The organism is Actinomadura sp. KC06 (genome assembly GCF_004348735.1).
Taxonomy (GTDB): domain Bacteria; phylum Actinomycetota; class Actinomycetes; order Streptosporangiales; family Streptosporangiaceae; genus Spirillospora.
In genome coordinates, this window is record NZ_SMKT01000057.1 from 1 (window position 1) to 48,641 (window position 48,641).

General features: G+C 72.1%; 40 protein-coding genes and 1 tRNA gene. 22 read left to right on the forward strand and 19 right to left on the reverse strand.

Annotated elements, in window-relative coordinates; all coding sequences use genetic code 11:
* From E1287_RS19530 to E1287_RS19550, 5 genes are all read right to left on the reverse strand, one after another.
* Positions 1-715, reverse strand: a 715-nt coding sequence (locus E1287_RS19530; RefSeq protein ID WP_131966420.1) for an SAM-dependent methyltransferase, incomplete at its 3' end; no start/stop codon positions are given.
* Between the two features lie 149 nt (positions 716-864).
* Positions 865-2,112: a formamidase gene (gene fmdA, locus E1287_RS19535; RefSeq protein ID WP_131966421.1), complete on the reverse strand. Its 1,248-nt coding sequence runs from the start codon at positions 2,110-2,112 to the stop codon at positions 865-867.
* A 62-nt stretch (positions 2,113-2,174) separates the two neighbouring features.
* A complete protein-coding gene (locus E1287_RS19540) occupies positions 2,175-2,804 on the reverse strand; it encodes an AmiS/UreI family transporter (RefSeq protein WP_131966423.1) in 630 nt (209 codons plus the stop codon).
* Positions 2,805-2,813: 9 nt separating this feature from the next.
* The gene (locus E1287_RS19545) at positions 2,814-3,095 is read right to left on the reverse strand and encodes an FmdB family zinc ribbon protein (protein WP_131966424.1); all 282 of its coding nucleotides are present in this window, start codon (positions 3,093-3,095) and stop codon (positions 2,814-2,816) included.
* A 387-nt stretch (positions 3,096-3,482) separates the two neighbouring features.
* A complete protein-coding gene (locus E1287_RS19550; protein WP_131966426.1) occupies positions 3,483-5,351 on the reverse strand; it encodes a CocE/NonD family hydrolase in 1,869 nt (622 codons plus the stop codon).
* Between the two features lie 592 nt (positions 5,352-5,943).
* Here E1287_RS19550 and E1287_RS19555 point away from each other — a divergent pair.
* The gene (locus E1287_RS19555) at positions 5,944-7,590 is read left to right on the forward strand and encodes a carboxylesterase family protein (RefSeq protein WP_243719219.1); all 1,647 of its coding nucleotides are present in this window, start codon (positions 5,944-5,946) and stop codon (positions 7,588-7,590) included.
* A 49-nt stretch (positions 7,591-7,639) separates the two neighbouring features.
* Here E1287_RS19555 and E1287_RS19560 read toward each other — a convergent pair whose 3' ends face one another.
* A complete protein-coding gene (locus E1287_RS19560) occupies positions 7,640-8,482 on the reverse strand; it encodes an SAM-dependent methyltransferase (protein ID WP_131966428.1) in 843 nt (280 codons plus the stop codon).
* Positions 8,483-8,613: 131 nt separating this feature from the next.
* Positions 8,614-9,777 (reverse strand): DUF5753 domain-containing protein, encoded by a 1,164-nt coding sequence (locus E1287_RS19565; RefSeq protein ID WP_131966430.1) that lies wholly within the window; start codon positions 9,775-9,777, stop codon positions 8,614-8,616.
* A gap of 226 nt (positions 9,778-10,003) precedes the next feature.
* Between E1287_RS19565 and E1287_RS19570 the strand changes: the two genes are divergently transcribed.
* Positions 10,004-10,855 carry a hypothetical protein gene (locus E1287_RS19570; protein WP_131966432.1) on the forward strand — a complete coding sequence of 284 codons (852 nt, stop codon included), beginning with the start codon at positions 10,004-10,006 and terminating at the stop codon, positions 10,853-10,855.
* Positions 10,856-10,865: 10 nt separating this feature from the next.
* Positions 10,866-11,777, forward strand: a complete 912-nt coding sequence (locus E1287_RS19575) for an LLM class flavin-dependent oxidoreductase (protein ID WP_131966433.1) — start codon at positions 10,866-10,868, stop codon at positions 11,775-11,777.
* Positions 11,778-11,828: 51 nt separating this feature from the next.
* Here E1287_RS19575 and E1287_RS19580 read toward each other — a convergent pair whose 3' ends face one another.
* From E1287_RS19580 to E1287_RS19615, 8 genes are all read right to left on the reverse strand, one after another.
* Positions 11,829-12,713, reverse strand: a complete 885-nt coding sequence (locus tag E1287_RS19580) for an alpha/beta hydrolase (RefSeq protein ID WP_207934320.1) — start codon at positions 12,711-12,713, stop codon at positions 11,829-11,831.
* Between the two features lie 161 nt (positions 12,714-12,874).
* Positions 12,875-13,894 carry a nitronate monooxygenase gene (locus tag E1287_RS19585; protein ID WP_131966435.1) on the reverse strand — a complete coding sequence of 340 codons (1,020 nt, stop codon included), beginning with the start codon at positions 13,892-13,894 and terminating at the stop codon, positions 12,875-12,877.
* A complete protein-coding gene (locus E1287_RS19590; protein ID WP_131966437.1) occupies positions 13,891-15,537 on the reverse strand; it encodes an AMP-binding protein in 1,647 nt (548 codons plus the stop codon). Before E1287_RS19590 ends, E1287_RS19585 begins: the two co-directional genes overlap by 4 nt.
* Positions 15,538-15,540: 3 nt before the next feature.
* Entirely contained in the window at positions 15,541-16,332 is a 792-nt protein-coding gene (locus E1287_RS19595) for an enoyl-CoA hydratase/isomerase family protein (RefSeq protein ID WP_131966438.1), read from the reverse strand.
* Positions 16,333-16,334: 2 nt separating this feature from the next.
* Positions 16,335-17,522, reverse strand: coding sequence for a CoA transferase (locus E1287_RS19600; RefSeq protein ID WP_131966439.1), 1,188 nt, complete (start codon positions 17,520-17,522; stop codon positions 16,335-16,337).
* A complete protein-coding gene (locus E1287_RS19605; protein ID WP_131966441.1) occupies positions 17,519-18,259 on the reverse strand; it encodes an enoyl-CoA hydratase/isomerase family protein in 741 nt (246 codons plus the stop codon). The genes E1287_RS19600 and E1287_RS19605 overlap by 4 nt, the downstream gene beginning before the upstream one ends.
* Entirely contained in the window at positions 18,252-19,226 is a 975-nt protein-coding gene (locus tag E1287_RS19610; protein WP_131966442.1) for a hydroxymethylglutaryl-CoA lyase, read from the reverse strand. The genes E1287_RS19605 and E1287_RS19610 overlap by 8 nt, the downstream gene beginning before the upstream one ends.
* Before the next feature lie 129 nt (positions 19,227-19,355).
* On the reverse strand, positions 19,356-19,847 hold the full coding sequence (locus tag E1287_RS19615) for a MarR family transcriptional regulator (RefSeq protein ID WP_131966443.1): 492 nt from the start codon (positions 19,845-19,847) through the stop codon (positions 19,356-19,358).
* Between the two features lie 135 nt (positions 19,848-19,982).
* On the opposite strand from E1287_RS19615, the gene E1287_RS19620 reads away from it, so the two are divergent.
* The 17 genes from E1287_RS19620 to E1287_RS19700 all read left to right on the forward strand — a co-directional run bounded on the left by E1287_RS19620 (position 19,983) and on the right by E1287_RS19700 (position 41,058).
* On the forward strand, positions 19,983-21,431 hold the full coding sequence (locus E1287_RS19620; protein ID WP_131966444.1) for an NAD-dependent succinate-semialdehyde dehydrogenase: 1,449 nt from the start codon (positions 19,983-19,985) through the stop codon (positions 21,429-21,431).
* A gap of 11 nt (positions 21,432-21,442) precedes the next feature.
* A complete protein-coding gene (locus tag E1287_RS19625; RefSeq protein WP_131966445.1) occupies positions 21,443-22,777 on the forward strand; it encodes an aspartate aminotransferase family protein in 1,335 nt (444 codons plus the stop codon).
* A 45-nt stretch (positions 22,778-22,822) separates the two neighbouring features.
* Entirely contained in the window at positions 22,823-23,887 is a 1,065-nt protein-coding gene (locus tag E1287_RS19630) for an ABC transporter substrate-binding protein (protein WP_165969090.1), read from the forward strand.
* A gap of 7 nt (positions 23,888-23,894) precedes the next feature.
* Complete coding sequence (locus E1287_RS19635) at positions 23,895-24,794, forward strand: ABC transporter permease (RefSeq protein ID WP_131966447.1); 900 nt, start codon at positions 23,895-23,897, stop codon at positions 24,792-24,794.
* Positions 24,787-25,620, forward strand: a complete 834-nt coding sequence (locus E1287_RS19640; RefSeq protein ID WP_131966448.1) for an ABC transporter permease — start codon at positions 24,787-24,789, stop codon at positions 25,618-25,620. Before E1287_RS19635 ends, E1287_RS19640 begins: the two co-directional genes overlap by 8 nt.
* Positions 25,617-26,774, forward strand: a complete 1,158-nt coding sequence (locus tag E1287_RS19645) for an ABC transporter ATP-binding protein (RefSeq protein WP_131966449.1) — start codon at positions 25,617-25,619, stop codon at positions 26,772-26,774. Before E1287_RS19640 ends, E1287_RS19645 begins: the two co-directional genes overlap by 4 nt.
* Positions 26,775-26,804: 30 nt before the next feature.
* The gene (locus E1287_RS19650; RefSeq protein WP_131966450.1) at positions 26,805-29,819 is read left to right on the forward strand and encodes an aminotransferase class III-fold pyridoxal phosphate-dependent enzyme; all 3,015 of its coding nucleotides are present in this window, start codon (positions 26,805-26,807) and stop codon (positions 29,817-29,819) included.
* 1 nt (position 29,820) lies between these two features.
* Entirely contained in the window at positions 29,821-31,491 is a 1,671-nt protein-coding gene (locus tag E1287_RS19655; RefSeq protein WP_131966452.1) for an amidohydrolase, read from the forward strand.
* 93 nt (positions 31,492-31,584) lie between these two features.
* Positions 31,585-31,827 carry a hypothetical protein gene (locus tag E1287_RS19660; protein WP_131966454.1) on the forward strand — a complete coding sequence of 81 codons (243 nt, stop codon included), beginning with the start codon at positions 31,585-31,587 and terminating at the stop codon, positions 31,825-31,827.
* Positions 31,824-32,849, forward strand: coding sequence for a MoxR family ATPase (locus E1287_RS19665; protein WP_243719220.1), 1,026 nt, complete (start codon positions 31,824-31,826; stop codon positions 32,847-32,849). Before E1287_RS19660 ends, E1287_RS19665 begins: the two co-directional genes overlap by 4 nt.
* Positions 32,846-33,799: a DUF58 domain-containing protein gene (locus E1287_RS19670; RefSeq protein ID WP_131966456.1), complete on the forward strand. Its 954-nt coding sequence runs from the start codon at positions 32,846-32,848 to the stop codon at positions 33,797-33,799. Before E1287_RS19665 ends, E1287_RS19670 begins: the two co-directional genes overlap by 4 nt.
* Positions 33,796-34,743 (forward strand): VWA domain-containing protein, encoded by a 948-nt coding sequence (locus E1287_RS19675; protein ID WP_131966457.1) that lies wholly within the window; start codon positions 33,796-33,798, stop codon positions 34,741-34,743. Before E1287_RS19670 ends, E1287_RS19675 begins: the two co-directional genes overlap by 4 nt.
* Before the next feature lie 65 nt (positions 34,744-34,808).
* Positions 34,809-35,804 carry a trypsin-like peptidase domain-containing protein gene (locus E1287_RS19680; protein WP_131966459.1) on the forward strand — a complete coding sequence of 332 codons (996 nt, stop codon included), beginning with the start codon at positions 34,809-34,811 and terminating at the stop codon, positions 35,802-35,804.
* 80 nt (positions 35,805-35,884) lie between these two features.
* Positions 35,885-36,619 (forward strand): response regulator transcription factor, encoded by a 735-nt coding sequence (locus E1287_RS19685; protein WP_131966461.1) that lies wholly within the window; start codon positions 35,885-35,887, stop codon positions 36,617-36,619.
* Positions 36,620-36,627: 8 nt separating this feature from the next.
* Positions 36,628-37,866: a HAMP domain-containing sensor histidine kinase gene (locus E1287_RS19690; protein ID WP_207934321.1), complete on the forward strand. Its 1,239-nt coding sequence runs from the start codon at positions 36,628-36,630 to the stop codon at positions 37,864-37,866.
* 72 nt (positions 37,867-37,938) lie between these two features.
* A complete protein-coding gene (locus E1287_RS19695; protein WP_131966464.1) occupies positions 37,939-39,333 on the forward strand; it encodes a cytochrome P450 in 1,395 nt (464 codons plus the stop codon).
* A 90-nt stretch (positions 39,334-39,423) separates the two neighbouring features.
* Positions 39,424-41,058: a carboxylesterase family protein gene (locus tag E1287_RS19700; RefSeq protein WP_131966466.1), complete on the forward strand. Its 1,635-nt coding sequence runs from the start codon at positions 39,424-39,426 to the stop codon at positions 41,056-41,058.
* A gap of 66 nt (positions 41,059-41,124) precedes the next feature.
* Here the strand turns inward: E1287_RS19700 and E1287_RS19705 are convergent, their stop codons facing one another.
* The 3 genes from E1287_RS19705 to E1287_RS19715 form a co-directional block, all read right to left on the reverse strand.
* Entirely contained in the window at positions 41,125-42,783 is a 1,659-nt protein-coding gene (locus E1287_RS19705; protein ID WP_131966468.1) for a TerD family protein, read from the reverse strand.
* Positions 42,784-42,790: 7 nt separating this feature from the next.
* Positions 42,791-43,360, reverse strand: coding sequence for a TerD family protein (locus E1287_RS19710; protein ID WP_131966470.1), 570 nt, complete (start codon positions 43,358-43,360; stop codon positions 42,791-42,793).
* A 300-nt stretch (positions 43,361-43,660) separates the two neighbouring features.
* Complete coding sequence (locus E1287_RS19715) at positions 43,661-44,251, reverse strand: lytic polysaccharide monooxygenase (protein WP_131966471.1); 591 nt, start codon at positions 44,249-44,251, stop codon at positions 43,661-43,663.
* A gap of 361 nt (positions 44,252-44,612) precedes the next feature.
* Between E1287_RS19715 and E1287_RS19720 the strand changes: the two genes are divergently transcribed.
* A complete protein-coding gene (locus E1287_RS19720) occupies positions 44,613-45,029 on the forward strand; it encodes a cold shock domain-containing protein (RefSeq protein WP_131966473.1) in 417 nt (138 codons plus the stop codon).
* Positions 45,030-45,168: 139 nt separating this feature from the next.
* On the opposite strand, the gene E1287_RS19725 is transcribed toward E1287_RS19720, so the two are convergent.
* On the reverse strand, positions 45,169-47,745 hold the full coding sequence (locus E1287_RS19725; RefSeq protein ID WP_131966474.1) for a BTAD domain-containing putative transcriptional regulator: 2,577 nt from the start codon (positions 47,743-47,745) through the stop codon (positions 45,169-45,171).
* 435 nt (positions 47,746-48,180) lie between these two features.
* On the opposite strand from E1287_RS19725, the gene E1287_RS19730 reads away from it, so the two are divergent.
* Positions 48,181-48,253 (forward strand) — tRNA-Leu (locus E1287_RS19730).
* Positions 48,254-48,641 lie beyond the last annotated feature (388 nt).

A 48,641-nucleotide genomic window follows, 5' to 3' on the forward strand; every position in this document is an offset into this window, starting at 1 on the left:
GGTGCCAGCGGGGCATTGGGACGACGCCCGGGGCGAGGAGGTCCAGGCCGGTGAGGAGGCGTTCGACCTCCGTGCGGTCGCGGAGGTACATGGGGATGCCGCTGCGCGTGTACTCGCGGGCCAGGTCGCGGGACTCGGGGGCGAGGTCGCCGGTGGGGACGGTGAGGGCGACGTAGCTGCCGGAGGCGAGTGGGGCGACGAGCGCGTCCACCAGGCTTTGGGCGTCCTCGACGAACTGGAGCATCGCGATCACCGTGAGGGCGACCGGGCGGGCGAGGTCTAGGGTCTCGTGGAGGGCGGGGTCGCCGAAGAGTTCGTCCGGGGAGCGCATGTCGGCCTGGATGTAGGCGGTGCGGCCCTCGGGTGTGCTGGTCAGCAGCGCTCGGGCATGCGCGAGGACGATCGGGTCGTTGTCGACGTAGACGATCCGCGCGTCGGGCGCCGTCTCCTGGACGACCTCGTGCAGGTTCGGCGAGGCCGGGATGCCGGCGCCGATGTCGAGGAACTGCCGGATGCCGAGGCTCGTGAAATGGCGGGCCATCCGCCGCATGCAGGCGCGGTTGGCGAGCATCGAGGTGCGCAGGCCCGGCCAGCCCTCCAGCGCTTTCGCGGCGGTCTCGCGGTCGGCGGCGAAGTTCTCCGTGCCGCCGACGATGTAGTTGTAGACCCGTGCCGAGTGCGGACGGTCGGTCTGCAGGTCGGGTTCGTCCGGCATGGGCGGGTCCTGCCTTTCGCTCGGGGGCTCGTCCAGCCGTGGACTATAGCCCCGGAGCGCCGCGTGGCGGCCCGGTCGCCTGCGGGGCGAGCGGCCGGGCCGCCACGGCGGTCAGGGCGGCGGACGCCGCGGGCCGCCCTGCGGTCGTGTCAGGACGAGACCGCGCACTGGCCGCGGTCTGCGCGGCGCGGGCCGTCGGCCGTCGGGCGGATGTCGAAGTCGAAGATGGCCGTGGGCAGGTAGAGCGAGCAGCAGGCGTTCGGGATGTCGACGACGCCGCTGACCCGTCCCTCGATCGGCGCGGCGCCGAGCAGGAGGTAGGCCTGCTCGCCGCTGTAGCCGAACGTCTTGAGGTACTCGATGGCGTTCAGGCAGGCGTTGCGGTACGCGATGGTGGCGTCGTTGTAGTAGTTGGTGTTGGTGTCGTGGTCGACGGAGATGCCGATGAACGAGACGAACTCCGTGTAGCGCGGCTCCACGTTGCCGGGCATGAAGATCGGGTTGGTGGTCACGCCGTACTTCTCCATGCCGCCCTTGATGAGGTCGACGTGGAAGTCGATGAAGCCGCCCATCTCGATGGCGCCGCAGAAGGTGATCTCACCGTCGCCCTGGCTGAAGTGCAGGTCGCCGCCGGACAGCATGCCGCCGGCCACGTGCACCGGGTAGAACACGCGTGCGCCGCGGGTGAAGTTCTTGATGTCGTGGTTGCCGCCGTTCTCGCGCGGCGGGACGGTGCGGGCGCCCTCGGCGGCGACCTTGGCCAGCGCGTCCCCGGTGAGCGGACCGGCGAGCGTCCCCGGCTCGAGCGGCGGCAGCGCGAGCGGCGGCACCCGGTTCGGGTCGGTGTCGATGAGCGCCTGCTCGCGGGCGTTCCACCGGGCCAGCAGTTCCGGGGACGGCGCCGTGCCGAACAGCCCGGGGTGCGTGATCCCGGTGAAGCTGACCCCGGGGATGTGCCGGGACGTGGCCTGCTGGCCGTGGAAGTCCCAGATGGCCTTGTAGGCGTCGGGGTAGTAGTCGGTGAGGAAACCGCCGCCGTTCTGCTTGGCGAAGATGCCCGTGTAGCCCCAGCCCTGCCCGGGCTTCGGCCCGGTCTCCTGCGGGACGGGCCCGAGGTCGAGGATGTCGACCACGAGGAGGTCCCCGGGCTCGGCGCCCTCGACGGCGATGGGCCCGCTCAGCATGTGGCAGGGCTGCAGGTCGACGTCACGGACGTCGTTCGCGGAGTCGTTGTTGCCGATCTGGCCGTCGGTCCACTCCCGGCATTCCACCCGGAACTCCGCCCCTGGACGGACGGTCGCCGCCGCGGGGATGTCCGGGTGCCACCGGTTGTGGCCGGGGACGTTCTGGTCGCGCATCGACCGGGCCTGGTCGACGCTGAACACGACTTCTGGCATGAGTGCCCTCCCAGAGTTGTTGCGTGATCTGTTGAAAGTGCGGGTGATCTGTTGAAGTGCGGTCAGGGTCCGGTGGCGGGTTCGGCGGGCGCGCCTCCGGCGGTGTGCCCCCGCCGGGTCAGCGGCCACAGCCCGACGACGATGACGACGGTGCAGACCGCCCAGATCACGGCGTACTTGCCCGCGCTGGAGTAGTTGTCGGTCAGCAGCAGGAACGCCGGGAGCGTCGTCGTGCCCAGCGCGTTGGCGAGGGTCACCCATCCCGTGTAGTCGTTCAGTTCCGCCCGCTTGAGCCCCAGGAGGAGGAAGAACAGGAACCACAGGAAGGACCACGAGAGCCAGATGACCCCGAACGGGTAGTCCTTGACGTCGAAGAAGTTCACGGCCGAGAAGACGATCGCCGAGAACGACACGAACAGCGAGAACCAGCCGACGCCCGTGGAGTCGAGGCCGGCGAGGTTGCCGATGCCGACGTAGAGGTAGGTGAAGCCGAACAGGTAGATGCCGGCCGCGAAGCTGATCGCGGCCGTGTCGGTGCCCGCCTGGACCAGCAGGATCGTCGGGAACACGACCTGCATCGCGCCGACGAACAGGTTCAGGACCCCGGCGGATCGCGGGTCGACGCGGCCGAGGATCATCACCGCGTTGACGAAGAGCACCGCGCCGACGTAGAGCAGGCCTACGCTTGCCATGAGAACCCCCTAGGGCCGTGGTAGCAGCGCGTGGCGCGGATCGGACGGCGGGGCGGGGCGGCGCTCCGGCGGAGGCGCCGTCGTCACCACCTGGGGCTCGTGCCGGCTGGCCTCCTGGGCGTCCAGCGCCCGCGTGAGCGGGGCGCCGGGACGGGTGAGCGACGGTGCGGTGTAGACGCGGCGGGCGGTGCCGTCGCACTGGGCGCAGCGCTGCTCGGGGCGTGCCCGGCCCATCGGCAGCGCGAGGTCGAAGGGGCCGCAGCGCGCGCAGCGGTATTGATAGGTCACCATGACGGGCCTCCCGGCTGCCCATATGCTTACTTTCTGACGAAAGTATTTCTTCCGGAAGCATCCGTCAATGATGTGATGCAGGTCTTCCCGATCCGTGCGCGGCAAACCGCCTCGCGGCGAGGATTCGGCACCGCGGCCGCGGACCGGGTCACGGAGTGCGGGCCGGAGCCGTGCGATGACGTCCTGGTATGGGTTTCGGGAGCCGTGTTGCGCCGCCCGCCGCGGCCCGGCTCATGCGGGCCGGCGGCGCAGTGCGTGGCCGCTACCGGACGGCGGTGGACGGCGCGGTCGTTCGGGCCCTAAGTACTGTCGAGCGGAATAGTTCCAACCTGAACGGTGCCCCGTGCCCGCCGGCGAGCGGCGGGCCGGGGCACCGTCCGGGAGGGGTCAGCCGATCGGCCGCGGCATGATCGGCAGGGTGATCGAGGACGGGCGCTCGGCGTCGTGGAAGACCGTCTGATCGGCGACCTTCGTCCTGGTGTCGGTGCCGAACGTCTTCCCCGTGTTCGGGTTGCGGTCGAACATCGGGAAGTTGCTGCTGGAGATCTCCAGCCGGATGCGGTGGCCCGCCTTGAACACGTTGCTGGTGGGCCACAGCTTGATCGTGTACTTGTACACCTTCCCGGGACGGATCAGCGACGGGCGCTCCAGCGACTCCCGGTACCGGGCCCGCTGGATCCCGTCCCGGATCATCATCGAGCTGCCGTCCGGGTGGACGTCGGTGAGCTTCGCCGTCCAGTCGGTGTCGCGGGCGGAGGACGACGCGTACAGCGTCACCGAGATCGGGCCGGTGACCTCGGTGTCCTTCTCCAGCGGCGGCGTGCTGTAGACGAGGACGTCCCGCCGCTGCTCGATGAGCCGCTGGTCCTGGACGCCGCCGGGCACCGAGCTCTGGAACCGTCCGCCGAAGCTCGGCACCGGGTTCTCCGGGTCGTACCGGTAGCGGTCGGCCGCCTCCTTCGCCGGACGGCCGGTGCTGAGCGTGCCGCCGCCGGTCAGCGTGTTCGCGTCACCGTTGCTGTGCAGGTAGTACGTGGTGTAGTCGGTGCCGGGGATCGGCCAGGAATCCGCCGTCCGCCACTTGTTGGCGCCCATCACGAAGATCTTGACGGCGGGGTCCTTGTCCAGGCCGTTGCGCTTGCCCTTGAGCCAGTAGTCGAACCAGCGGAGCTGGACCTCCTCGATCGAGACGACGGCCTCCGGCCCGAAGTCCATCACGCCCGACCTGCGGCCCGAGCTGCCGTGGCCCCACGGGCCGATGAGCATCTTCGCGCCCTCGCGGGCCGTCTTGGACCCGCCCTTGGCGCGCATCCCGGCGAAGTTCTCGACCGTCCCGTCGAGGAAGATGTCGTACCAACCCCCGTAGTTCAGCGCCGGGACGGTGATCTGCGGGTACCGGTCGCGGATGCTCCAGCGCTTCCAGTAGGCGTCGTTGCTGGGGTGCTTGACCCAGTCGTAGTAGTAGGGCGCGACGCGTTCGTCCTTGGGGTAGAGCGGCGGCCACTTGTTCAGCGGCAGCGACCAGTACCACTTCCTGAACAGGTCCCGGGACGCCTGGCTCATCTCCGCGCTCAGCTTCGCGCCGTCGGGCAGGCGGTCGACGGCGCTGTTGGCCAGCGAGAACAGCGGCCAGTCCTGGGTGAACGACTGGTACATCGCGCCGCCCTCGTACGTCCACCCGTCGTAGGCGTCGGACGAGGTGAACGCCGGGACGATGGTGACCAGGTGCGGCGGCCGGAGGGTGGCGGGGAGCCACTGCGTCAGCCCCGGATAGGAGAAGCCGTACATGCCGACCTTGCCGTTCGAGCGCGGCAGCCGCGCCGCCCACTCGATGGTGTCGTAGCCGTCCGTGGCCTCGTCGCGGTAGGGGTAGAAGGTGCCGTCCGACTTGTACTGCCCGCGGACGTCCTGCGCGACGACCATGTAGCACGCGGCCGCATAGAAGTCGGGGTCGGCGTAGAAGATGTTCTCCGCGCGCTCCTTGTTGTAAGGCAGCCGGATCAGGATGACCGGGTAGTCCTCCTTCCCCTTCGGGGTGAACACGTTGGAGCGCAGGACGGTGCCGTCCCGCATGGTGGTGGGGACGTCCTTCTGGACGGTGAACTCGCACTTCTCGCCCGCCGCTCCCGTGCCGCCGGCGGCGCTGGCGCCGGGGGCGGCCGCCGCGCCGGCCAGCACCACGACCGCCGCCCCGAGGGACAGCTTCCGGCCCCGGCCCGCTCCGGCCGGTCTGGTGATACGCCGTCTTGATCTCATCCCCGCATCCCTTCCGGTCGATCACTCGACGTCGTCGGGCGGAGCATCACATGATCACGAGCGCTGGTCAGGAGGGGTGGGAGGCGGCTGCGCCGAACCGCCGGCCAGGCGCGTCGAGCATCGGGGCCGGCTGCGGCGAGCGGTCGGGAACGCACGATGAGCCGTGCGATTTGCGTGGATTGTCCCGATCCATCGGGCGAACGGCGACCGGCCGCGGAAATTCGGGCCCGAACGACCGCCCGTCGCAGGGATCCGACCGCTCATCGATCCCCCGCGCCGGTCGCCGCGCCCAGGTGGCCGCTGGCCGAACGCGGCGCCACCGGACTCTATCCGGCTTCAGAACGCCAATTTAATCTTCGATTCACCCGCGATCATCATGCGCGCGCACACTATCCGGCAGAAGTAAAGGCGCTACTGCCCTCGTCGGCCCCTGAGACAGATCCGTACCCCGCTCGTCACGCCACGTACCCGGACAGAGAGCGTCCGGAGCATTGCCGTTCCCGGTGGCGTGGCCGACTTCCCGCGACCCCCGGCGCCCTCCATTCGATCGGCGGCGCCGCCCATTCCCCCGCGCGAGAAAGAGAAGGTCGGCATGGAGCCGAAGAAACTCCGATGGCCCGCGATCATCGCGGCCGCGGCGGCGGCGATGATGATGTTCGCCGCCCCGCCGTCCGCGGCCCGCACCTCCCCCGCGTCCGCGACACAGTCCAAAACGGCCGAAGCGGCCGAATGCGCGCCGGGAACGACCGTCCACACGGACAAGGGACCCGTGTGCGGGACGGTCTCGAACGGTGTCGCGTCCTGGCTCGGAATCCGGTACGCCGCCGCGCCGGTCGGCGATCTGCGCTGGGCGCCGCCCGCGCCCGCACCCGCCTGGACCTCGACGTTCCCGGCCACCGAGCGGGGCAACAACTGCCCGCAGGCGGACGGTCTCGGCGCGGGGTCGGTCAATGAGGACTGCCTGAACCTGAACGTCCGGGCGCCGGAGAACGCCGGTTCCAAACGGCTGCCGGTGATGGTCCAGATCCACGGCGGCGGATTCCGGTTCGGCACTCCCGCCGACGGAAGCCATCTCGTCCGGTCCGGCAACGTCATCTCGGTGGAGCTGCACTACCGGCTCGGCATCTTCGGATTCATGGCGCACAAGGACCTGGGCCGCAACTCCGGCAACTACGCGTTCCAGGACCAGCAGGCGGCGCTGCGCTGGGTGCAGAAGAACATCGCCAGATTCGGCGGAGACCCGGGCAACGTGACCATTTTCGGGGCGTCCGCCGGAGGGTCGAGCGTCTGCGCCAACGCCGTTTCGCCCACCGCGAAGGGACTGTTCCACAAGGGAATCGCGCAAAGCGGCGAATACAACTCGCTGCTCGGGACGACCAACACGTCATGGCAGCCGCAGGACTGCAAGTCCGAACTGCCCACCGCGGACGAGGCGCACCGGATCAATGAGCGGTTCGCGGCCGCCGTCGGCTGCGGCGACGCCGCCGACACCGCCGCCTGCCTGCGCCAGGTGCCGGTGAAGACGCTGCTCGACAAGTCCGGCAACGGGATGGGCCCCGACCAGGGCACGATCGCGCCGGTCGTCGACGGCAAGACCCTCACCATGTCGATGGGGAAGGCGCTCGCCACCGGCCGCATCAACGACGTCACGCTCATGCACGGCGTTGACCGCGACGAGACCCAGCTGGCCTCCGCCAACACGCCCGCCGACTACCAGCGGATGGTGCGGGAGCAGTACGGGCGGTACGCCCCCCAGGTGTTCGCCCGGTACCCGCTCGACCGCTTCCCCGACCCGTCGGCGTTCATCGCCTACCGGACGATCGTCGCCGACTCCAACTCGGTCTGCCCGTCCCTGCTCAACCACCGGCGGATGTCACGCCATATCAATGTGTACGCCTACCAATCCGACAACGCCGATGCCCCGCCCGCGAGCTTCCTCGACCAGACCAAGCCGAACGGCGCCTTCCACGTCCTGCTGAACCAATTCCTGTCGCCCCGTCCGGGCGCGCAGCTGACCCCGAACCAGCAGGCGTTCGGCGCGCAGATCACCGCCCAGTGGACGGGTTTCGCCCGCACCGGCAGCCCGACCGTGAAGGGCGCGCCGTGGTGGCCGCGATTCACCCGCCACAACCCGGACGTGATGTCCCTGGCCCCGGCAGGCGACAGTGAGCTGACCCGCGAAATCGGACGCCAGCACCACTGCGACTTCTGGGACCGGCTGACCCCTTACAACCGCTGACCGTCAATCCTGAATCGGGCGCCGGCGTTCCCGCCGGCGCCCGATTCGGTCATGCGGTCTTCTTGGCCACTCCGCCCCAGGCGTCCACGACCGCCGAAGGGGCGAGCGGATTGTGCTCAGGACGCCATTGGTGAATCTGCACGACACCCGGATCGACCGGTTCCAGGCCGTCGAGGAAACGGCTGATCTGCTCGGGGCTGCGCAGATGGTAGGGGACGGACCCGCCCTCGTTGTAAAGGCGGATGGCCTCCACGTAGGCGAGGTCGGTATCGGTGCCGTCGTACACCGCCAGGAAGCTTTCCGGAGGGAGAGCGGCCGTGAGCCTGCCGATGATCGAACGGGCGCGCTCATCGTCCTCGGTGATCGGGACGTGCCCCAGCACGCCCATCAGCATCAGGGCGATCGGACGGTCGAAGTCGAGTTTCGTCCGGGCGACGTCGAGGATGGCTTCCGGTTCGTTCAGATCGGCGTCGATGTAGTCGGTGCCCTCGACCCGCTTGCTCGTCAGCAGGACCCGCGCATGGGCGAGGACCAGCGGGTCGTTGTCGACGTAGACGATGCGGGATTCGGGGGCGACCCGCTGCGCGACCTCGTGGGTGTTGTCGTGGCTGGGCAGCCCGGTGCCGATGTCGAGGAACTGCCGGATCCCCTCGTCCTCGGCCAGATGGCGGACGACCCGGGAGATGAAGTACCGGGAGACGCGGGCCATGTCCTTGATGGCCGGGTAGATCGCGGCGAACTGCTCACCGGCTTCCTGGTCGATGGGATAGTTGTCCTTTCCGCCCATCCAGTAGTTCCAGATGCGGGCGGAGTGCGGCACGGACGCGTCGATCCCCGCCAGCAGATCCTTTTCGGCCTCGCGCCAGGAGAACGCGTCGTCGCCGGAACTCATCGCAGCCTCCATCGGTGCGTGCCCGCCGCCCTTCACCGGGGGGAAGCGGGGCTTCACGGGAATCCGTTCCGCGCAAGGAAATCAAGCGGGCGACGGGGTGGCAACCCGCCGGACGGCCACTTTCCGATACGTCACTTGCCGGAGCAAAGACGGCGCAGCATGTCGCGGCTCTCGACGGGAGTTGCGGCCTCGATGCTGAGCCGGTCGAGTACCTGGCCGAAATGCAGCATGTCCGCGGCCCCGGTGGGGTAATCGGCGCCGCCGAGCCGTTCGAGATAGATCACGTCGGGCAGCAGTTCCTCGGCGAAGCGCAGGGCGGTGATCGGCCCGCCGGCGGCGGCGTACCCGCCTTTGCCCAGCGGCATCACCTGTATTCCGACATTCGGCAGGTAGGAGACCTTCAGCAGGTACTCCAGCTGAGCTTGCATCGTGGCGGGACCGCCGTATTCGCGGCGCAGCATCGCCTCGTCCAGGATGGCCCACAAACGCGGCGGGTTCGGGCCCCACAGCCTCTTCTGCCGCAGCATTCGCAATTCGACACGGCGGTTGATCTGCGTCTCGGGAGCCGTGCCGTGTTCCAGGCGGATGACCGCCTCGGCATATTCCGGTGTTTGCAGCAGGCCGGGAACGAATTGGATCTCGTACGCGTGGATCAACCGCGCCGCCCGCTCCAGGTCCAGGTAGAGCTCCGCCCACTCGGGGACCACGTCCCAGTACCGCCGCCACCAGCCCGCCGTCTTGAAGCGCCCCGCCAGCGCGTGCAGCCCGGCGTGCTCCTCCATCGCCTGGTCACGTCCCTGCGACGAACCCGACAGACGGATTCCGGCCAGGCGGCGCAACTCCGGCCGGACGCCCGGCACCGGGACCCGCCGCGGCACGGCCGCCTCGCGCACCGCCGCAGTATCAGGGCGTTCGCCGGTCGGGGACGGCGTCTCCCGCGGACGCCCGTGGAACCGGCGCCACGCCTCCTCGTACCTGGCCTTCCACTCGTCCAGGGTGCCGAGGTCGTCCGGGGCGACCCCGTTCTGGGACGCGATCACCCTCAGCACGGTCACCAGGGACGCCACCCACGGCCATTTCGGCAGCGTCTTCCCCTGCCGCGACAGGATGCGCTGGACCGTGGACCGCTTGAGCTCCTCCACCCGCAGCGTGCGTCCCTGCACCGGAGTGGCGAACTTGCGCGACAGCGCCTCCACCTCCGCGTAGCTCGGCGGCCCGGCCTTGATCCAGATGTCGTTGAGGCACGCGAGGAAACGCGCGAGAACGACCGCCGGGTCAGCACTGGACGATTCCATGATCCATTCCCGCCGTCTTCGTCCGCCGTCTTGAGATAACCGTACACATTGGAAACCGGCGGACAGGAGCGGAATTCCGGTCCCACCACCTCGCCATGAATAAGGACAAAGTGGGCAATAGTGATAAACATCAGAATTTCGAGCGCCGTCCCAACTCATCCCACCCCCGCGCGCGACGCCGCGCCCCGCGGCCAGAGTGGTGCCCGCACTTCGAGCGAAGGAGAGAATGCCCATGTTGCGGGACGCCGCTCCGCCCCCGCCGCTGCCGATGCGCCCCCCGGACGACCACGGACGACCGGCGGAACCGTGCTGGTCGACCGCCGACACCGCGGTGCTGGCGATGTCGCTGTTCACCACCTGGGCCGCCCGTACCGGACGCGTCCTGCGCAATGTGCCGATCAGCGAGCTGACACCCGCCGAACTGATCGAATTCTGGGCCGACGATCAATTGGAGGACGAGCGTCCCGATCCCTTTCCCGCGTCCCGCGCGCACACGACGGTGATCGCCGTCGACATCGTCGGCTTCGGACGGCGCTGCCGGGACACCGCGACCCAGCGGCGCGTCCGCCGCGAGATGTACGGGCGACTCGGCGAGGCGTTCGCCGCGGCGGGACTGCCGTGGCGATGCTGCCGCTGCGAGGACCGCGGCGACGGGGCGCTGATCGTCGCGCCCGCCGGGGTCGATCCCGTCCACTGCCTCGACCGGCTGGCGCACCGCCTGGCGGTCATCCTGCGCGGCCACAACCGGTTCGCGGACGACGCCGCCCGGCTGCGGCTGCGCATGGCCGTCCACCACGGCTATGTGGAGCGCGACGACTACGGGGTCTTCAGCCCCGCCACCATGCACCTGTTCCGGCTCCTCGAGGCGCGCTCGTTCAAGGAGGCGCTCCGGGCCGCGGGCGCGGACCTCGGCGTGATCACGTCCGACACGTTGTACACGGAGGCGGTGCTGCGCGGCGGCGGGCGGGCCGCGCTGTCGGCCTACCGGCCGCTCCGGGTGAGCTGCAAGGAGATCCGCCGCGCGAAAGCCTGGCTGTGGCTGCCATCCGGCCTGGTCACGGGCATGGAAGATCGTTAGGATAGGAGAGATGCGCTTCGCGATCTCGATTCCGCAGGACCTCCCCGACGGCGAGTTCGACCCGGCCGGTTTCCGCGCCTTTCTGCAAAGGGCCGAGGCGCTCGGCTTCGATGGCGCCTGGACGCAGGAGCAGGTCCTCGGGACGGCGTCCCGGTCGAGCCCGCTCGAAACGATGGCCTACGCGGCGGCGTGCACCGAGCGGATCCGGCTCGGCTGCGCGGTGTTCGTGAGCACGCTGCACAGCCCCGTCCATCTGGCCAAGAGCCTCAGCACGCTGGACCAGCTCAGCCGGGGCCGCGTGGACGTCGGCGTCGGGGTCGGCGGGGGCGGCCGGGTGCTGTCGGCGTTCGCCGTCGACGCGGACAGCCGCGTCGCGCGCTTCACCGAGGGGGTGGAGCTGATGAAGGCGTGCTGGACGCGTCCGCGCATCACCTTCGACGGGCGCTTCTGGCGGCTCGACGGCGCGGCCATGGAGCCCAAGCCGTTCCAGAAGCCCCATCCCCCGGTCTGGTTCGGCGCCCGGCATCCGAACGCGCTGCGGCGCGCCGTCCGGCACGGCGACGGCTTCTTCGGCGCCGGGTCCGCGACGACCGAGCAGTTCACCGACCAGGTGCGGACCGTCCGGGAGGCGCTGGCGGAGCAGGGCCGCGACGCCGCGGGCTTCCCGATCGCCAAGCGCGTCTACATCGGGGTGGACGACGACACGGCCCGCGCCCGGAAGAGGGCGGCCGCCACCCTGGAGCGGTTCTACGCGCGGGACGACCTGCTCTCCGTCGCGGTCTTCGGCCCTGCCGACGAATGCGTGCAAGGCGTCCGCGAGGTGATGGACGCGGGCGCCGAAATGGTCCTGTTCACCCCGCTCTGGGACGACGCGGAGCAGATGGAACGCATCGCCGCCGAGGTCATCCCTCAACTGCACTGAGCGGACCGGGGAGCCCGCAACGGGATCGGGCTCCCCGGAATCAGCGCGCCGTCACCGCGAATGCTTGCGCAGGAACTTGCGCAGGACGGGGTTGTAGATGTCCGACCGTTCCCAGTGCGGCGCGTGCCCGCACTCGTCGGCGACGACCGTCTCCACGTTGCGGAAATGGCTCGCCATGACCCGCTGCACGGACGGCGGGCTGTAGAGGTCGCCGTCCCCCCACAGCAGCAGGGTCGGCACCCTCAGCCGCTCCACGTCGGCCCAGGTGGGGCTGGTGGCGTACGGCTGCCCGACGTCGCTGGTCGAGGCCCGGTCGTGGATCTCCTCCCAGGCGTGCATCCCCTCCGGGTCGAGCGCCCGGTAGGACGGCCCCAACTCGATGAAGGAAGACGGCATGTCGTTGAAGCCCGTGGGCCGGAGCCGCCGCAGCATGGCGACGTACTCCGGGTTGGTCACGCTGGTCAGGCTGCCGCTGATGGAGAGGCTGAGGAGCCGCTCCTCATGCAGCAGCGCGTAGTCGAGCGCCACTCCCCCGCCGTAGGCCACGCCGACGAGGTGGAACCGGTCGATGCCGAGGAACTGGAGCAGCGTGTGCAGGTCGCCCGCGCCGGTTCCCGGGTCGTCGGGGTCCGGCGCGCTCGACTTGTACTTGCCGCGCATCGAGAAGCCGATGACGCGGTATCCGGCCTTGGCGAAGTAGGGCTGCTGGTACGGCCAGATCTCGCCGCTGCCGCTGCCGGGGTGCATGAACACGATCGGGGTGCCGCGGCCTCCGGTGTCCCAGTACCAGAGGTGTCCGCCGGGCACCGGCGCGTAGCCCTCGCGGGCCGGGACCTGCTCGGGAATGGGGATGATCTTGAGTGGAGGCTGGTTCGATCCGCCCGCGGCGGCGGCCGTCCCGCCGGCCGCGAACACCGCGCCACTGGCGGCCAGCACCGTGGCACCTCCCAGGAGTCCTCTGCGCCCGATTCTCGGAGCGGACGTTACCCGCTCGGCTCTGTCGTCGTTGATCGTCACTCAAGACCTCCCAGATCTTGATGTCGGCTGACTGTCCCCCGAGTACTTGGGTGGCGGGAGGCTGGCGGGCGGTCTGCGGGCTACCAGGCGGGAAGCGGTGTCGCGGCGGGACGGGCGGGACGGTCGCCGGCGGGCCACACCTCCGGCAGCCGGCCGAGCACGGCGGCGTACTCCTCGACGAGCAGCCGGACGATCCGCGCGGCCGGGAGGACCGCGTCGACCAGGCCGGCCGACTGGCCCATCTCGACCTTGCCGCCGACGACGTCGCCGCCGACGGCCGCGTCCCTCAGGCTGGCCGCGGTGAACTCGGCCCGGCGCCGTTCCAGGTCCGTGCCGGCGTGCTCCAGCTCTGCCATGCGGTCGGCGAAGTCGTTGGCCAGGACCCGGATCATGCCGAGGCCGCGGCCCACGGTGCGGGTGTCGCCGGTCCCGGCGGCGAGGACGGCCTCCTTGTAGGCGGGGTGGACGTTCGACTCGGCGCTGGCGATGAACCTCGTGCCGAACTGCGCGGCGCCCGCGCCGAGGGACAGCGCCGCGGCCAGCCCCGCCCCGTCGGCGAACCCGCCCGACGCGACGATCGGCGCCGCCGGGAACCGCCGGGCCACCGCCCTGACCGTGACCAGCGTGGACACGAGCCCGGCGGGCGGGTGGCCGCCCGCCTCCGCGCCGACGACGACGAGGCCGTCGACCCCGGCGTCCACCGCCTTGGCCGCGTGCTCCTCGGTGGCCACGACGTGCAGGCAGATCGTCCCGAGGTCCTGGAAGCGCCGCAGGTAGCGCTGCGGGCCGCCCTGGGACGCGATCAGGATCGGGACCCGCCTGGCCGCGAGCAGGTCCATGACCTCGTCCGCGCCCTTGCGGTATAGCGGCAGGTTCACCGCGTACGGACGATCGGTGCCGGACGCGACCTCGGTGATCGCGCGGTCGAGGTCGGGCAGCCGCATCGGGCCCGCGCCGATCACGCCGAGCCCTCCGGCGTTCGACACCGCGAGCGGCAGCGCCGAGTTCGACGACGCCCACGACATGCCCGCCTGGACGATCGGCAGGTCGCAGCCCAGCAGGCGCGTCACGGCCGTCTCGATCCGCGCGGCGCCGTTCATCTGGTCTCCACTGCGTCGAGCAGGCGGCGGGCGTGCTCGGCGAGGTGCCGCTTCTGGACCTTGGAGCTGGCCGTCATCCCGAACTCCTCGAAGCCCGCGACCACCCGGACGTGGCGCGGCACCTTGAAGCGGGCGAGGCGCTCGCGCGTCCAGGCGATGATCTCCTCCGGCTCGGCCGTGCAGCCCTCCGCGAGGACGACGAACGCGAACGGCACCTCGATCAGGCGCTCGTCCGGGACGCCGACGACCGCCGCCTGCTTGATCTTGGGATGGCCGTGCAGGACGTCCTCGACCTCGGTCGGCGCGACGTTCTCGCCACCGACGCGGATCAGCTCCTTGGCCCGCCCGACGAACTCGAGGCGGCCGTCGTCGCCGAGCCTGCCGAGGTCGCCGGTGCGCAGCCAGCCGTCCGGCGACAGCGCCTCCGCGGTCTCGGCGGGCATGGCGTAGTAGCCGCGCATCACGTTCCAGCCCCGGACGAAGATCTCGCCGACGTCCCCGGCCGGGAGGTCGCGCCCGGTCTCGGGGTCCTGGACGCGGACCTCGACGCCGGGCTCGGGCAGCATCCGGCCGCTCGCGCGGACGTCCTCGGGCTCCCACCACGCCGACTGCGCCACGTTCGGCGACGCCTCCGACAGCCCGTAGCCGACGACGCACTCGGAAGCGCCGAGCTCGTCCACGATCCGCCGGACGACCGCGGGCGACGCCGCCGCCCACGCGCCCCGCAGGTTGAGCCGCCGCTTGGACCGGTCCGGGTGGTTCAGCAGCATCAGCGCGATCGTGTCGTTGCCGGAGAAGTGGGTGCAGCGCTCCTCCTCGATCAGCCGGAGCGCCTCCCCCGCCTCGAACCGGTCCATCGTCACGACCGTGGCGGCGTGCTGGACGCAGGCCAGCACCGTCAGCGTGCTGCCCGCCGCGTGGAAGAACGGCCGCGCGCTGTGGAAGCGGTCACCGGCGCGCAGCCCGAGCCGCTCGCCGGAGAAGAACGCGTCGCCGCACATGTTGAGCTGGGTCAGCAGCACGCCCTTCGGATGGGACGTCGTCCCGGACGTGTACTGGATCAGCAGCACGTCGTCGGGCGTCCCGCACGGCTCGACCGGGCCCGCGGCGCCCGCCACGAAGTCGTGCCAGGACCGGGCGGCGGCGGGGACGTCGGCGGTGCCGGTACGTCCGAGCACGACGACCGACCGCAGGTCGGGCAGCTCGTCGCCCGGCAGCCCGGCGTCGACGGCGGGGCAGATCTCCCGCAGCATGGCGATGAAGTCGACGTTCAGGAACCGGTCGGCGACGAACAGCATCGAGGACCGCGACTGCCGCAGCGCGTACGCGATCTCCGGCGGCCGCCACCGCGTGTTGATCGGAACGGTCACCGCGCCCAGCGACCCGATGGCGAGGAACAGCGTGACCCACTCCGGGCCGTTGCCCAGGCAGACGGCCACATGGTCGCCGCGCCGGACGCCCGCCGCCGACAGCGCGGCGCGGACGGCGGCGACCTCGGCCTCCAGGGAGGCATAGGTGATACGGCCGTGCGTGGCGACGACCGCCTCGACGTCCGGCGCGATGGCCGCGGCCCGGCGCAGCGCCTCGTGGACGGTCAGCGGGCACACCCCGTCCAGCAGGCCGTGCGATCCCGTCGGTCCCATCGGTCAGCTCCCCTCCTGCGCCGCCGCCCGGCTCCGGCTCTCGCGCATGGCGGTGGCGAAGTCCTCGACGCCGCCGCGCCATCCGCCGTCCGCGAGGCAGCGTTCGATCGCCGCCATCTCGATCCGGATCCCCTTGGGCAGGTCCGTCTCCGAGCCGAGGTCGATCGCCTGCTTGGTCAGGGACATCGCCAGCCGGGGCGCGCTCGCGATCGTCGCGGCGATCTCCCTGCCCGTGGCCAGCAGCTCGGCGGCCGGGACCGTCCGCGCCACCAGGCCCACGGCGGCGGCCTCGTCGACCGCCATCGTCCTGGCCGTGAACAGCAGTTCCTTCGCGCGGCGCTTGCCGATGACGCGCTGCAGCCGCTGCGTCGCACCGACCGTGCCCCAGTGCGGCTCGGGGAAACGGAACGTGGTGTCGTCGGCGGCGACGACGAAGTCGCACGACATGGCGATCTCGCCGCCCGAGCCGACGACCGCGCCGTGCACCAGCGCGACCACGGGCTTCGAGCACCGCTCGATCGCCTCGTACGCGGCGAACGAGGCGAGGCGGCGGCGCCTGACCCAGGCCTCGTCGCGCCCCTCGCGCTCCTTGAGGTCGGCCCCGGCGCAGAACGCGGGCCCGTCCGCCCGCAGCAGGACGGCCCCGACGCCGTCGTCGGCGTCCAGGCGCGCGAACGCCTCGCTCAGCCCGTGGCACATGGGGAGGTTCAGCGCGTTGCGCGCCTCCGGCCTGTTGAGCACGACCTGCGCGACACCGTCGGCCTCGTGCACCAGCACCGGATCTTCGTCGCTCACCGCTAGATGGTCCCTTCTTCGCGTAGCCGGGCCAGCTCGGCCCGGTCCAGTCCCAGCAGCCCGGTCAGCACGGCGTCGGTGTCGGCTCCGAGCAGCGGCGGGACGCCCGGCTCGGGGTACTCGGTCTCGTCCAGGCGCAGCGGGGTCCGCAGGGCGGAGAACCTGCCCTCGGTGGGGTGGTCGAAGTGGCCGACCATGCGCCGGGCGTCGATGTGCGGGTCGGCGAGCGCCTCGCGCGCGGACTTCACCTCGCCCGCGGGGACGTCCACGGCCCGCAGCGCCTCCGCCAGCTCGTCCCGGGGCCACCGGCCGACGGCGGCGGTGAGCTCGGCCTTCACGCGGTCCCGCTGCGCGAGCCGGCCCTCGTTGGCGGCGAGCGCCGGGTCGGCGGCCAGCTCGTGCAGGCCGAGCACCCCGCACAGCGGGGCCCAGTGCTGGTCGCTGCCGCTGATGTGCAGCCAGCCTCCGTCCGCGCACTGGAACGCCTCGGACGGGACGCGCCCGGGATGCGCGGTGCCGGTGCGCCCGGGATCCTCGTCGAGCGCGAAGATCCGGGCGGCGGCGAGGGCCAGCAGGCTGGCCTGGACGTCCATCATCGCCAGGTCCACGTGCCCGCCCCGGCCGCTGGCACGCCGCTCCATGAGCCCGGTCAGCGCGGAGATGACGATCCACAGGCCCGACGTCATGTCGGAGACGGGGATGCCGACCTTGGCGGGCGGCGTGTCCGGGTGGCCGGTCAGCGACATGATCCCGGACAGCGCCTGGAAGACGGTGTCGTACCCCTTCCGGTCGGCGTAGGGCCCGGACTGCCCGAAACCGGTGCTGGAGATGTAGATCAGGCCCGGGTTGAGCGTCTCGAGCGCCTCGTAGCCGAGCCCGTGCTTGTCCATCGTGCCGGGCATGAAGTTCTCCACCAGCACGTCCGCGCGGGCGGCCAGGTCGCGGGCGATCTCCTGCCCGCGCGGGGTCCGCAGGTTGAGCGTGACCGACCGCTTGCCCCGGTTGAAGGCGAAGAAGTAGGCGCTCTCGCCGCCCGGCAGCCGCGGCTCGAAGCTACGGGACTCGTCGCCGCCGCCCGGCCGCTCGATCTTGATCACCTCGGCGCCGAGGTCGGCGAGGATCTGGGTGGCCAGCGGCCCGGCGAGGACGCGGCTGAAGTCCACCACGGTGACGCCCTCCAGGGGCCTCATGAGCCCGCCCCCCGGAACCCCCGCATGATCGTGTTGACGTCGCCGCCGGTCCGCATGGCCTCCGCGAACGGCAGGTCGGCGACGCGGTAGAACAGGTCCTTGGCGGCGGCCATGGCGAGCGGGTTCACCTCGGCCCAGCCGGCCGCTATCTCCAGACCCGCCTTCTCGGCGTCCTCCGGGTCGGCGACCTGGTTGGCGAGGCCGAGCTCGGCCAGCTCCTCGGCGTCCAGGATGCGGCCGGTGCTGATCAGCTCGAAGGCGAGCTTGCGTCCGAGGTTGCGCTGCAGCCCGGTCATCACGATCGCCGGGACGATCGAGTGCCGCACCTCCGGGTAGCCGAACTTCGCGTCGGTCGCCGCGACCATCATGTCGCAGCCGATCGCGAGGCCCGCCCCGCCGCCCATCGCCGGGCCCCGCACCACCGAGACGATCGGCTTGGCGAGCTGCTGCAGCATCATCTGGGTGCGGGTGGTCAGCTCGGCGCGGCGGATGACGGCGTGCTGGTCGGCGGGAGTCAGGTCGGCGAACTCCGAGAGGTCGGCGCCGGAGCAGAAGCCCCGTCCGGCGCCGGTGAGGACGACGGCGCGGACGGCGTCGTCGGCGTCGGCGGCGCGCAGCGCGTCGTACAGGGCCCGGGTGAGCTCGGTGTTCAGCGCGTTGAGCTTGGCCGGACGGTTCAGCCGCAGCACCCGGACCGCGCCGTGGTCCTCGACGATCAGCACCTCGGGCTCAGCCATTGCGTTCCACCTCTCCACCGGCGGCCGCGCCGCCGACAAGCTCTCCGCCGATCAGGCCGAAGCCGGCCCGGGCCACCATGCTGTGCAGCGGACGTCCGAGCGCCCGCTCGCACCGCTCGGACGCCGCCATGACCTTGCCGAGGTCGAGCCCGGTGGCGACGCCCTCGGACTCCAGCAGGTTCACCAGGTCCTCGGTGCAGACGTTCCCGGTCATGCCGCCGCCGTACTCGATCTGCGCGGGATGGCCGCCGACGCCGCCGAGCGAGCTGTCGAAGTCGCGGCAGCCGGCCTCCAGCGCCGCGACGCAGTTCGCGAGCCCGCTGCCGCGGGTGTTGTGGAAGTGCGCGACGACCGGCGGCGCGGACCCGCCCGCCGGGATCCGGCCGAACAGGTCCTTGACGGCGGCCGGCGTCGCGAGGCCGGTGGTGTCGCCGAGGGTGACCATGTCGACGCCGAGGTCGGCGAACCGGGCCGCGTCGGACGCGACGACGCCGGGGTCCACCGCGCCCTCGAAGGGGCAGCCGAACGCCACGGAGATCACGCCGACGAGCCGGAACCGTCCATCGGCGAGCCGCACCATTTCGGTCACCCGCTCCCACTGCCGCTCCCGCGTGGTGCGCATGTTGCGCTGGGTGTGCGACTCGGTGGCGGACACGAGCAGGCTCAGTTCCGTGGCGCCGTGCCCGGCGTCCAGATCGGCGATGGCGCGTTCCACGGCGCGGGGATTCGGACAGGTCGCCTTGTACGACACGCCGGCCGGACGGGGCAGCCCCGCGAGCACCTCGCTCGCGTCGCGGAAGGCCGGAACCCGCTCTGGGTGGCTGTAGCTGGTCGCTTCGATCCGCGTGAAACCCGCGTCGGCGAAGGAGCCGATCAGGTCGAGCTTCACCCCGGTCGGGACGTAGCCGGTCTCGTGCTGGAGCCCGTCGCGGGCGAAGCACTCGCAGATCGTGGCGCGGTCGGCCATCAGCGTCCGCCTCCTAGGGGAGCGTCGATGTCGTCAGGGCGAACAGGTCGTCACAGCAGGAATATAACCTACTGTTGACAACATCAACACCCGCGCTCGTCGGCGGACCCCTCCGGGGCGCGGACCGGATCAGCGCTCCGAGCGCTCCAGGGCCTTGGCCAGCGTGGCGAGCTTGCGCAGCGCCGAGTCGAGAACTTCCTGCTCAAGCGGGGTCAGGCAGACGAGGAAGGCGTTGTTGCGCTCGTTGGCGGCGGCGATCAGCCCCCGGTAGAGGGACTGCCCGCTGCGGGTCAGGGTGAGCTGGGTCGTGCGGCCGGGACCGGGCTCCCGCTCGACCAGGCCGGCCGCCGCGAGCTTGGTCGCGACCCGGCTCATCTGGGCCTTGTCCAGGCCGGCCAGCCGGGCCAGCCGGTTGACGGTCAGCGGCTCGTCCGCCCCGAGCAGCGCGATGGTCCGCCATTCCTGCAGGCTGACGTCGAATTCCCGCCGGTAGCGGAGTGCGGCGCTGCGGGAGAGCGCGTTCGCCACCCGGTGCAGCCGGTACGACAGCAGCTCCCTGATGGGGATGAGTTCGGTGTCCTCGGCGGCGGGGTCCGCTGAGCGGGACGGTAGGGCGTTCATGCCCCCCACTGTAAGACCGCGCCGAACCAGGTGGGTTCCCTCCGACCAGGTGTTGACAAACACAACACCCAAGGACAAGACTGACGCGAAATCGATTACGGTCGGCGTAACCGAAGGCACAGGGAGGTCCGCAACATGCCCGCAGACCCGTCAGCCACGCTGCTCATCGACGGAGTGTGGCAATCGGGACCCGCGACCTTCGACGTGACGGATCCCGCGACGCTCGCAGTCATCGCGCAGGCCGCCGACGCCGGGCCGCAGGAGGCGCTCGCCGCCCTCGACGCCGCCGACGCGGCCGCCGAGCCGTGGCGCCGGACGACCGCCGAGGAGCGCTCCGCCGCGCTGCGCGCCGGAGCGGGCCGGATCCGCACCCAGGCCGACGCCCTCGCCGCCCTCATGACCAGCGAGAACGGCAAGCCGCTCGCGGAGGCCCGGGGCGAGGTCCTGGGCTCGGCCCGGATGCTCGAATGGGCCGCCGAGGAGGCGCGCCGCGCCAACGGCCGGGTGGCTCCGGACGCCGCCGGCGGCCCCGGGATGGTCCTGCGGTCCCCGGTCGGCCCCGCGCTGGCGATCACGCCGTGGAACTTCCCCGCGAGCATGCTCGTCCGCAAGGTCGGCCTCGCGCTCGCCGCCGGCTGCCCCGTGATCGTCAAGCCCGCGGAGCAGACCCCGCTGATCGGCACCGAGCTGGTCCGGCTGATCGCCGAGGCCGGGGCGCTGCCCGCCGGGGTGCTCCAGTCGCTCACCACGACCCGTCCGGCGGAGGTGGTCGGTGCCCTGCTGGCCGACCGCCGGCTGCGCAAGGTCAGCTTCACCGGCTCCACCGAGGTGGGCCTGAGCCTGCTCGCGTCCACCCGCGACCACCTGCGCCGGACGTCCCTGGAGATGGGCGGCCACTCCCCCGCCATCGTGTTCGACGACGCCGACCTGCCCGCGGCCGCCGCCGCGGCGGCAGCGGCCAAGTTCGCCAACGCCGGGCAGAGCTGCATCGCGATCAACAGGCTGTTCGTGCACCGCTCGGTGCACGACGAGTTCCTCGCCCTGCTGCTGGAGAAGGTGGCGGCGCTGCGGCTCGGGCACGGCTCCGCCGAGGGCACCACCACCGGGCCGCTGATCGACTTCGCCGGCCTGGACAAGGTCGAGCGGCACGTCGTGGACGCGGTGAAGCGGGGCGCCGAGGTCGCGGCCGGCGGGCGCCGCTGGGTGCCCGCCGACGCCGAGCTCACCGGCGCCTTCTACGAGCCGACCGTCCTGACCGGCGCGGACGACACCATGCTGATCAGCACGGAGGAGACGTTCGGCCCCGTCCTGCCCGTCTACGCCTTCGACGACGACGACGAGGCGATCCAGCGGGCCAACGCCACCGACTACGGCCTCGCCGCCTATGTCTTCGGGGCCGGGCTGGCCCGGGTGTGGCGGGCCGTGGACCGGCTGAGCTTCGGGGTGGTGGCGGTGAACGAGGCGTTCCCCGTCCGGCCCGAGCTGCCGTTCGGCGGGATGAAGAACAGCGGTCTGGAGCGCGAGGGCGGCAGCGAGGGCATCGAGGCCTACCTGGAGACCAAGTCCGTGGCGATCAAACTCTGAGGGCGACACCAATGGCGATCGAACAGCAGGCGACCCGGCCCACCGGCCGGGAGCACGACGACCGCGCCCGGCGGCTCGCCGACCTGGACGCCCGGACGGTCATCCACCCGCACAGCGTCATCGGGGCGCCGGCCGAGCCGCTGATCCTCGACCGCGGCGACGGCGCCGTGGTCTGGGACGTCCAGGGCAGGCCCTACATCGACGGCACCTGCGGCCTGTGGCAGTGCCCGGTCGGCCACGGCCGCCCGGAGCTCGCCGCGGCCGCCGCCGAGCAGATGGCGAAGCTGGAGTTCTACTCGTCCTTCGGGGACTACTCCAACGAGCCGTCCATCCGGCTGGCCGAGCGCCTGCTGGAGCTGGCGCCGCCGAGCATGCGCCGGGTCTTCTTCACCAACGGCGGGTCGGAGGGCAACGAGACCGCGATCAAGCTGGCGCGGCTCGCCCACCACCACGCCGGACGGCCCGAGCGCTTCGTGATCCTCGCGCGCACCGGCGGTTACCACGGGATGGGCGGCGGCTCGCTCGCCGCCACCGGCATCGACCGGTTGCGCGCGGGCTACGGCCCGCTGATGCCGGGGATCGAGTTCCTCGGCAAGCCGCACGGCATGGGCGGCGCGGACGTCACCGACGCGCTGGTCGCCGAGCTGGAGGAGCGGATCGAGCGTGTCGGCGCGGACAAGATCGCCGCGTTCGTCGGCGAGCCGGTGCTCGGCGTCGGCGGCATGGTGCCGCCCCCGGCCGACTACTGGCCGCGGGTGCAGGAGGTGCTGCGCCGCCATGACATCCTGCTGATCCTGGACGAGGTCGTCACCGCCTTCGGCCGGATCGGCCACTGGTTCGGCTGCGAGCGGTACGGCATCGAACCGGACATCATCGTGACCGCTAAGGGCCTGTCCAGCGGGTATGTCCCGATGGGAGCGGTCCTCGCGGGCGAACGCGTGCTGGAGCTGGCCGACGGCGCCTCGTTCCTGCACGGGTTCACCTACAACGGCCACCCGGTCGGCGCCGCGGTGGCGCTGGCCAACATCGAGATCCTGGAGCGCGAGGGGCTGCTGGAACGTGCCGACGTGCTCGGCCGGAAGCTGCTCGACGCGTTGAAGCCGCTCGAACGGCTGGACCACGTACTGGAGGTGCGCGGCGTCGGGATGATGCTCGGCGTCGAACTGGACCCCGCCGCCCTGAAAGAGACCAACGGGGCGGCAGGGGTACAGGCCGGCGCACGCGCCGACGGCGTGATCGTCCGGGCGTCCGGCGACACCATCGTCCTCTCACCGCCCCTGGTGATCGACGAACAACAGCTGGACACGCTCGCCCGTGTCCTGACCAAGCACGTCGCGGCGGCCTGACGGGGCAGGACACGCGAGGCCCGTACCAGACCTGCGGAGGAAATCGTGCGGCTCACCAAAAGCAAGACCGGCAGGACGGCCAGATTCGCGGCCGCCGGCCTGGCCGTGACCCTGGCGGCCGCGGCCTGCAGCATCGGCAACGCGAGCGACGACGACGGCAAATCGCTGACGTTCGTCTCCACGGGCGCGCCGTTCCAGGACTACCAGGCCGAGGCGTGGCAGAAGCCGTTCACCGCCGAGACGGGGGTGACGTTCCGCAACGACGGCCCGGTCGACGAGGCCAAGATGAAGACGATGGTCGAGGCCAAGAAGGTCACCTGGGACGTCGTCGACACCAGCGCCGCCGCGACCGCGCAGTACTGCGGCAAGTACCTGGAGAAGCTCGACTTCTCGATCATCGACAAGACCAAGTTCCCGGCGGGGACGGTCAACGACTGCGGCGTGCCCGCGTTCTTCTACAGCACGATCTTCATGTACAACACGCAGAAGTACGGCGCGAACCCGCCCACGACCATCGCCGACTTCTTCGACGTGAAGAAGTACCCCGGCAAGCGGATCGTGCCGCCGGAGATCTCGGTCGGCCTCCTGGAGGCCGCGCTGCTGGGCGACGGCGTCCCGCAGGACAAGCTCTACCCGCTGGACCTGGACCGGGCCTTCAAGAAGCTCGACCAGATCAAGAAGGTCACCACGTTCGCCAAGACCTACGGGCAGATGCAGCAGATGATGGTCGACAAGCAGATCGACATGGGCCTGATGCTCAACGCCCGCGCCTACCAGGCGTTGAAGGCCGGCGCCCCGTTCAAGCCCGTCTGGGACAAGACGATCGTGAACTGGGACGACCTGGTGATCCCCAAGGGCTCCAAGAACAAGGAGAACGCGATGAAGTTCATCGCGTCCGCGTCCGGGGACCAGCAGTCGGCCAAGATGGCGGAGCTGGCGTCGGTCCTGCCGATCAAGGAGACCATCCAGCCGAAGTTCGACCAGTACCAGCAGCAGCTCAACGCGTACGCGCCGGAGCGCAAGGACAGCATCGTGCGGTCCGACGCCGTCTGGTGGGGCCAGAACTTCGACCGGGTCACCGAACGCTACACCGCGTGGCTCTCCGGGTGATCAGCCGATGAGCGCCCCGACCACCTCGGCGCCTTCGCCGGCGGTCACCAACGGGGCCGGCCTCGCCGGCCGGCCCCGGCGGGCGATGGCGGGCTGGTTCATCCTGCCCGCCACCGCGCTGCTGCTGGTGTTCTTCTGCTACCCGCTCGGCAACATCATCTGGCGCAGCTTCACCGACCCGTCCGCCGGGCTGGGCAACTACACCGGCCTGCTGGACGACGGCGTCTCCGTCACCGTGCTGACGCGGACGCTCGTCACCGCGCTGATCGTCGGCGTCTGCACGCTGATCATCGCCTACCCGTACGCGTACGCGATGACGAGGGTCTCGCCGCGCACCCGGAACCTGATGACGGTGGTGGTCCTGCTGCCGTTCTGGACGTCGATGATGGCCCGCAACTTCGCCTGGTACATGCTGGAGCAGCGCGGCGGCCTGATCGACGACGCGTTCTCCGCGATCGGGATCAACGGCGTCGTGCTGCTGGGCTCGGTCGCCGGGGTGGCGGTCGCGATGGTGCAGGTCATGCTGCCGTTCGCGGTGCTGCCGCTGTACTCCGGGATGGAGGGCATCGACAAGCGGCTGCTGGACGCGGCGACCAGCCTCGGCGCGCCGCGCTGGCGGGCGTTCGCCCGGGTGTACCTGCCGCTGTCGCTGCCGGCCGTGCTGTCGGGGTTCACGCTCGTGTTCATCCTGACGCTCGGGTTCTACGTCACCCCGGCGCTGCTCGGCTCGCCGCAGCAGTCGCTCGTCCCGCAGCTGATCGCGACGCGGGTGACCGACCTGCTCGACTTCGGCGGCGCGGGCGCGCTGGGCACGGTGCTGCTGGCGATCACGCTGCTGGCGCTGTTCGTGGTGTCGAGGTTCGCCAACCTCTCGTCCACGACCGAGAAGGCGGTGACCAATGAGTGAGAACGCGCAGGCCCCGCTGAAGAGCGGCGTGCGGGCCGGGCGGGACGGCGGCCTCGGCTGGGGCCTGAAGATCATCGTCGGCCTGATCGGGCTGCTGCTGATCGCGCCGACCGCCGTGGTGATCCCGATGAGCTTCTCCGCCGGGACCACGTTCCAGTTCCCGCCGGACGGCTGGTCGCTGCGCTGGTACGAGTCGTTCTTCACCTCCGAGCGGTGGATGCGCTCGCTGCTGACGTCGGTGCAGATCGGGCTGCTCGTCGCGGTGACGGCGACCGTCCTCGGCGTCGCGGTGGCCTTCGGGCTGAACCGGACGCGCTTCCGGGGACGCGGCGCGATCCGCTCGATGATGATGGCGCCGCTGATCGTGCCGAGCATCGTGGTCGCGGTGGCGATCTACGGCGTGTTCCTGAAGTGGCAGCTCAACGGCACCGCCGTCGGGTACGTCGTCGCGCACACCGTGATGGCGCTGCCGTTCGTGGTGACGGTCATGTCGACCAGCCTCGCCGGCTATGACCGGACGCTCGACACCGCCGCCGCGACGCTCGGCGCCACCGCCTGGAGGACGTTCTTCCGGATCACGGTGCCGCTCGTCGCGCCGGGCGTGCTGTCGGGGTTCGTGTTCGCGTTCGTCATGTCGCTGGACGAGGTCGTCATCGCGCTGTTCCTGCAGACGCCCGACATCCAGACGCTGCCCGTCCAGATGTACAACTCGATCACGCTGGAGATCGACCCGACCATCGCCGCGGCGTCCAGCCTGATGGTGGTGGCGACCAGCATCGTCCTGCTGATGCCGCAGTTCGTTCGCCGCAAGCGGAGCACATCATGAGCCAATCCGACAACAGCAGCAGCCACGGGATCCGGATCGCGGGCGTCTCGAAGGTCTACTCGGGCACGTCCCGTCCGGCCGTGGACGACGTCTCCCTCGACATCGCGGACGGCGAGTTCATCACCCTGCTGGGCCCGTCGGGGTCGGGCAAGACGACGATGCTGTCGATGCTCGCCGGGTTCGTCTCGGTGTCGGCGGGGTCGATCGAGATCGACGGGCGCGACGTCTCGCGGCAGAAGCCGCACCGGCGGAACCTCGGCGTGGTGTTCCAGCAGTACGCGCTGTTCCCGCACATGACCGTCGCGAAGAACATCGCGTTCCCGCTCCAGCAGCGGAAGATGACGAAGGCGCAGATCGCCGCGAAGGTGGGCGAGGCGCTGAAGCTCGTCCACCTGGAGGAGTACGCGGACCGGCTGCCGAGCCAGCTGTCCGGCGGGCAGCAGCAGCGCGTCGCGCTCGCCCGCGCCGTGGTGTACCACCCGCGGGCGCTGCTGATGGACGAGCCGCTCGGCGCCCTGGACCGCAAGCTCCGCGACGAGCTGCAGCGCGAGATCGCCAGGATGCACCGGGAACTGGGCATGACGTTCATCTTCGTCACCCACGACCAGCACGAGGCGCTCACCCTCTCCGACCGGATCGCGGTGTTCAACGAGGGCAGGGTCGAGCAGGTCGGGACGCCGTCCGAGCTGTACGAGCGGCCGCGGACGCTGTTCGTCGCGCAGTTCCTCGGCGAGTCCACGTGTTTCCGGGGCGCCGTCGACGTTTCCGGGGGCGTGCTGCGGTGCGGCGGCTTCACGCTGCGGGCGCCGCGGCTGGACGCCGGGCTCGACGGCAGCGACGGGGTCGCCGTGATCCGTCCGGAGCGGCTCGAACTGCACACGGACGCGGCCGCCGCGCCGGACGGGCACAACCGGGTGCGCGCCACCGTCACCGAGATCGTCTACGTCGGCAACCACCACCAGGTGGGGCTGCGGTTCGGGGACGGCACGAGCGGCTCGGCCATGCGCCTGGCCGGCCGGTCGCTCCCGGCCGTGCCGGGCGAGGAGGTCACGGTGAGCTGGGACCCCGAGCACCAGTCGATCGTGGCCGACCCCGCCGACGAACCGTCCTCGGGGCACGCCGCCGAGCCCCTGGGCGCCACCGCCGGCACCTGACCGCCGCCGACCACTAGGAGTTCCTTGCCGATGGCAGCCCAGACCGGACCCGACGAGCGCTTCGAGCGGATCACCGCGGGCGTCCCAGAACTCGCCGACGAGCGGCTCCGGGAGATCCTGCGCGACCGCTACGGGCTCGACGCCGCGTCCCTGCGCCGGCTCGCCGGGGAGACGGACCAGAACACCCACGTCGTGGACGCGGACGGCGCCGAGTACGTCCTCAAGGTCAGCGACCCCGCCGACCGCCGGGCGATCGAGTTCCAGACGGCGCTGCTCGCGCATCTCGCGGAGCGGGAACCGGGCGTGGTCGTCCCCCGGACCGTCGCGGACGTGTCGGGCGCGCCGGTCACGTCGGTGCCCGACGGCGGCGGACGCGAGCTGCCGGTCCGGCTGCTCAGCTGGGTTCCGGGCACGCCGCTGGCGGAGGTGGGACGCCGGTCACCCGAGCTGCTGGCGGACGTCGGCGCGGCGGCCGGGCGGCTGACCGCGGCGACGGCGGAGTTCGTCCATCCCGCTCCCCCGGCGCCGCACTACTGGGAGTTCCCGCACGCGGGCGCGGCGCTGGCCGCGTCGATCGGCCACGTCGGCGACGCTGGGCTGCGGGCCGCCGCCGAGTCGCTCCGCGACCGGTACCTGCCGCTGCTGGACGAGCGGTTGCCGGAGTTGCCGGTGGCGGTCGTCCATCACGATCTCAACGCGTTCAACATCCTGGTCCGCCGGGACGGCGGGCGGCGCCGCGTCTCCGGCGTGATCGACTTCGGTGACGCGCTGCCGACCGCGCGGATCGCGGACCTGGCGGTGCTGGCGTCCAGCGTGATGCGCGGCGCCGCGAGCCCGCTCGCCGTCCTGGCGACGCTGGCCGCCGCCTACCACGACGCGTGCCCGCTGGCCGAGGCGGAGCTGGACGTGCTGTTCCCGCTGGTCGCGGTGCGGTCCGCGACGGTCGCGGTCACCGCCGCGCGGCTCGACGCGGAGCGGCGGCACGGCGACCCGCGGCACCGCTCGGCAGCCGCCGCCGACCTGGTGCGCGCGCTTTCGGACATCCCGGCGGACGTGGGACGCGCGACGACCAGGCACGCGTGCGGGCTGCCGTCGCATCCCGCCGGGCCTGCGGTCACGACCTGGCTGGCGGGCAACGCCTCGTCCGCCGTGGCCCCGGTCGACGGCCCGCTCGCCCCGGTCGACCTCAGCGCGTCGTCCGCGATCTACGACGGCGCCGATCCGCGCAATCACGACTCGTTGCGGGCCGCCGCGAGTGAGGAGATTCTGCGCCGCCGCCCGAACGTGCCGGTGGGCCGGTACGGCGAGCCGCGCTTCCTGGCCCCTCGCAGGCGCCGCAGCACCGGGCCGGACGAGCCCGCCAACGTCCACCTTGGAATCGACCTGTTCGCCGGTGCGGGAACGGCCGTCCGCGCGCCTTTGCCCGGCCGAGTCGAGGCGTCGGACGACGTCGCGGGAGTCGATCTCGTCCTGCTGCACGAGCCGGTCGAAGGCGTCCGATTCAGGACGCTCTACACGGGCCTGACCAGTGCGGCATCCGTGGGCGACGAGATCGCGGCCGGCGGACGGATCGGGCAGATCGCGCCGGGTGGTGCGCTGCCGCCGCATGTGCGCGTCCAGGTGAGCGTCGCGCCGCTCGACGGCTGGACGGGCGTGCCCGCCGCCGTCCCCGACTCGGAGTCGGCGATGTGGCAGGGCCTCTTCCCCGACCCGACGCCGCTGCTCGGCGCCCAGAACGCGGTCGCCGGGTGGACGTCCGGGATCGGCAAGGCGCTGGAGGGCCGCCGCACCCACCTGCCCGACAGCCACCCGATGTACTTCAAGCGGCCGATCAGCATGGTCAGGGCCCGGGACTGCCGGTTCTACGACGAGGAAGGCCGCTCCTACCTGGACGCCCTCAACAACGTGACCCTCGTCGGCCACAGCCACCCGCGCCTCGTGGAGACGGCATCACGCCAGCTCGGCCGCCTCAACACCAACACCCGGTTCGTGTACGACACGCTCACCGAGTACGCCGAGCGGCTCACCGCGACGCTGCCGGACGGCCTGGACGTCGTCTACTTCGTCAACTCCGGCAGCGAGGCGAACGACCTGGCGCTGCGCATGTCCCGCTACCTGACGAAGCGGGACGACGTCGTCATCATCGACGACGCCTACCACGGCTACACCTCGGTCGTCTCGGACGTGAGCCCGTCCCGCTACAAGCACTACGGCAAGCCGGACACCACGCACCCGACGCCGAACCCCGACCGGTACCGCGGCGCGTACGGCTACGACGACCCGGACGCCGGGGCCAAGTACGCCCGGCACGTGATCGACGAGTTCGACCGGCTCGCCGCCGAGGGCCGCGCCCCCGCCGCCTACCTGTTCGAGGCGCTGCTGGCGGGCGGCGGCCAGGTGGTGCTGCCGCCCGGCTACCTCGCGCCGATCTTCGCCGCGGCGGCCGAACGCGGCGTGCTGACGATCGCCGACGAGGTCCAGGTCGGGTTCGGGCGGCTCGGCGAGGCGTTCTGGGGTTTCCAGACGCAGGGGCCGGACGTCGTCCCCGACTTCGTGACGATGGGCAAGGCCATGGGCAACGGCTTCCCGATGGCGGCCATGGTCACCACCCGGGAGATCTCGCGGGCGTTCGACCCGACCGGACGGTTCTTCTCGACGTACGGCGGCAACCCGGTCGCCTGCGCGGTCGGCCTGGAGCTGCTGAACGTCGTCGCGGACGAGGGCCTGCAGCACAACGCGCTCGTCGTCGGCCAGTACCTGCGGGACCGGCTGGCGGGACTCGCCGACCGGCACCCGCTGATCGGGGACGTCCGCGGCCAGGGCTTCTACAGCGGGGTCGAGTTCGTCCTCGACCGCGAGAGCAAGGAGCCCGCCTCCGACGAGACGCTGATCATCTGCGAGCGGCTCAAGGACGAGGGCGTCCTCGTGTATCCGACGGGCCCGGCCTGGAACATCCTCAAGCTCAAGCCGCCGCTGACGTTCACGCGGGCGGACGCCGACGAGTTCACCGACACACTTGACGACATTCTCGAAACGGGCTGGTGATATGGCTGACCACGCGGACAGGGCCGGACACGCGGACATGGTGCTGCTCGGCGGCAAGGTCCTCACCGTCGACGCCGGGTTCACGGTCGAGTCCGCCGTCGCGGTGACCGGCGACCGGATCACGGCGGTCGGCGACGACGACCACGTCCGGGCGCTCGCGGGCCCGTCCACCGAGGTGATCGACCTCGCCGGGCAGACGGTGCTGCCCGGGATCAACGACGCGCACCTGCACCTCGCGCTGTTCGGCCTGTCCGGGCCGCCGTTCTCCGTCGACCTGAACGGCATCGACTCGCTCGGCGCGCTGAACGACGCGCTCGCCAGCGGGCCGCCCGGGCCCGGCGGCAGCCGCTGGCTGATCGGCGAGGGCTGGCGGGAGGCGAACATCCCCGAGTTCGACGCCGACGTCCCAGGCCCGCACCGTTCCCTCATCGACCAGGCCACCGGGGACCGGCCGACCGTCCTGCACCACGCGTCCCGGCACTCGGTGCTCGTCAACACCGCCGCGCTCACGATCGTGGGCATCACCCGCGACACCCCGGACCCGGCGGGCGGGCAGATCGTCCGCGGCCCGGACGGCGAGCCCACCGGCCTGCTGCTCGAAGGCGCGAAGGGGCTGATCAACGACCACGTCCCGGCCCACTCCGAGAATGAGCGGCTGGACGCGATCGAGACCGCGATGCGGACACTCAACGCGCTCGGCATCACCAGCGTCACCGACCCGATCGTCTGGCCGGAGCTGCTGCGCGACTACACCACCCTTCGCAGGGACGGCCGGATGACGGTCCGGGTGAACACGCTGATGCACTGGGACTGGCCGTCCCCGGCGAGTGCGTCCGACCGCTTGGAGAAGGCACTCGGCTACGCGGGCCTGTCGACCGGGCTGGGCGACGACTGGCTCCGGATCGGCGGCTGCAAGCTGTTCGCGGACGGCGTCCCCACGCAGGGCACCGCGTGGCTGCACGACCCGTACCCGTCGGGCTGCCACGGCCACCTCATCACCCCCGGCGACGACGACGAGGCCCGCTACGAGGAACTGCTCCGGATGATCGAGCTGGCGCACCGGAACCGGCTGCAGGTCCAGGTGCACGTCACCGGCGACCGGGCCGCGGACGCCGCCGCGGACGGGATCATCCGCGCGCTCAAGGCCGACCCGTGGCCGCGGGCCCGGCACGCGCTCCTGCACGGCACGCTGCTCTCCGAGGACTCCTACGCCCGCCTCGCCGAGCACGACATCAGCGTGATCACCAGCTCGCTGATGAAGTCGCACAGCGGCGCGTCCATGACGCGGTCGATCGGCGCCGAGCGGTGGTCGCGCGCGTTCCCGGCCGGTGCCCTGCTCGCGGCGGGGGTACACGTCGCCGACAGCTCCGACGCGCCGGTCACCTATCCCGACTGGCGGCGCGGCATCGCCACGTTCGCGGGCGCGGCCCCGGGGCCGTACTCGGACGTCCCGCCCGACCTGCGCCTCACCCGCGAGCAGGCGATCCGGCTGTGGACGACGGCGGGCGCCTACATCGAGAACGCCGAGGACCGCAAGGGGACGATCACCCCGGGCAAGCTCGCGGACCTCGTCGTCTTGGACGGGGACGTCCTCGCCGCCGACGACGACGCGTTGCAGCAGATCAAGCCCACCCTGACCCTCGCGGGCGGACGGGTCGTCCACTCCGCCTGAGCCGTTCCTTAAGTCCGCTTTCGCTCCTTCTTGTTGTGATCGTCGCGTGCCGTCCCGACGGTGGGCGGCCGGACACGACAAGGGGGAGAGAGCATGGCTCTCAGCCGACGCACGAGGATCGTCGTCGTGGTGGCCGGGCTGGCCGGAGCGGCCACGGTGGCCGCTGGCGGCGCGGCGCTGGCCGATTCCGGGCCGGAGCCCGTCCGCACGCAATTGCAGATCGTCGACTACCAGCCCGCCAAGGCGGGGACGCCCGGCAAGGACTGCCCAGAGCGTGACGGCGGCGCGAGCGGTGGCGGGGCCCCGGCCGAAAGCCCGGCCGAAGGCGTGCAGTGACCGGCGGCCTCGACGCCGCCCGCGCCCTGCCGCCGGCGACCGCGCTCGCGGAGCGGGCGCTGTTCGAGGTCAAGCGGGTCATCGTCGGCCAGGACCAGATGATCGAGCGGATGCTCGTCGCGGTCCTGGCCGGCGGCCACTGCCTGCTGGAGGGCGTGCCGGGCGTGGCGAAGACGCTGGCCGCGCAGACGCTCGCCACGGTCGCCGGCGGGTCGTTCGCGCGGCTCCAGTTCACCCCGGACCTCGTGCCCGCCGACATCGTCGGGACGCGGATCTACCGGCCGTCCACCGAGGGCTTCGACATCGAGCCCGGCCCGGTGATGGCGAACGTCGTGCTCGTGGACGAGATCAACCGCGCTCCCGCCAAGGTGCAGTCGGCGCTGCTGGAGGTGATGGCGGAGCGCCAGGTCAGCATCGCGGGCCGGACGTTCCCCGTGCCGTCGCCGTTCCTGGTGATGGCGACGCAGAACCCGATCGAGTCGGAGGGCGTGTACCAGCTGCCGGAGGCGCAGCGAGACCGATTCCTGCTGAAGATCGACGTCGGGTATCCGTCCGAGGCGCAGGAGCTGGCGATCGTCTACCGCATGGGGGTGCGCCCGCCCGAGCCGAACCCGATCCTGGACGCCGCGGACGTGACGGCGCTGCGGGACGCGGCCGTGGACGTGTTCGTCCACGACGAGGTCGCCCGGTACGCGGTGCGGCTCGTGGCCGCCACCCGCGACCCGTCCGGGCACGGCGTCCCGAAGGTCGCCGGGATGCTCGCCTACGGTGCCGGGCCGCGCGCGTCGCTCGGGCTGATCGCCGCCGGACGGGCGCTGGCGCTGCTCCGGGGCCGCGAGTACGTCCTCCCGGGCGACGTGCGCGACCTCGCCGGTGACGTGATCGCGCACCGCCTGGTGCCGTCGTTCGACGCGCTCGCCGACGGCGTGGACGTCCGCACGATGGTCGCCCACATCGTGGCCGCCGTCCCGATGCCGCAGGTCGCGCCCATGGAAGCGAACGACGACGGCAGGGCCGCATGAACGAGCAGCGTTCGGATGAGCAGGGGCTGCGCAACCTGGCGCCCGAGCATGCGCTTCGCCGCCTGGAGCTGACGGTCACGCGGCGCCTGGACGGGCTCCTGCAAGGAGATCACCTGGGCCTGCTGCCGGGCCCGGGGTCGGACCCGGCCGAGGGCCGCGAGTACGTCGCGGGCGACGACGTCCGCACCATGGACTGGAACCTCACCGCTCGGATGACCGCGCCGCACGTCCGCGACCGCGTCGCCGACCGCGAGCTGGAGACCTGGGTGCTGGTGGACGCCACCGCCAGCATGGACTTCGGCACCGGACGGCTGGAGAAGCGCGACCTCGCCGTGTTCGCGGTGGCGGCGGTCGGGTTCCTGACCGAGCGGACCGGCAACCGGCTGGGCGCGCAGATCGTCCACCACGACCGGATGCGCCGCGTCCCGGCGCGTACGGGAAGGGCGCACCTGCTCGGCCTGCTGGGGACGCTGCTGTCCGCGCCCCGGAGCCCGGCCGGGAGCGGGGACGCGTCACTCGGCGCGGCGGCGGAACTGCTGCATCGCACCGGAGGCAAGCGCCGGGGGCTGGCGGTCGTGGTCTCCGACTTCCTGGAGCCGGTGGAGAGCTGGGAGCGTCCGCTGCGGCTGCTCGGCGCCCGCCACCAGCTCCTCGCGGTCGAGGTCGTCGATCCGCGCGAGCTGACGCTTCCGGACGTCGGCATGCTCACGCTCGTCGACCCGGAGACGGGCCGCAGGCGCGAGGTCCCCACGGCCGGGCGCAAGCTCCGCGAACGGTACGCGGACGCGGCCGTCCGGCAACGGGAGGAGATCGCGGCCGGGCTGCGCCGGGCCGGGGCGACGCACCTGCGGCTTCGCACCGACGGGGACTGGGTTCGCGACCTCGTCCAGCATGTGCTGGCGCAGCGGCGCATCGCGAAGGCTGCGCCCCCTCCGGGAGGTGCGGCGTGAGCTTCCTCGACCCCGTCCGGCTGCTGTTGCTGCTGGGGCTGCCCGTCCTGGTCGCCGCGTACGTGGTGATGCAGGTGCGGCGCGGCAGGTACGCGGTCCGCTTCACCAACCTCGCGCTGCTCGACAAGGTCGCGCCCGCCAAGCCCGGCTGGCGCCGCCACCTCCCCGCGGCGGCGTTCCTGCTGATGCTGGGCCTGTTCGTCACCGGGTTCGCCCGTCCGGCGGCGGACGTGCGGGTACCGCGCGAGCAGGCGACGATCATGCTGGCGGTCGATGTGTCGGCGTCGATGGAGGCAACGGACGTGCGGCCGAACCGGCTGGAGGCCGCCAAGGACGCCGCCCGGACGTTCCTCGGACGCGTCCCCGACCGCTTCAACATCGGCCTCGTGGCGTTCTCCGGCACCGCGTCGGTCGCCGTCCCGCCGACCACGGACCGGCAGGCGATGCGCACCGCCATCGACGGGCTGAGGCTCGGCCCGCGCACCGCGATCGGCGAGGGCATCATCGCCTCGCTGGACGCGATCGCCGGGTTCGGCGCGCAGTTCGGCGAGGACGCGCCGCCGGGACGCGTCGTGCTGCTGTCCGACGGCACCAACACCGCCGGGCGCAGCCCCGAGGAGGGCGCCAGGCGCGCCGTCCAGGCCCGCGTCCCGGTGTCGACGATCGCCTACGGCACGCCGGAGGGCGTCATGATCCAGGGCGGCCGGGAGATCCCGGTGCCCGTCGACGGCCCCGCGCTGGAGCGCCTCGCCCAGGACTCCGGCGGCCGCTTCTACGAGGCCGCGTCCGGCGACGAGCTGCGCGGCGTGTACGAGGACATCGGCAGCAGCATCGGCTACCGCACCGAACAGCGGGAGATCTGGGGCTGGTTCATCGCCGCCGGCCTCCTCCTGTCCTGCGCGGTCGCGGCCGGGTCGCTGCTGTGGTTCTCGCGGCTGCCATGAGCGACCTGAACGAAACGCATGGGGAGCGGAGTACTGACCAATGAGACATGAGCGTGAGGAGCCCCATGAGTTACCCACGGCAAGCCGATCCCCGGTACGGCAACGCTCACTACGACCCGTACGACGACGCCCGGTTCGGGTTGGGCGAGCCGCGCGGCCCCGACTTCCTGTCGCCTCCTCCCCGTACGTGGCCGCAGGACGATCCGTTCAGGCGTCCGGCGCCGTCGGCCCCGTGGGCGGCGCCGGGCCACGACCCGTGGGCGGCGCCGGGGCACGACGAGCCCGGCCGGCACCGTGACCGCGGCCGCGGTCGCGGCTCCGGCCGGGCGGTCGCCGTGGCCGTGGTCGCCGCCCTGCTGGCCGGTGGCCTGGCCGGGGGCGTCGCGGGACGGGTGACCGCCGGCGGCCCGGCGTCGACGGCGCTGTCGCAGTCCGGCGCGGGGCCGGTGAACGGAGGGGCCGGGGACCTCAGCGAGGTGGCGGCGCGGGTGCAGGCGAGCGTGGTGTCGATCGAGGTGCGGTCGGGGAACGCGCGCGGCACCGGGTCCGGGTTCGTGATCGACCGGCAGGGGCACGTGCTGACCAACGCGCACGTCGTCGACGACGGCGGCGCGGTCACCGTGGTGCTGGCCGACCGGCGCCGCGTCCAGGCTCAGGTGGTGGGCTCCGACAGCGCCCTCGACCTGGCGGTGCTGGCGATCCCCGCCGGTGACAGCCCGGCGCCGCTGACGTTCGGCCGCTTCTCCGACGTCCGGGTCGGCGACCAGGTCCTCGCGCTCGGCTCCCCGCTCGGCCTGCAGGGGACGGTCACCAGCGGCATCGTCAGCGCGCTGAACCGCAGGGTCCGCATGGGGCAGGGCGGCGTCGCCAACGCGGTGCAGACCGACGCGTCCATCAACCCCGGCAACTCGGGCGGGCCGCTGGTCAACGCGCGCGGCGAGGTCGTCGGCGTGAACACGGCGATCGCGACGCTGATGCGGGACGGCGGCGGCTCGATCGGCATCGGCTTCGCGATCCCCGCCGACCGGGCGCGGGACGGCGCCCGCCGCCTCGCCCGCTGAGCCGCGCCCGGCCCGCTGGGCGGCGCCCCGTCCGCGTACCGTCGATGGCAGTGACCTGGTGAGAAAGGTGGGGTCCTGGAATGCGGGTGCTGGTGGTCGAGGACGAGGAGGACCTGGTCGAGGCGCTGCGGTACGGGCTCGTCCGCGCCGACTACGCCGTCGACGTCGCCTACGACCTGGAGGAGGCCACGCAGAAGCTGTACGCGTCCGCGTACGACCTGATGGTCCTGGACCTCGCCCTCCCCGACGGCGACGGGTTCGACCTGTGCCGCGCGGTCCGCAGCGGCCGGCTGGACGGGGAGAGCGGCCCGGACCTGCGCATCCTGATGCTGACCGCGCGGGACCGGCTGGCCGACCGGGTGCGCGGCCTGGACGAGGGCGCCGACGACTACCTGGTCAAGCCGTTCGCGTTCCCCGAGCTGCTGGCGCGCGTCCGGGCCCTGCTGCGCCGGGAGAGCGGCGGCGGGTCGGCGGTGTGGACGGTCGGCGACCTGCGGCTCGACACCGGGCGCCGGGAGGCGTTCCGGGCCGGGCGGCTGCTCCGGCTCACGCCCAAGGAATTCGCCGTGCTGCGCTACCTGATGAGCCGCCCCGGGCAGGTCGTGTCGGCCGAGGAGCTGCTGGAGCACGTGTGGGACGAGAACGCCGACCCGTTCACCAACACCGTCCGGGTCACGGTCGGCACCCTGCGCCGCAAGCTCGCCGCGCCGGACGAGGAGCAGGTCATCGAGACCGTCGTGCGGCACGGCTACCGCCTGCGGGAGACGCGGGAGAGCGGGACGGCGGGGGCGGCCGCCGTCCCCGCCGGGAAGTGAGGCCGGGCGTGGTGCACTCGATCCGGTTCCGGCTCACGGTCCTGTACTCGACGCTGCTGTTCGCGCTCACGGCGGTGATGCTGGGCGGCGTCTACCTGGCCGTGGACCGCAGCACCGACGCGCAGCCGATCACCAAGACGTTCAACGCGGAGAAGATCGTCCAGATGCCGGACGGCACCCAGCAGCGGCTCGGGCAGGTCGAGGTCGTCAAGGTGCAGCAGGTGGAGGAGGCGGTCAACTACGAGACCCAGCGGACCCTGCGCCGCTACTCCCTGATCACGCTCGGCGGGCTGCTCGTCGCGAGCCTCGGCATCGGCTGGGTGCTGTCGGGACGGGCGCTCAAGCCCGTCGGCGCGATCGCCCGCGCCGCCGAGGAGATCCAGGCGACCGACCTGTCCCGGCGGATCCGGCTGTCCGGCCCGCGCGACGAGCTGCGCCACCTCGCCGACACCATCGACTCCATGCTGGACCGGCTGGACGCGGCGTTCCGCGCGCAGCGGCGGCTGATCGACGACGCCTCGCACGAGCTGCGCAGCCCGCTGGCGATCATCCGCGCCAACGTCGACACCGTGCTCAGCGAGCCGGACGCCGGCATCGAGGACCGGCGCCGCGCCGTCCAGGTCGTCGACCGCGCCACCACCCGGATGACGCGGCTGGTGGAGGACCTGCTGGCCACCGCGCGCCGGTCCGCGCCCGCCCTCGGCGACGCCGACGTGGACCTCGGCCTCGCGGCGCGCGAGGCGGCGGAGGAGTTCGACACGCTCGCCGCGGCGCGCGGGCTGGTGATCGAGCGGCGGCTGCGGGACGGCCTGTCCATGATCGGCGACCATGACGCGCTGCGCCGCGCCGTCGGCAACCTGCTGTCCAACGCCGTGCGGCTGGCGCCCGTCGGCACCGCCATCACCGTCGCCGCCGACCAGACCGGCGGCTGGCAGTGGATCGCCGTCAAGGACACGGGCCCCGGCATCCACGCCGACGAGCAGGACCGGGTGTTCGACCGGTTCTGGCGCGGATCGGAGACGCGCCGCTCCCGCTCCCTGGACCGCCGCACGGGACTCGGGCTCGCGATCGTCCGGAGCATCGTGGAGGCGCACAACGGCCAGGTCCGGCTGTTCTCCGCACCGGACGTGGGCAGCACGTTCGTCCTGTGGTTCCCCGTCCACTCCCCCGGCGGCGGGACGGCGGCCGCCGCCCCGCCCGACGCCGATCCTCTCGCCGGCCCTCGCGAAACGGGCCGGATCGTGTAAGCATGACAGCGCGTGTAAGCATGACAGCGCCTGTAAGCATGGCGAGTCGAGAGCCCGACGCGGGAGAGCGTGATGCGCGGCGACGGCGGCACCCCAGCGCGGATACCCGGGCCTCCCGCGGCGGACGACGCCGCCGAGGCGATCGCGGCGGCGGGCGGGCTGCACACCTACCAGCTGAAACTGCACGCCGAGTACGGGCCGGTCGTCCGGTTCCCGCTGCCCGGCGCGGACGTCGCGGTGTCGGTCGCCGACCCGGTGCTGCTGGAGGCCACCGCGAAGATCGACAAGCGGCCGGAGAAGCTGTTCGAGTTCCTGGCGCCGCTCCAGGAGTCGGGGAACCTGCAGACCATCCCGGCCGCCGAGCACGGTCCGTGGCGCCGGGTGATGCTGTCGGTGCTGGCCGGACGCCCCTCGCACGAGGCGCGCTTCGCGCGCTTCGCCGCGCTGACGTCCGAGCTGGCCGGCCGCTGGGCCGCACGCGCCGCCACCGGCGACGCCGTCGCGCTGCAGAAGGACCTGAGCGAGCTGTCGCTCCGCATGATCTGCGAGTACGCGCTGGGCAGCGGCCTGGAGTCGGACGAGTCCGCCGGACGCGTCGTGTCGGCGTTCGAGGACGTCCTCACCGAATATCTGGCGCGGCTCTACCACGCTGACGTTGCGGGCGACGCGGAGGAGCGGCGCGTCCGGGCCGACGAGGCGCTGGCCTACCTGCGCGCGACCGTCGACCGCGTCCTCGCCGCGCACGACCCGTCCGGGAAGGCCGGGCGCAGCGACATGATCGCGGCGCTGGTCGAGGCGGGCGAGTCACCGGCGCGGATCCGCGACTCGGTGCTGATGACCATGCTGGCCGCCCACCACACCACCGGCGTCGCCATCTCCTGGACGCTGTACCTGCTGGCCCGGCACCCGGACGCCGCCGCCCGCGCCGCCGCCGAACTCGACCGCGTCCTCGGCGACCGCGCCGCGCCCGGCTACGGCGACCTCAAGGAGCTGGCCTACCTGGAGCGGGTGCTCAAGGAGGCGATGCGGCTGTACCCGCCGGGCCCGTACGGCGCGCGGGAGACGACCGAGGACCTCATGCTCGGCGACCACGCGATCCCCGCGGGCACGACGATCTTCTACCCGTTCTGGGCCGTGCACATGAACCCCGAGTACTGGCCCGAGCCCGAGGTGTTCGACCCCGACCGGTTCACCCCGGAGGCGTCCGCCGGACGGCCCAGGCTCGCCTACATCCCGTTCGGGCTCGGCCCGCGCAGCTGCGAGGGCGCCGCGCTCGCCATGGTCGAGGCGGAACTCGTGCTGGCCGTCCTGCTGAGGCGTTTCCGGTTCCAGCTGGTGCCCGAGCAGACGGTGACGCCGATCGAACGCTTCGTCCTGTGGGCCGCCGAGGACATCCACATGACCCTCACGCCGCGCGTCCCCGGCCGTGACCAGGGCCGGAGCCCGACGTCGAAACTCGATATATGACAATCAAGTCAGATATGACATCGTATCGAACGGCGGTGCGATGATCTGGGGGCAGCCAGGTTTCCCCACGGTCTCGACCGGAGGACCCCCATGAGACCACGCACAGCCCTAAAGACCGCGCTCAAGGTGACCGCGTCCCTCATCATCGCCGGAGCCGGACTGACGGCGGCGAACACGGCGACGGCGGCCCCGGCCGCCGCGCCGCCGCCGTGCTCGGACGGCACCCTTGTGCCGACCGACACCGGACCCGTCTGCGGCCTCGACGGCGACGGGATCAGAAATTGGCTCGGCGTCCCCTACGCCGCCCCGCCCGTCGGCGCCCTGCGCTGGGAGCCGCCGGCGCGGCATCCCGGCTGGTCGACGCCGGTGCAGGCGACCGAACCGGGCAGCGCCTGCCCGCAGCCGGGCGACTTCCGTCCCGGCTCCACCGACGAGAACTGCCTGAAGCTGGACGTCCGCGTGCCGGAGGACGCCGGCAGCGGACCACTGCCCGTCATGGTGCAACTCCACGGCGGCGGGTTCAGGCTCGGGACGCCGTCCAACGGGACGCGGCTCGCCATGGCCGGAAAGGTCATCCAGGTCGAGGTGCGCTACCGGCTCGGCATCATCGGATTCCTGTCCCACCAGGCCCTGGGCTCGAATGCCGGGAACTACGGGATCGAAGACCAGCAGGCCGCGCTCGACTGGGTCAAGCGCAACATCGCCAAATTCGGCGGCGACGCGGGCAACGTCACCATCTTCGGCCCGTCCGCCGGAGGGTCGAGCGTGTGCGCCAACATGGCGTCGCCCACCGGCCGCGGCCTGTTCCACAAGGGCATCATCGAAAGCGGCGAGTACAACTCGCTGCGCGGCGTCCACGCCACCTGGCAGGCCCAGGACTGCGCGACCAAGCTGCCGACGCAGGCCGAGGCGCAAGCCGCCGGGGCGCGCTTTGCCGCGGCCGTCGGCTGCGGGAGCGCCGCGGACGTCGCCGCCTGCCTCCGCCAGGTGCCGGTGCAGACCCTGCTCGATCAGGCCGGCAACGGGCTCGGCCCGAACAGCGGCACGCTAGCGCCCATCGTGGACGGCAAGACCCTGACCATGTCGCCAGGGCAGGCGTTCGCCACCGGGGAGTTCAACAAGGTCCCGGTCATCCACGGCGTGGCCAGGGACGAGTCGCAGATCCGTCCCGCCGAGACGCCCGCCGAGTTCGAGGCGCAGGTCCGCAGCCAGTACGGGGAGTTCGCGCCCAAGGTGCTCAAGCGCTATCCGCTGTCGGATTATCCGGAGCCCTCGGCGTTCATCGCGGCGCGGACCGTCCTCGCCGACTCCACGTCCGTCTGCCCGGCGCTGCTCAACGACCGGCGGCTCGCGAAGCACACCACCGTGTACGCGTACCGGTTCGACGACACCAACCCGCCGCCGCTGCCGTTCGTCGACTCGACGAGGCCGGCCGGCGCCTTCCATGTCGGGGAGTTCAGCTACCTGTACCACGGCACATTCCCGAACCAGCCCCCGCTGGACCCCAACCAGCAGGCGCTGCAGAACCAGCTCACCGACCAGTGGACGGGTTTCGCCCGCACCGGTGACCCGAACGTGGACGGCACCCCGCCCTGGACGCCGTTCACCGCCGAGAAGGAGGCCCAGATGTCGCTGCTGCCCGCCGGGACCAGCCGCATGACCCGCGAGATCTCGTGGCCGCACCACTGCAACTTCTGGCACAAGCTCGCGCCGTTCACGAGCTGACCCCGGTGAGCGCCGGACGCTCCCGCCAACCGCGGGGGCGTCCGGCGCCCATCCGAATCGGGTCGTCTAGTCGTAGGACGCGAGGGTGCGCGCGTGGACGCCGAGCACATGGGCGAACAGCGCGGGAGCGCGTGAACCGTCGGCCGCGTCCGGGAGGACCTCGGGGGTGAGCGTCCAGTCCGTGCCGACCCACGAGTCGGCGATGGCGCCCTCGCTGGACGGCAGGTTGTTGCACGACTGCCGGACCCGGATCGCCCGGACCGTCTCGGCCGCCGGGGTGTCGGTCTCCACCATCAGGACCGGGACGCCGACCAGCGGCCCGTCCTCCACCAGGCGCAGCAGGTGGTGCGCGTCCTCGCCGTCGAGCGCCGCGCCCGCGTCCAGGATCACCGCGAGCCGCACCGGCGGGCCCTCCGCCAGCCCGGACGGCAGCTCGCCGTCCTGCCCGCCGCCGACCTGCCGCAGGTCCACCAGGTCGAGCAGGCGGCGGAGCCGCTCGGCCGCCGCGGGCCCGGTCGCCACGCCGCCGCCGAGCAGCCGGGCGCTGATCATCGGGTCGAACCCGTGCAGCCAGCCGGCGCCCGACAGGCCCGCCGCGTCGATCACCTCGAGGCCGACGAGCCCGGGCGGGACGGCGGCCAGGAACCGGGTCACCAGCGACCAGGCGTAGGCGGCCGAGTCGCCGGGCATCGTGCCCTGCGAGATCCACACGCCGCGCCGCCACGGCAGCCGCAGGATCAGCGGCACCAGGAGGTCGGGCAGCTCGGCGGTGGACAGCCGTCCCGCCAGCATCCCCTCGGCCAGGTCGGCGCCCGGCTGCCAGGTCAGCCAGGACGGCGCGTCGAACGGCGCGACCTCGGCGGTGACCTGCGGCTCCACCCGGGCCAGCTCGTCGCGGAGCTGGCCCGCGTCGGCGCGCAGCCGCTGGTCGGCCGCCGCCATGAGCTGCTCGAACCGCCCGCGCGGGGCGCGTCCGGCGATCTCCTCGTTGCGGAGGGTGAGCGCGTGCTCGGTGGACGCGCGGAACGAGGCGAGCGAGCGGCTGGCGTCCTCCCAGACCAGCCAGCACCGTTCGAGGTAGCCGACCTCGTTCCCGGACGTCCCGGACGGCGGCGCCGGTTGCGCCTGCGGCGTCGGCATTCCCTGCTGCGGGGGCGGGGATCCGACGGCCGGGCCCGGCGGCGCGGAGGCCATGGCCTCCTGCGGCGCGCTCGCTTCGGCCGCGTCGCCGGGGTCGTCCACCTCGACGCCGTGCGCCTCGACCAGCTCGGCCAGCCCGCCGGCGTAGCCCTGCCCGACGGCGCGGACCTTCCACCTGTCGTCCCGCCGGTACACCTCGAACCCGATGATCGCCTTCTCCTGGCCCAGCCCGTCGACGGCGAACACCGCCACCGGAGCGCCGTCGTCGCCGGTGAGCCGCACCTGCGGCGGCGGCATCGCGCCGAACGACGACGTCCCCGTGAGGCTGACCGCGATCAGCACCGCGTGCGCGTCGGCGGGGACGGCGTCGAGGTCGAGCTCGACGCGCTGGCGGCCGCCGCCGTCCGCCCAGCGCACGCCCGGCGCCTCGGGGGCGTTGAAGAACACCAGGTCGGAGTCGGTGCGCACGCGCAGGTCCGAGCCCACGAGCAGGGCGCTGACGTCCACGGGCACCGCGCAGGACACGGAGGCGGTCACCCGCCGGGAGGGCAGCGGCGCGTTGGCGCCGCGGGAGAGGTCGGTCATCGGGCGGTCAGGCGTGATTCGCGATCACCGGGAGCATGTCCTCGAACGTGCGGCCGTGGCACGGCTCGCCGATCGCGTTCATCTTCCAGCCGTCGCCGTGCCGGTAGATCCGGGACATCACCATGGCCGTGTGGGCGCCGCCGCCGGTCAGCGTGTACCGGGCCATCTCGCCGTTGTCCATCTCGTTGACGAGCCGGCAGAACGCGTTCTCCACCTCGTTGAACGTCTGCCCGTTGAACGAGCTGACGGTGAACACCAGCGACGTGACGTGCACCGGCAGCCGGCTCAGGTCGACGATGACGGACTCGTCGTCGCCGTCGCCCGCCCCGGTCAGGTTGTCGCCGGTGTGCCGGACGGACCCGTCGTCGCTGGTCAGCTTGCCGAAGTACACGACGTCCGCCAGCGCGCCGTCGGCGAAGAGCACGCAGGACGCGTCGAGGTCGATGTCCCGCTCCCGCGAACCGAAGAAGCCCTTCTTCTTCACCGCGTCCCAGCCCAGCCCCATCCGGACCATGCTCAGCGCACCGCCGGGCTTCTCCAGCGAGATCCGCTGGCCCTTCACCATCGAGACGGTCACAGCCGTCGCCTCCTTGAGTCCCCTTCGCCGCGCCGCGCCGCTCCGCGAAGCGCTCCGGCCTGTAGATACCCCGGCCACCACGCAGGGGTGTCCGGGGTACGAGCAAAGCCTCGCAGCCTATCAGCCCCGTTGTCACCCGTTCCCGGACGATCCGGGGTGGGCCAGGCCGGGCCACGGCCGCCGGACGCGGCGGCGCCGGCCCACCGCCGGAGCCCTCGCGTAGCCCCGCTCGGACGGTGAGCCGGCGCGAAACCGGCTAGCTGACCCGCGGCCTGACCCGCCGCAGGTCGGGAGGGGACGTCAGCCGAAGTCGACGTCGATGCACTGGTAGAAGGCGTTGCCGGTGTCGGCGATGTCCCAGACGGCGAGCAGGATGTGCCGGCCCTGCCGCTGCGGGAGCGTCCCGCTGTGCACGGTCGGGTTGGTCGGCTGCCGCCCGCCCAGGTTCGCGGTGATGAACGGCTCGTCCAGGCTGGCCCGGGTGAGGGGCTGGGTGTTGTTCCAGCCGTCCTTGGTGAGGAAGTAGCGGAACGACGTGGTGGAGTGCGGGGCGGTGAAGCGCCACGAGATGCTGAGGTTCTGGCCCGCCGTCACCTTGGTCGCCGGCCAGCCGGTGCCGCCGCGCTGGTCGTCGAGCGGCGACCAGCGCCCGTCGGCGGCCGCGCAGATCTTGCCGTCGGCCGGTCCGCGCGCCGGGAACCCCTTCGGGCCTTCGACGCCGTCCGGGTCCCACTGGACCTGGCCGCAGTTCTGGACCTTGCCCTGTCCGCACAGGTAGCTGCGGCTCGGCGGCGAGGTGGAGTACCCGTGCGACCACGCCGGGACGGTGAGCGCGAGCGGCAGCCCGGCGGTCACGGCCGCGGCAACGGCGATGCTGGTCTTCCTTGGCATCCTGCTTCTCCTTGGCGGGAGGTGCGCCGAACGGCGGCGCACCTGGAGGCGGAGGCGAGCCGGCCGAAGGCAGGCTCAAAAGGAAACTTTCCTTTCAGTAAGGTGAACCCTGCGCGGCCTTCCGTCAACCCCGTGCTCGCGGGCGCGGGTCTTTCTGGCACGCGTTGCATAGTGCGGACGCCGGGGCGACGGGGCCCGCGACGGAGCGCGCAACGGGCCCGCGACGGGTCGAGCGAAGACCCTTACTTTGCCGTCATTCGCCTTCGCATTAGCGATTCCGGCGGTAATTCCTGTGCTATCGTGTGCGCTGCAAATCGTTGAAACAGCGTATGGCTTGTTGGTTGGCGTGTGGAGGCTGGCGGTGCGTTCAGGCAGGATTCTCAGGTTCGACGAAGTCCGCGGTTACGGATTCATTGTTCCCGACGGCGGCGGCGAGGACGTGTTCGTCCACGCGAACGAGCTTCTCGACGACAAGGCGGCGTTCTCGCCCGGCACCGCGGTCGAGTTCGAGGTGACCGAGGGCGAGCGCGGCCTCAAGGCGTTCGCGGTGCGCGCGGTGAGCTCGCCGTCCAACGGCTCCGCGTCCGTGGTCGACCGCGCTCCGGCCGGCGACTCGAACGACGACATGCTGTGCGACGTCCTGTCGCGCAAGGAGCTCAGCCGGGAGATCGTCGACGTGCTGCTCGCGGAGGCCCCGGATCTGACCGGCGGCCAGATCGTCAAGATCCGCGGAAGCATCGTGGAGATCGCTCACAAGCACGGCTGGATCGACGACTGATCGTCCGGCAAAGCCGTTTTCGCTTTTCCCGTGCGGCCCTCGTTCCGCGCGAGCCGTGAGCGGCCGCCCGGCCATTTCCCGGGGGAATGGCCCGGTTGCGGATTGCGGGCCGCGGCACCCGGCATTCCGGACGCGGCGTTCAGTTCCCGCCGTGCGCGGTGCGGACGGCCGCCGGGATCATGACGGCGCTCGGGCGCGTGCCGTTCTCGCGCATGCGGATATGCCCGCCGTCGGCGTCCCCGGCCCCGAGGACGGGCGCCGCGACGGCGTTCCCGTGCGGATCGGCGACGCGCCGGAAGATGCGCACCGACTCCTCGAAGCACTCGATCGCGCGGGACGGCCGCCGCGCGCCGAGGTAGGCGACGGCGAGCCGGTTCAGGCTCCACGCCTGGCCGACGAGGTCGCCGAGCCGGCGCTGCACGGCCAGGGCCTCCCGGTGGTGGCCGATGGCCTCGCCGAAGCGGTCCGCGTCGTTGCAGGCCATGCCGAGGCCGTTCAGCATGAACGCGACACCGCGCCAGTCGTCGACCCGGCGCGCCGCGCCGAGCCCGATCTCGTACGCGGTGATCCAGTCGTCCCGGCTCCGGCCGAGGCGGAAGAACGTCAGCAGGACGGCCGCGAGCCGCCAGGCGACCGAGTGGCGGCCGTGCTCGTGCGCCGCCTTGATCACGGCCGGAAAGTTCTCCGACTCGGCGTCCAGCCAGGCCAGCGCCTCCGCGCGCGTGCCGAACGCGGGCACCCGCCCGGCGCCGCCGCCCGCGTCGGGAACCTCCAGCGGGACGCGGCGGTCGTGCGTGTTCACCACCAGGTCGGCGGAATGGGCGGCGCGGAGATACCAGGCGAGCACGCGCCCGGCCGCCGCGTCGCGCTCGTCCGCCGTCTCGTGCTCGTATGCCTTCCGCCTGGCGTGGACGCGCAGCAGATGGTGCATCCGGTAACGGCCCAGGGACGCCTGCTGGAGGAGGTTCTCGTCCAGCAGGTCCTCCAGCACCGACTCCGCCCGCGCGAAGGGCAGGCCGGTCAGCGCGGCGGCGGACGCCGGCGTGAAGTCCGCGCCGGGGTGCAGGCCGAGCAGCCGGTACATGCGCCGCTGGTCGCGGGCCAGGACGCGGTAGGACAGGTCGAAAGACAGGCTGATGGAGCGGTTGCGGAACTCCAGCTCGTCCGGCAGCCGTTCCTCGTCCTCAAGGCGCGCGGCGAACTCGGCCGGCGTCCAGGCGGGACGGGTCTGCAGCCGCCGGGCCGCCATCGTGACGGCCATCGGAAGCTGCCCGCACCGCTCGGCGATCCGCGCGGCGGCGGCCTGGTCCGCCATGACCCGTTCCCGGCCCGCGATGCGGCCCAGCAGGTCGCGGGACTCCGGCGGCGCGAAGGCGGCCAGCCGGAGCCGGAAGACGCCGTCCAGCCCGGCCAGGCTCCGCCGGCTGGTGATCAGCACCAGGCCGGTCGGGTCGCCCGGGAGCAGCGGCTGCACCTGCGCCTCGTCGGTGGCGTTGTCGAGGATCACCAGCGCCCGGCGGCCGTGCAGCCGGTCCCGGTACAGCGCGGCCCGCGACTCCAGGTCCGGCGGGATCCGCGCGGCGGGCACGCCGAGCTGCCGCAGGAAGGTCTCCAGCACCTCGGCCGGGTCGGCGGCGGGGACCTCGGGGTCCATGGCGCGCAGGTCGGCCCACAGCTGCACCGCGCCGAACCGGCCGCGGGAGCCGATCTGGTGCGCGGCGCGGACGGCGAGGCGGGTCTTGCCGACCCCGGGCATGCCCTCGATGGCGATCACCGTGAGCGCCGTGTCGCCGCGGCCGCCGGCGCCGTCGGCGAGCCGGTTCAGGGCGCGCAGCTCCGCCTCCCGGCCGGTGAACTCGACGATGTCCATGGGGAACTGGCGCAGCGTGCCCGCCCTGCTGTGGGTGTGGCCGGACGTCGCGTCCGCGGGCCGTCCGGCCTCCTCGCGGCCGCCCTGCGGTGAGGTGTCAAGCGCGGGGTCGCCGCTGAGGATCCGCCGTTCCAGCGAGCGCAGCCGCGGCCCGGGGTCGATGCCCAGGTCGTCGGCGAGATGCCGGCGGACCTGCGCGTACGCGTCGAGCGCGTCGGCGGACCTGCCCATCCGGTACAGGACGAGCATCAGCCGCTCCCACAGCCGCTCCCGGAGGGGGTGGCGCGCCACGAGCCGCCGCAGGTCGGGGACGAGCGCGTCCGACCGGCCGAGCAGCAGGCACGCGTCCGTGTGCTGCTCCATGAGGAGGAGCCTGCGCTCTTCCAGCCGTTCCACGTCGGCCTGTAGCGGGGCGCCCAGCGGCATCGCTTCGAGCGGCCGTCCCCGGTAGTGGCGCAGCGCCTCGGCGAAGTCCTGCGCGGCCTGCTCGGCCCGTCCCGCCAGCAGCGCCTTCTCTCCCCTGGCGAACGACTCCTCGAACCGGAACAGGTCCAGTTCGCCGGGCTCGACGCGGAGGAGGTAGCCGGGCGACCGGGTGACGAGGCGGTCCGGGGGCTCGCCCGCCGACCGCAGCATCCTGCGCAGCGCGGCGATGTATCCCCGGACGTTCGCCCGCGCGGACGGGGGCGAGGTCCACCAGACGGCGTCCACCAGCCGGTCGATCGGGACGACCTGGTTCGCCGCCAGCAGCAGCGCCGCGAGCACCGCCTGCTGCTGCGGCCCGCCCGCGCCGACCGGGCGGCCGTCCGCAACGATTTCCAGCGGTCCAAGGATGCGGAATTCCATCTGATCCCCTAACCGGCCCTGTCAGGAGCGATCACGTTGGAACGCTCTTCGGGTTCCGGTCCCACCGTCGAGGAAGACATCGGCCCTATACGGAAAATATACGGCACGCATGCACCTTCCAGGGCAACCTGGGTGTCGCGGATGATCAGCCAGCACCAGCAATAGTCACATTGCGAACACAAAACGTAATGACGGGGACTTCGGTATGGCGGGATACCACGGGGAACGTGTCGGGGGCTCGACCGGCAGGGCGCCGGATACGGGCTGGAGGCGGCCGGATCCGGCCGGAGCGGAGGCCGGTTCGGGACCGCGGGTGACCAGGGCCGGCGCGCGGAACGGCAGGAGTCGCGCGGCCCCCTGGGCCCGGTGACCGCACGGCTTCAGGCTGCGCGTCCCTTCCCGGCGAGGGTCACGGGAGACAGGGACAGGCGCTCCGCCTCCGTAGCCCAACGGCAGAGGCATACTCCTTAAAAGAGTAGAAGTGTCGGTTCAAATCCGACCGGGGGCACAGAACTTCACCCGTCGAGCGCATCATGGCGGACATCTTCCGAGGTCGAGCGGGCGGCCCGCGCCGCCGGCACAGCCGAGCATGCGGGATGTCCGCGGTTCGCCGCCGCTCCGGGCGCGGGCGGCGGCAGGCGCACACCGAGTCGAGTTCGGTTCACCTGCCATTTACTGAACCGCCTTTCACCATCATCCAGATGATCAGCCGAGGCTGGCGACAGGAGAGGTGAAAGCGGCAAAAGGTGAAATTAATTCGGGTCAGGGCGCCCGGTCGTGCCGGCACGCTGCCGAAACGCCTCCCGACCACCCTGCCGCGTCCCTACTCACCCCCTACTCGCTCCCTATCTCTCCCCTGCCCGCTCCCCTCGTCGCTCCCTCGCACACCCTTTCCT

Bases quoted from the DNA above. Each gene is read 5' to 3' on its own strand.
- E1287_RS19695 (WP_131966464.1), top strand. From the start codon at position 37,939: ATGCGCGGCGACGGCGGCACCCCAGCGCGGATACCCGGGCCTCCCGCG.
- E1287_RS19585 (WP_131966435.1), bottom strand. From the start codon at position 13,894: ATGAACGGCGCCGCGCGGATCGAGACGGCCGTGACGCGCCTGCTGGGC.
- E1287_RS19545 (WP_131966424.1), bottom strand. From the start codon at position 3,095: ATGGTGACCTATCAATACCGCTGCGCGCGCTGCGGCCCCTTCGACCTC.
- E1287_RS19615 (WP_131966443.1), bottom strand. From the start codon at position 19,847: ATGAACGCCCTACCGTCCCGCTCAGCGGACCCCGCCGCCGAGGACACC.
- fmdA (WP_131966421.1), bottom strand. From the start codon at position 2,112: ATGCCAGAAGTCGTGTTCAGCGTCGACCAGGCCCGGTCGATGCGCGAC.
- E1287_RS19635 (WP_131966447.1), top strand. From the start codon at position 23,895: ATGAGCGCCCCGACCACCTCGGCGCCTTCGCCGGCGGTCACCAACGGG.
- E1287_RS19575 (WP_131966433.1), top strand. From the start codon at position 10,866: ATGCGCTTCGCGATCTCGATTCCGCAGGACCTCCCCGACGGCGAGTTC.
- E1287_RS19660 (WP_131966454.1), top strand. From the start codon at position 31,585: ATGGCTCTCAGCCGACGCACGAGGATCGTCGTCGTGGTGGCCGGGCTG.
- E1287_RS19645 (WP_131966449.1), top strand. From the start codon at position 25,617: ATGAGCCAATCCGACAACAGCAGCAGCCACGGGATCCGGATCGCGGGC.
- E1287_RS19655 (WP_131966452.1), top strand. From the start codon at position 29,821: ATGGCTGACCACGCGGACAGGGCCGGACACGCGGACATGGTGCTGCTC.
- E1287_RS19625 (WP_131966445.1), top strand. From the start codon at position 21,443: ATGGCGATCGAACAGCAGGCGACCCGGCCCACCGGCCGGGAGCACGAC.
- E1287_RS19680 (WP_131966459.1), top strand. From the start codon at position 34,809: ATGAGTTACCCACGGCAAGCCGATCCCCGGTACGGCAACGCTCACTAC.
- E1287_RS19600 (WP_131966439.1), bottom strand. From the start codon at position 17,522: ATGAGGCCCCTGGAGGGCGTCACCGTGGTGGACTTCAGCCGCGTCCTC.
- E1287_RS19570 (WP_131966432.1), top strand. From the start codon at position 10,004: ATGCCCATGTTGCGGGACGCCGCTCCGCCCCCGCCGCTGCCGATGCGC.
- E1287_RS19565 (WP_131966430.1), bottom strand. From the start codon at position 9,777: ATGGAATCGTCCAGTGCTGACCCGGCGGTCGTTCTCGCGCGTTTCCTC.
- E1287_RS19640 (WP_131966448.1), top strand. From the start codon at position 24,787: ATGAGTGAGAACGCGCAGGCCCCGCTGAAGAGCGGCGTGCGGGCCGGG.
- E1287_RS19610 (WP_131966442.1), bottom strand. From the start codon at position 19,226: ATGGCCGACCGCGCCACGATCTGCGAGTGCTTCGCCCGCGACGGGCTC.
- E1287_RS19590 (WP_131966437.1), bottom strand. From the start codon at position 15,537: ATGGGACCGACGGGATCGCACGGCCTGCTGGACGGGGTGTGCCCGCTG.
- E1287_RS19725 (WP_131966474.1), bottom strand. From the start codon at position 47,745: ATGGAATTCCGCATCCTTGGACCGCTGGAAATCGTTGCGGACGGCCGC.
- E1287_RS19620 (WP_131966444.1), top strand. From the start codon at position 19,983: ATGCCCGCAGACCCGTCAGCCACGCTGCTCATCGACGGAGTGTGGCAA.
- E1287_RS19715 (WP_131966471.1), bottom strand. From the start codon at position 44,251: ATGCCAAGGAAGACCAGCATCGCCGTTGCCGCGGCCGTGACCGCCGGG.
- E1287_RS19650 (WP_131966450.1), top strand. From the start codon at position 26,805: ATGGCAGCCCAGACCGGACCCGACGAGCGCTTCGAGCGGATCACCGCG.
- E1287_RS19700 (WP_131966466.1), top strand. From the start codon at position 39,424: ATGAGACCACGCACAGCCCTAAAGACCGCGCTCAAGGTGACCGCGTCC.
- E1287_RS19685 (WP_131966461.1), top strand. From the start codon at position 35,885: ATGCGGGTGCTGGTGGTCGAGGACGAGGAGGACCTGGTCGAGGCGCTG.
- E1287_RS19605 (WP_131966441.1), bottom strand. From the start codon at position 18,259: ATGGCTGAGCCCGAGGTGCTGATCGTCGAGGACCACGGCGCGGTCCGG.
- E1287_RS19670 (WP_131966456.1), top strand. From the start codon at position 32,846: ATGAACGAGCAGCGTTCGGATGAGCAGGGGCTGCGCAACCTGGCGCCC.
- E1287_RS19560 (WP_131966428.1), bottom strand. From the start codon at position 8,482: ATGAGTTCCGGCGACGACGCGTTCTCCTGGCGCGAGGCCGAAAAGGAT.
- E1287_RS19555 (WP_243719219.1), top strand. From the start codon at position 5,944: ATGGAGCCGAAGAAACTCCGATGGCCCGCGATCATCGCGGCCGCGGCG.
- E1287_RS19550 (WP_131966426.1), bottom strand. From the start codon at position 5,351: ATGAGATCAAGACGGCGTATCACCAGACCGGCCGGAGCGGGCCGGGGC.
- E1287_RS19705 (WP_131966468.1), bottom strand. From the start codon at position 42,783: ATGACCGACCTCTCCCGCGGCGCCAACGCGCCGCTGCCCTCCCGGCGG.
- E1287_RS19540 (WP_131966423.1), bottom strand. From the start codon at position 2,804: ATGGCAAGCGTAGGCCTGCTCTACGTCGGCGCGGTGCTCTTCGTCAAC.